This is a genomic window from Nocardiopsis sp. MG754419 (assembly GCF_018207095.1).
In the GTDB taxonomy this organism is placed as follows: Bacteria; Actinomycetota; Actinomycetes; order Streptosporangiales; family Streptosporangiaceae; genus Nocardiopsis.
In genome coordinates this window covers 1-56,232 of sequence record NZ_QOCZ01000011.1, presented here as the reverse complement: position 1 = coordinate 56,232, position 56,232 = coordinate 1, and the positions used below count along the sequence as shown (strand labels likewise).

At 71.6% G+C, this 56,232-nt stretch carries 50 protein-coding genes, 1 tRNA gene and 1 pseudogene (1 of these 52 only partly in view); 24 read left to right on the top strand and 28 right to left on the bottom strand.

Annotation, left to right across the window (positions count from 1 at the left end):
* Positions 1–1,454, top strand: partial view of a 2-succinyl-5-enolpyruvyl-6-hydroxy-3-cyclohexene-1-carboxylic-acid synthase gene (gene menD / locus DSY14_RS03835; protein ID WP_211715027.1) — the 3' portion only. The gene continues 268 nt to the left of window position 1, outside the view; 1,454 of the gene's 1,722 nt are visible here — the last part of the coding sequence; its start codon lies beyond the left edge, outside the window; it ends in the stop codon at positions 1,452–1,454.
* A 315-nt stretch (positions 1,455–1,769) separates the two neighbouring features.
* On the opposite strand, the gene DSY14_RS03830 is transcribed toward menD, so the two are convergent.
* Complete coding sequence (locus DSY14_RS03830) at positions 1,770–2,783, bottom strand: iron-siderophore ABC transporter substrate-binding protein (RefSeq protein WP_211715026.1); 1,014 nt, start codon at positions 2,781–2,783, stop codon at positions 1,770–1,772.
* 154 nt (positions 2,784–2,937) lie between these two features.
* Between DSY14_RS03830 and DSY14_RS03825 the strand changes: the two genes are divergently transcribed.
* The 4 genes from DSY14_RS03825 to DSY14_RS03810 all read left to right on the top strand — a co-directional run bounded on the left by DSY14_RS03825 (position 2,938) and on the right by DSY14_RS03810 (position 8,313).
* Entirely contained in the window at positions 2,938–3,975 is a 1,038-nt protein-coding gene (locus DSY14_RS03825) for an iron ABC transporter permease (RefSeq protein WP_307851120.1), read from the top strand.
* On the top strand, positions 3,972–5,045 hold the full coding sequence (locus tag DSY14_RS03820) for an iron chelate uptake ABC transporter family permease subunit (protein WP_211715025.1): 1,074 nt from the start codon (positions 3,972–3,974) through the stop codon (positions 5,043–5,045). Before DSY14_RS03825 ends, DSY14_RS03820 begins: the two co-directional genes overlap by 4 nt.
* Complete coding sequence (locus DSY14_RS03815) at positions 5,042–5,872, top strand: ABC transporter ATP-binding protein (protein WP_211715024.1); 831 nt, start codon at positions 5,042–5,044, stop codon at positions 5,870–5,872. The genes DSY14_RS03820 and DSY14_RS03815 overlap by 4 nt, the downstream gene beginning before the upstream one ends.
* A gap of 416 nt (positions 5,873–6,288) precedes the next feature.
* The gene (locus tag DSY14_RS03810) at positions 6,289–8,313 is read left to right on the top strand and encodes a PhoX family phosphatase (protein ID WP_211715023.1); all 2,025 of its coding nucleotides are present in this window, start codon (positions 6,289–6,291) and stop codon (positions 8,311–8,313) included.
* Between the two features lie 138 nt (positions 8,314–8,451).
* Here the strand turns inward: DSY14_RS03810 and DSY14_RS03805 are convergent, their stop codons facing one another.
* Both DSY14_RS03805 and DSY14_RS03800 read right to left on the bottom strand, forming a co-directional pair.
* Positions 8,452–8,901, bottom strand: a complete 450-nt coding sequence (locus DSY14_RS03805) for a GNAT family N-acetyltransferase (RefSeq protein WP_211715022.1) — start codon at positions 8,899–8,901, stop codon at positions 8,452–8,454.
* Between the two features lie 57 nt (positions 8,902–8,958).
* Entirely contained in the window at positions 8,959–10,242 is a 1,284-nt protein-coding gene (locus DSY14_RS03800) for an isochorismate synthase MenF (protein WP_211715021.1), read from the bottom strand.
* A gap of 318 nt (positions 10,243–10,560) precedes the next feature.
* Between DSY14_RS03800 and DSY14_RS03795 the strand changes: the two genes are divergently transcribed.
* From DSY14_RS03795 to DSY14_RS03770, 6 genes are all read left to right on the top strand, one after another.
* Positions 10,561–12,195, top strand: a complete 1,635-nt coding sequence (locus DSY14_RS03795) for a glycoside hydrolase family 10 protein (RefSeq protein WP_211715020.1) — start codon at positions 10,561–10,563, stop codon at positions 12,193–12,195.
* Positions 12,196–12,391: 196 nt separating this feature from the next.
* Positions 12,392–12,793, top strand: coding sequence for a molybdopterin-binding protein (locus tag DSY14_RS03790; protein WP_211715019.1), 402 nt, complete (start codon positions 12,392–12,394; stop codon positions 12,791–12,793).
* Positions 12,786–13,637, top strand: a complete 852-nt coding sequence (gene modA, locus DSY14_RS03785; protein WP_211715018.1) for a molybdate ABC transporter substrate-binding protein — start codon at positions 12,786–12,788, stop codon at positions 13,635–13,637. The genes DSY14_RS03790 and modA overlap by 8 nt, the downstream gene beginning before the upstream one ends.
* Positions 13,634–14,458, top strand: a complete 825-nt coding sequence (locus DSY14_RS03780; protein WP_211715017.1) for an ABC transporter permease — start codon at positions 13,634–13,636, stop codon at positions 14,456–14,458. Before modA ends, DSY14_RS03780 begins: the two co-directional genes overlap by 4 nt.
* Positions 14,458–15,591 carry an ABC transporter ATP-binding protein gene (locus tag DSY14_RS03775; protein ID WP_211715016.1) on the top strand — a complete coding sequence of 378 codons (1,134 nt, stop codon included), beginning with the start codon at positions 14,458–14,460 and terminating at the stop codon, positions 15,589–15,591. The genes DSY14_RS03780 and DSY14_RS03775 overlap by 1 nt, the downstream gene beginning before the upstream one ends.
* A 187-nt stretch (positions 15,592–15,778) precedes the next feature.
* On the top strand, positions 15,779–16,135 hold the full coding sequence (locus DSY14_RS03770; RefSeq protein ID WP_211715015.1) for a DUF3040 domain-containing protein: 357 nt from the start codon (positions 15,779–15,781) through the stop codon (positions 16,133–16,135).
* Positions 16,136–16,235: 100 nt separating this feature from the next.
* On the opposite strand, the gene DSY14_RS03765 is transcribed toward DSY14_RS03770, so the two are convergent.
* From DSY14_RS03765 to DSY14_RS03735, 7 genes are all read right to left on the bottom strand, one after another.
* Positions 16,236–16,484, bottom strand: coding sequence for a hypothetical protein (locus DSY14_RS03765; protein WP_211715014.1), 249 nt, complete (start codon positions 16,482–16,484; stop codon positions 16,236–16,238).
* Between the two features lie 150 nt (positions 16,485–16,634).
* A complete protein-coding gene (locus tag DSY14_RS03760; RefSeq protein WP_211715013.1) occupies positions 16,635–16,904 on the bottom strand; it encodes a hypothetical protein in 270 nt (89 codons plus the stop codon).
* A 786-nt stretch (positions 16,905–17,690) separates the two neighbouring features.
* Entirely contained in the window at positions 17,691–18,026 is a 336-nt protein-coding gene (locus DSY14_RS03755; RefSeq protein WP_211715012.1) for a transcriptional regulator, read from the bottom strand.
* Positions 18,016–18,486, bottom strand: coding sequence for a hypothetical protein (locus tag DSY14_RS03750; protein WP_211715011.1), 471 nt, complete (start codon positions 18,484–18,486; stop codon positions 18,016–18,018). The genes DSY14_RS03755 and DSY14_RS03750 overlap by 11 nt, the downstream gene beginning before the upstream one ends.
* A gap of 117 nt (positions 18,487–18,603) precedes the next feature.
* Positions 18,604–21,525 carry a penicillin-binding transpeptidase domain-containing protein gene (locus DSY14_RS03745; RefSeq protein ID WP_211715010.1) on the bottom strand — a complete coding sequence of 974 codons (2,922 nt, stop codon included), beginning with the start codon at positions 21,523–21,525 and terminating at the stop codon, positions 18,604–18,606.
* Positions 21,526–21,909: 384 nt separating this feature from the next.
* A complete protein-coding gene (locus DSY14_RS03740) occupies positions 21,910–23,256 on the bottom strand; it encodes an FAD-dependent oxidoreductase (protein WP_211715036.1) in 1,347 nt (448 codons plus the stop codon).
* A 282-nt stretch (positions 23,257–23,538) separates the two neighbouring features.
* A complete protein-coding gene (locus DSY14_RS03735; protein WP_211715009.1) occupies positions 23,539–24,222 on the bottom strand; it encodes a 1-acyl-sn-glycerol-3-phosphate acyltransferase in 684 nt (227 codons plus the stop codon).
* Positions 24,223–24,462: 240 nt separating this feature from the next.
* Between DSY14_RS03735 and DSY14_RS03730 the strand changes: the two genes are divergently transcribed.
* Complete coding sequence (locus DSY14_RS03730; protein WP_211715008.1) at positions 24,463–25,122, top strand: cyclase family protein; 660 nt, start codon at positions 24,463–24,465, stop codon at positions 25,120–25,122.
* Between the two features lie 84 nt (positions 25,123–25,206).
* On the opposite strand, the gene DSY14_RS03725 is transcribed toward DSY14_RS03730, so the two are convergent.
* The 3 genes from DSY14_RS03725 to DSY14_RS03715 form a co-directional block, all read right to left on the bottom strand.
* Entirely contained in the window at positions 25,207–27,291 is a 2,085-nt protein-coding gene (locus DSY14_RS03725) for an FUSC family protein (RefSeq protein WP_211715007.1), read from the bottom strand.
* A 99-nt stretch (positions 27,292–27,390) separates the two neighbouring features.
* On the bottom strand, positions 27,391–28,590 hold the full coding sequence (locus tag DSY14_RS03720) for a hypothetical protein (protein ID WP_211715006.1): 1,200 nt from the start codon (positions 28,588–28,590) through the stop codon (positions 27,391–27,393).
* A 142-nt stretch (positions 28,591–28,732) separates the two neighbouring features.
* On the bottom strand, positions 28,733–29,275 hold the full coding sequence (locus tag DSY14_RS03715) for a GNAT family N-acetyltransferase (RefSeq protein WP_211715005.1): 543 nt from the start codon (positions 29,273–29,275) through the stop codon (positions 28,733–28,735).
* Between the two features lie 314 nt (positions 29,276–29,589).
* On the opposite strand from DSY14_RS03715, the gene DSY14_RS03710 reads away from it, so the two are divergent.
* Positions 29,590–30,519: a LysR family transcriptional regulator gene (locus tag DSY14_RS03710; RefSeq protein ID WP_211715004.1), complete on the top strand. Its 930-nt coding sequence runs from the start codon at positions 29,590–29,592 to the stop codon at positions 30,517–30,519.
* A gap of 10 nt (positions 30,520–30,529) precedes the next feature.
* On the opposite strand, the gene DSY14_RS03705 is transcribed toward DSY14_RS03710, so the two are convergent.
* Positions 30,530–31,465 carry a LysR family transcriptional regulator gene (locus DSY14_RS03705; RefSeq protein WP_211715003.1) on the bottom strand — a complete coding sequence of 312 codons (936 nt, stop codon included), beginning with the start codon at positions 31,463–31,465 and terminating at the stop codon, positions 30,530–30,532.
* A gap of 71 nt (positions 31,466–31,536) precedes the next feature.
* Here DSY14_RS03705 and DSY14_RS03700 point away from each other — a divergent pair, with 71 nt between their 5' ends.
* Positions 31,537–32,604 carry a DMT family transporter gene (locus tag DSY14_RS03700; protein WP_211715035.1) on the top strand — a complete coding sequence of 356 codons (1,068 nt, stop codon included), beginning with the start codon at positions 31,537–31,539 and terminating at the stop codon, positions 32,602–32,604.
* 184 nt (positions 32,605–32,788) lie between these two features.
* Here the strand turns inward: DSY14_RS03700 and DSY14_RS03695 are convergent, their stop codons facing one another.
* The gene (locus DSY14_RS03695; RefSeq protein ID WP_211715002.1) at positions 32,789–33,109 is read right to left on the bottom strand and encodes a transcriptional regulator; all 321 of its coding nucleotides are present in this window, start codon (positions 33,107–33,109) and stop codon (positions 32,789–32,791) included.
* Complete coding sequence (locus tag DSY14_RS03690) at positions 33,106–33,555, bottom strand: hypothetical protein (RefSeq protein WP_249187283.1); 450 nt, start codon at positions 33,553–33,555, stop codon at positions 33,106–33,108. Before DSY14_RS03690 ends, DSY14_RS03695 begins: the two co-directional genes overlap by 4 nt.
* A 128-nt stretch (positions 33,556–33,683) precedes the next feature.
* On the opposite strand from DSY14_RS03690, the gene DSY14_RS03685 reads away from it, so the two are divergent.
* From DSY14_RS03685 to DSY14_RS03675, 3 genes are all read left to right on the top strand, one after another.
* Entirely contained in the window at positions 33,684–35,486 is a 1,803-nt protein-coding gene (locus DSY14_RS03685; RefSeq protein ID WP_211715001.1) for a hypothetical protein, read from the top strand.
* Positions 35,487–35,533: 47 nt separating this feature from the next.
* Positions 35,534–36,181: an alpha-ketoglutarate-dependent dioxygenase AlkB gene (locus tag DSY14_RS03680; protein ID WP_211715000.1), complete on the top strand. Its 648-nt coding sequence runs from the start codon at positions 35,534–35,536 to the stop codon at positions 36,179–36,181.
* A gap of 80 nt (positions 36,182–36,261) precedes the next feature.
* The gene (locus DSY14_RS03675) at positions 36,262–37,347 is read left to right on the top strand and encodes a magnesium and cobalt transport protein CorA (protein WP_211714999.1); all 1,086 of its coding nucleotides are present in this window, start codon (positions 36,262–36,264) and stop codon (positions 37,345–37,347) included.
* A 34-nt stretch (positions 37,348–37,381) separates the two neighbouring features.
* Here the strand turns inward: DSY14_RS03675 and DSY14_RS03670 are convergent, their stop codons facing one another.
* A complete protein-coding gene (locus DSY14_RS03670) occupies positions 37,382–38,899 on the bottom strand; it encodes a hypothetical protein (RefSeq protein ID WP_211714998.1) in 1,518 nt (505 codons plus the stop codon).
* A gap of 208 nt (positions 38,900–39,107) precedes the next feature.
* Between DSY14_RS03670 and DSY14_RS03665 the strand changes: the two genes are divergently transcribed.
* Together DSY14_RS03665 and DSY14_RS03660 are read left to right on the top strand one after the other, a co-directional pair.
* On the top strand, positions 39,108–40,520 hold the full coding sequence (locus DSY14_RS03665; protein WP_211714997.1) for a GH1 family beta-glucosidase: 1,413 nt from the start codon (positions 39,108–39,110) through the stop codon (positions 40,518–40,520).
* 187 nt (positions 40,521–40,707) lie between these two features.
* On the top strand, positions 40,708–41,274 hold the full coding sequence (locus DSY14_RS03660) for a TetR/AcrR family transcriptional regulator (protein ID WP_211715033.1): 567 nt from the start codon (positions 40,708–40,710) through the stop codon (positions 41,272–41,274).
* A 24-nt stretch (positions 41,275–41,298) separates the two neighbouring features.
* Here DSY14_RS03660 and DSY14_RS03655 read toward each other — a convergent pair whose 3' ends face one another.
* The 4 genes from DSY14_RS03655 to DSY14_RS03640 form a co-directional block, all read right to left on the bottom strand.
* Positions 41,299–41,526: a hypothetical protein gene (locus tag DSY14_RS03655; RefSeq protein ID WP_211715039.1), complete on the bottom strand. Its 228-nt coding sequence runs from the start codon at positions 41,524–41,526 to the stop codon at positions 41,299–41,301.
* Between the two features lie 242 nt (positions 41,527–41,768).
* On the bottom strand, positions 41,769–44,039 hold the full coding sequence (locus DSY14_RS03650; RefSeq protein ID WP_211714996.1) for a transcriptional regulator: 2,271 nt from the start codon (positions 44,037–44,039) through the stop codon (positions 41,769–41,771).
* Position 44,040: 1 nt separating this feature from the next.
* Positions 44,041–44,112 (bottom strand) — tRNA-Arg (locus DSY14_RS03645).
* 105 nt (positions 44,113–44,217) lie between these two features.
* A complete protein-coding gene (locus tag DSY14_RS03640; protein WP_211714995.1) occupies positions 44,218–45,972 on the bottom strand; it encodes a hypothetical protein in 1,755 nt (584 codons plus the stop codon).
* A 253-nt stretch (positions 45,973–46,225) separates the two neighbouring features.
* Between DSY14_RS03640 and DSY14_RS03635 the strand changes: the two genes are divergently transcribed.
* Positions 46,226–46,468 carry a hypothetical protein gene (locus DSY14_RS03635; protein ID WP_211714994.1) on the top strand — a complete coding sequence of 81 codons (243 nt, stop codon included), beginning with the start codon at positions 46,226–46,228 and terminating at the stop codon, positions 46,466–46,468.
* 261 nt (positions 46,469–46,729) lie between these two features.
* On the opposite strand, the gene DSY14_RS29160 is transcribed toward DSY14_RS03635, so the two are convergent.
* Positions 46,730–46,852, bottom strand: coding sequence for a hypothetical protein (locus DSY14_RS29160; protein WP_283091578.1), 123 nt, complete (start codon positions 46,850–46,852; stop codon positions 46,730–46,732).
* A 298-nt stretch (positions 46,853–47,150) separates the two neighbouring features.
* Between DSY14_RS29160 and DSY14_RS03630 the strand changes: the two genes are divergently transcribed.
* Positions 47,151–48,119: a CPBP family intramembrane glutamic endopeptidase gene (locus tag DSY14_RS03630; RefSeq protein ID WP_211714993.1), complete on the top strand. Its 969-nt coding sequence runs from the start codon at positions 47,151–47,153 to the stop codon at positions 48,117–48,119.
* 124 nt (positions 48,120–48,243) lie between these two features.
* Here the strand turns inward: DSY14_RS03630 and DSY14_RS03625 are convergent, their stop codons facing one another.
* On the bottom strand, positions 48,244–48,996 hold the full coding sequence (locus DSY14_RS03625) for a MerR family transcriptional regulator (protein WP_211714992.1): 753 nt from the start codon (positions 48,994–48,996) through the stop codon (positions 48,244–48,246).
* Between the two features lie 512 nt (positions 48,997–49,508).
* On the opposite strand from DSY14_RS03625, the gene DSY14_RS03620 reads away from it, so the two are divergent.
* From DSY14_RS03620 to DSY14_RS03610, 3 genes are all read left to right on the top strand, one after another.
* Positions 49,509–49,772, top strand: coding sequence for a hypothetical protein (locus DSY14_RS03620; RefSeq protein ID WP_211714991.1), 264 nt, complete (start codon positions 49,509–49,511; stop codon positions 49,770–49,772).
* 234 nt (positions 49,773–50,006) lie between these two features.
* Positions 50,007–50,711 (top strand): CPBP family intramembrane glutamic endopeptidase, encoded by a 705-nt coding sequence (locus tag DSY14_RS03615; protein ID WP_211714990.1) that lies wholly within the window; start codon positions 50,007–50,009, stop codon positions 50,709–50,711.
* 1,111 nt (positions 50,712–51,822) lie between these two features.
* Entirely contained in the window at positions 51,823–52,254 is a 432-nt protein-coding gene (locus tag DSY14_RS03610; RefSeq protein WP_211714989.1) for an HIT family protein, read from the top strand.
* 552 nt (positions 52,255–52,806) lie between these two features.
* On the opposite strand, the gene DSY14_RS03605 is transcribed toward DSY14_RS03610, so the two are convergent.
* The 5 genes and pseudogenes from DSY14_RS03605 to DSY14_RS28615 all read right to left on the bottom strand — a co-directional run.
* Complete coding sequence (locus tag DSY14_RS03605) at positions 52,807–53,574, bottom strand: MBL fold metallo-hydrolase (RefSeq protein WP_211714988.1); 768 nt, start codon at positions 53,572–53,574, stop codon at positions 52,807–52,809.
* Positions 53,575–53,969: 395 nt separating this feature from the next.
* Positions 53,970–54,428 (bottom strand): carboxymuconolactone decarboxylase family protein, encoded by a 459-nt coding sequence (locus DSY14_RS03600; protein WP_211714987.1) that lies wholly within the window; start codon positions 54,426–54,428, stop codon positions 53,970–53,972.
* A complete protein-coding gene (locus tag DSY14_RS03595) occupies positions 54,425–54,823 on the bottom strand; it encodes an N-acetyltransferase (protein ID WP_211714986.1) in 399 nt (132 codons plus the stop codon). The genes DSY14_RS03600 and DSY14_RS03595 overlap by 4 nt, the downstream gene beginning before the upstream one ends.
* Positions 54,824–54,932: 109 nt before the next feature.
* On the bottom strand, positions 54,933–55,985 hold the full coding sequence (locus DSY14_RS03590) for a pirin family protein (RefSeq protein WP_211714985.1): 1,053 nt from the start codon (positions 55,983–55,985) through the stop codon (positions 54,933–54,935).
* Positions 55,986–56,076: 91 nt separating this feature from the next.
* Positions 56,077–56,232, bottom strand: a pseudogene (locus DSY14_RS28615) (5,10-methylene tetrahydromethanopterin reductase); the annotation flags it as partial.

The window sequence follows — 56,232 nt, the reverse complement described above, 5'->3', positions numbered from 1 at the left end:
CCGACGAGAGCGGCGTGCCGCTGTTGGTCCTGACCGCCGACCGCCCCCCGGAGCTGCGCGGTACCGGCGCCAACCAGACGGTGGACCAGATCGGCCTCTACGGCGGCGCGGTGCGCATGTTCACCGAGGTCGGAACCCCCGACCCCGCGCCCGGCATGGTCGCCTACTGGCGTTCGCTGACCTGTCGCGCCTGGGCCGCGGCTCTGGGCGGGCGTCCCGGCCCGGTCCACCTCAACGTGGCCTTCCGCGACCCGCTCACCCCCGACCAGACCGCCGGCGACGGATCCACCTGGACCGCGCCCCTGGACGGTCGCCCCGACGGTCGTCCCTGGATCTCGCGGCCCGGCCCGCACGACGAACCCGCCCCGTACGTGCTGCCCGACGTCGAGCGCGGCGTCATCGTTTGCGGCGACGGCGACTACGACCCGGTACCGTTCCTGGCTCTGTCCGAACTGACCGGGTGGCCGCTGTTGGCCGAACCGACCTCCAACGCCCGTCGCGCCGGCGCGATCTCCACCTACCGGCAGTTGCTGGCCGCGCCGGGTTTCGCCGACGCGCACACCCCCGAACTGGTGGTGAGCGTGGGCCGGCCCAACCTGTCCCGTCAGGTCCTCGCCTACCTGCGTCGCGCCGCACGCCACGTGGTGGTGACCGCCGCCTCCGTGGGCGACGCGCGGGCGAGCCTGCCCGACGACTTCTCCGACCCGGCCCGGACCGCCACCGACGTGGTCGCCGCCGTCGCACCGCCCGCCGGGGTGGGCGGGCGGGCCCCGGAACGTACGGCGTGGTCGCTGTCCTGGGAGCGCGCCGAGGACGCCGCCCGGCGGGTCGTCGACGGGGTGCTGGACGCCGAGGAGACCCTGTCCGAGCCGCGTCTGGCCAGAGACCTGGTCGCGCAACCGGCGGCCGGTGCGCTGCTCTTCGCCGGGGCCAGCATGCCGATTCGGGACCTCGACGCCACCATGCACGCCCGCTGCGGGGTGCGGCTGGTGGGCAACCGCGGGGTGAGCGGCATCGACGGCACTGTGTCCACGGCCATCGGCGCGGCCCTGGCGCACCAGAGGGAGAGCGACGCGCCCGCCTACGCGCTGCTCGGCGACCTGGCCCTGCTGCACGACCAGAACGGTCTGATCATCGGTCCGGGCGAGCCCCGCCCGGACCTGGCGATCGTGGTGGTCAACAACGACGGCGGCGGGATCTTCTCCGGTCTGGAGCAGGCCGGTCACCCGGACTTCGAGCGGGTGTTCGGTACCCCGCACGGGGTGTCCATGGAGCGGGTGGCGGCCGTGGCGGACCTGCCCTACACCCGTGTGGAGTGGGCCACCGACCTGCCCAAGGCGCTGCTGGGCGAAGGTCTGCGCATCGTCGAGGTGCGCACCACCCGCGCCGGCAGCGCGGCACTGCGCCGTCGACTCCAGGACGCCGTGGACGCCGCCGTGGCCCACCAGGGCTGACCGAGGCCGACACGCGCACACGAGGCGGGCAGACGCCGGACTCCGGTGTCTGCCCGCCTCGTGTGCGGACTCGCCGTCCGCGCGATCAGGGGCACGGCACCTCCGCGCGGTCACGGAGGCGTGTACACCTGGGCCGGTCGGGCGCCGGCCCTCGCCGGGGGAGGCCCCGTGGCGTCGACGGAGTCGTGGCCATGGGGGTGGCCGACGGGGCGCAGTGGTCCTTGTTCCGCGGGTCTCGTCCCGCCGGTCCTCCCGCCGGCCACCACCCCGTTCCGAGGCGGAGCCGCCTCCGCCCGCACCGACCCCGGTGCCGGCTCACCGCCGGGGGTCGACCTCGAAGGTGGCGGCGATGTCGTCGAGGACCCGGTGCGCGGAGATCAGGCCCACGCCGGACATCCAGTGGTCGTCGTCGACCTCGGTCTTCTCGCCCTCCAACTGCTCCCACAACGGGTTGGTGACGTACTGCTCCTTGGCCTCGTCCACCTCGCCCTCACCGTCGTCGTAGGTGGCGACGAGGATGTGCTCGGCGTCCAGGTCCAGCAGCCGTTCGGGGCTGTGGTAGGTCGCGATCTCCTCGGTCTCGGTGTCGGTGTTCTCGCTCGCGGGCAGGCCCACGTCGTCCAGGATCACCCCGATGTAGGAGTGCCGGCTGTACAGGCGCACACCCTCGGCGTCGCCGGCGAACCGCACGACCGAGACGCTCGGCGGGTCGCCGTCGTCGGCCGCGGCGATCTCCTCGCCGATGGCGGCGGCCCGCTCCTCGAACTCGGTGACCAGCCGTTCGGCCTCCTCCACCTGGCCCATGGCCTCGCCCGTCAGGAGCAGGTTCTCCTTCCAGGAGTCACCGGTGTCGGTGGACATCACCGTGGGCGCGACCTCGGACAACTGGTCGTAGCCGTCGCCGTGCCGCACCTTCGCCGACAGGATGAGGTCGGGTTCGACCTGGGCGACCAGTTCGGGGCTGATCTCCCACAACAACCCCACGGACGTGGCCTCGGAGGCGTCACCGGTGTTCCAGTCGCTCTCGGACAGGTAGGCGGGCAGCGCGTCCTGGTTCTCGGCCACCTGGGTGTAGCCCACCACGGTTCCGCCCAAGGCCAGGGTGGCGTCCACGTAGGTGAAGTCCAGCGGCAGGATCCGGGCGGGGGCGGCGGGGACCTCGGTGGAACCCAGTGCGTGCTCGACGGTGAGGGGAAAGCCCTCGCCCGCGGAGCCGTCGTCGGTGGTCTCGGTGTCGGGGCCGCTCGCGCCGCAGGCGGCGAGCAACAGGGTGGAGGCGGCCGCCAACGCGGTGAGGCCGGTGCGCGTCGGGCGGGCGTGGGGCGTCATGGTGGGGGCTCCCGAACGGTACGGATCGGTGTCACGTGCGCGAACACCGCGAAGATGACGTCCCGGTGCGGGACGTGGCAAACTTAGGCCATTCGAGTGTGGCTAGGCAAACCTAAGTTAGGTCTGCCTGGCCTCTGTCGTGAGAGGGGGCCGTGTGACCCGAGCGACCGGGCACCGCGGTGGCGCGGTGGCGGCCCGACGTTCGCGCAGGCTGGTCGGACTGCTGCTGCTCGTCCTGGCCCTGATGGCGGCTCTGGCCGCCAGTGTGCTGGTGGGCGCGCGCACCCTGGACCCCGGCGCCGTCTGGCTCGCGCTCACTTCCACCGCGGGGGCCGAGGCCGACGTCATCGTCAACGAGATCCGGGTACCGCGCACCGTGCTCGGCCTGGCGGCCGGGGTCTCGCTGGGGTTGGGCGGTGCCCTCATGCAGGGTCACACCCGCAACCCGCTGGGGGACCCGAGCATCCTCGGCGTCACCTTCGGCGCCGCCCTGTTCGTGGTGCTGGGCATCGCCCTGTTCGGGGTCACCGCCCTGCACGCCCAGGCCTGGTTCGCGTTCGCCGGAGCGAGCGTGGCCGTGGTGCTGGTCTACGCGGTGGCCGCGGTCCCCGGTCGAGGTCCCACCCCGGTGACGTTGGCCCTGGCCGGGACGGCGGTGAGCTGGCTGGCCTACTCGGTCACCTCGGGGCTGGTACTGCTCGACCAGTCCACCATGGAGAACTTCCGGTTCTGGCGGGTGGGCTCGCTGGTGGGGCGCGATCCCTCGATCATCCCGCAGATGCTGCCGGTGGTCGCCGTGGGCACGGTGTTGGCCCTGGCCAACGCCCGCGCCCTCAACGCCCTGGCCTTGGGAGAGGACACCGCCCGCGCCCTGGGCTACCGGGTGGGGCGTGAACGTGTGGTCGGCCTGGTCGCCATCACCCTGCTCACGGGCATCACCGTGGCGGCCTGCGGGCCCATCGCGTTCGTGGGCCTCATCGTGCCGCACCTGGCGCGGGGGATCGTCGGCGCCGACCACCGGCTGCTGTTGCCCTACTCCGCGCTCATGGGCGCCGTGCTGCTCCTGACCGCCGACGTGCTCGGCCGGTTCCTCGCCCCACCCGGCGAACTCCAGGTCGGGGTGGTCCTGGCCCTGGTGGGAGCCCCCTTCTTCCTCCACGTCGTCCGCCGTCGGAAGCTGTTCACGCTATGACCCTCACACGGAACCGCCTCTCCCCGCGTCGAACGGTCGGTGCGGGCCCGGTGGCGTTGCGTCTGCGGCCCCGCCTGGTGGTGGTCGGCTCCGCCCTGCTGGTGGGCCTGGTGGCGTCGGTGGCGCTGAACCTGTCCGTCGGGGACGTGTTGGTCCCTCCCGATCGGGTGTGGGCCAACGTCATCGGCGCCACCTACGACGATCACTTCACCATCTGGCGGGTGCGCATGCCGCGTGTGGTGGTGGGGTTGCTGGCCGGTGCCGCCCTGGCCGCGGCCGGGGCCATCACCCAGACCATCATGCGCAACCCGCTGGCCAGTCCCGACCTGCTCGGGGTCACCCACGGGGCGAGTGCGGCCGTGGTGGCGATGATGGCGGTCGGCGGCGGCTACGGCATCCTCGGCGGGGGTCTCGCCCGGGTCGGCGTGCCCGTGGTCGCCCTGGCCGGCGGGCTCGCGGCCGGGGCGCTCTGTTACGGCCTGGCGCGACGCCACGGACTGGACGGCCTCCGGCTGCTGTTGGTGGGCGTCGGGGTGTCCACCATCCTGATGAACCTGACTCTGTGGATGCTCACGCTGGGGGAGGTCTCCGACACCGGTCGGGCCATGGTGTGGATCGCCGGATCCCTGTCGATGCGCACCTGGGTGAACGCGGTCCCCGTCGCGATCGCCCTCGCGATCCTGCTGCCCCTGGCCCTGGTCGGCTCGCGCACCCTGGACGCGCTGGCCTTCGGTGACGACGTGGTGCGCGCGTGGGGGGTCCGACTGGAACGGGCGCGCACTGGCCTGCTGGTCCTTGCCGTGCTGTTGGCGGCCTTCGGCACCTCCGCCGCGGGTCCGATCCTGTTCGTGTCGCTGGCGGCACCCCAGATCGCTCTGCGGCTGGGGCGCGCGGCCCGCCCCCCGGTGCTGCTCTCGGCGCTGGTGGGGGCCGTCATGGTGGGTGTCGCCGACCTGGTGGCGCGCACCCTCTTCACGGTTCCGCTGCCGGTCGGTGTCGTCACCGGCTGCCTGGGCGCCCTCTATCTCATCCACCTCCTCGCCCGCGGCAACCGAAGGACCCACGCGTGACCACCGAACACACCCGTCCCGCCGCGGCCGCGCGCCACCGCCTGAGCGCGCGCGGACTCACCCTGGCCTACGACGAACGTGTCATCGTCGACCGTTTGGACACCGACATCGTCGAGGGCACCGTCACCTGTGTGGTCGGCCCCAACGGCTGCGGCAAGTCCACCCTGCTGCGGGCGCTGGGCCGACTCATGCGTCCGCACGCCGGTCTGGTGGAGCTGGACGGGCGCGACATCCACCGCACCCCCACCCGAGAGGTCGCCCGTGCGCTGGGCGTGCTGCCCCAGCAGCCCACCGCGCCCGACGGGCTGACCGTGGCCGACCTGGTCGGCCGTGGACGCCACCCCGCCCAGCGTTGGTACCGGCAGTGGTCGGGCGACGACCACGAGGCGGTGTCGCGGGCCCTGGCGCGCACGGGTCTGCTGGAGTTGGCCGACACCCCGTTGCAGGAGCTGTCCGGAGGCCAACGGCAACGGGCGTGGATCTCCATGGTCCTGGCCCAGGGCACCGACCTGCTGCTGTTGGACGAGCCCACCACCTTCCTGGACCTGGTGCATCAGGTGGACGTGCTGGATCTGGTCCGCGAGCTGCACCGGGAGGGCGGCCGGACGATCGTGATGGTCCTGCACGACCTCAACCTGGCGGCGCGCTACGCCGACACGGTCATCGCCATGCGGGACGGACGTGTGGTGGCCTCCGGAACACCGGCCGAGGTCTTCACCCCGGACCTGCTGCGCGCGACCTTCGACCTGGAGGCGGTGGTCGCCGTCGACCCGGTCACCGGCGGTCCGCTCATCGTCCCCGTCGGTCGTGCCGGAGGCGGCGTGTGATCGAGCCGGTGCTCCGGGGGTGGGTGCGACCCCACGGCGTGCGTGAAGAGCGGCTCCGGCCCGGTCGGGAGACTCCGCTCGCTCGACGCGTCGACGGAAACGGCGCGTACACGGCGTGATCACGAGAAAGTGACCCATGTCACCAGGGCGAGGCTTCTGGACGACGCGGCATGGGTAGGCGAGTATCACCAAGAGGTCCAACGGTGAGTGTTCGCACAATGCCCCAGCGTGGGATGACCACGGCCGTGTAAGGGAGTTGTCAGGGCGTTCACCCGGGTTTCACCCCGACGTGTGGAACCTCGGCCAAGGTCGAGAGCGACCGGCAGGACCCACTGCCCGCACCACTCCGCGCCCCCGAGCGGAGCCCCGCAGCCCCCTCGGGAGCGCGGAGCAGTCACGAATTCCGAGGAGAACGCGTGCCCGAATCCGCGCCCCGCCGCCGCCTTCTGCCGCTGATCGGCGGTGTCGGTGGTGGTCGATCAGCGAAGACCTGCCTGTACCGGTGTGGCAACGCCTGCTTCCACCCCGCCCCCAACAAGAGCGACAACCCCTACTTCGGTGACATCTTCCAGGGCGTGCTCTCCCGCCGCACCGCCCTGAAGGGTGCCGTGGTCGGTTCCGGCGCCGGTGCGCTGGGCTGGGCGGCCATGAGCCCGGCCGCCGCGGACCGGAACCCCGACCGCCCCCACCCGTCGCCGCGCCCCACGTTCAAGAGCGTGCTGCCCAACACCCGCGACGAGGTCTCGGTCCCCGAGGGCTACGACCACCACGTCATCATCCGCTGGGGCGACCCGGTGCTGCCCGACGCCCCGGAGTTCGACTTCGCGAACCAGACCGGTGAGGCCCAGGCCCGGCAGTTCGGCTACAACTGCGACTACGTCGGGTTCTTCACCCTCGACGACGACCACGGTCTGCTGTGGGTCAACCACGAGTACACCAACGAAGAGATCATGTTCGCCGGCTACACCGACGGCGCCGCGGCCGACCCGGAGTGGATCCGGGTGGCGATGGCCGCGCACGGCGGTTCGGTGGTGGAGCTGGAACGGGTCGACGGCACCGGCCAGTGGAGACTGATCACCGAGGGCGAGCGCTCCTTCAACCGACGCATCACCCCCGAGACCGCCTTCCGGGTCGCCGGCCCCGCGGCCGGACACGCACTGCTGCGCACCGAGGCCGACCCCGAGGGCGTTCGGGTCCTGGGCATGCTCAACAACTGCGCCGGTGGCATGACCCCCTGGGGCACCATCCTCAGCGGCGAGGAGAACTTCAACCAGTACTTCGTCGGCGCGCCCGACACCGAGGAGTACGCCCGGTACGGGTTCCCCACCGACTACTCGGGCCGGCGCTGGGACCGGGTCGACGAGCGTTTCGACCTCGCCCGACACCCCAACGAGGCCCACCGTTTCGGGTACATCGTGGAGATCGACCCGCACGACCCCGACTCCACCCCGGTCAAGCGCACCATGCTCGGTCGCTTCAAGCACGAGGGCGCCAACGTCAACCTCACCGAGGACGGACGTGTGGCCGCCTACATGGGCGACGACGAGCGCTTCGACTACCTGTACAAGTTCGTCAGCGACAAGAAGTACGTCGAGGGCTCGCACAAGCACAACATGACGTTGCTGGACACCGGCACCCTGTACGTGGCCCACCTGGAGGGCAACAGCCCGGCCGAGGAGATCGACGGCACCGGCACGCTGCCCTCCGACGGCGAGTTCGACGGCACCGGCGCGTGGATCCCGCTGTGCAGCGACACCGAGAGCTTCGTCGCGGGCTTCTCCGTGGCCGAGGTGCTGATCCACACCCGTCTGGCCGCGGACACGGTCGGCGCCACCAAGATGGACCGCCCCGAGGACGTCGAGCCCAGCCCGGTCACCGGCAAGGTCTACTGCGCGCTCACCAACAACAGCTCCCGCGAACCGGGTCAGGCCGACGAGCCCAACCCGCGCGGTCCCAACAAGTTCGGGCACGTCCTGGAGATCATCGAGGACGGCGCGGACTCGGCGGCCACCACCTTCGCCTGGATCGTGCCGTTGGTCTGCGGTGACCCGGAGGACGACTCCACGTACTACGCCGGCTACGACAAGTCCAAGGTCATGCCGGTCTCGGCCCCCGACAACCTGGCCTTCGACAAGCACGGCAACCTGTGGATCTCCACCGACGGCCAGCCCAGCAGCCTGGAGACCAACGACGCCCTGCACGTGATGCCGGTGGAGGGTCGCTTCCGCGGTGAACTGCGGACCTTCGCCACCGTCCCGGTCGAGGCCGAGACCTGCGGTCCGCTCATCACCGAGGACCAGAAGACGGTGTTCCTCGCGCCGCAGCACCCCGGCGAGAACGGCACGGTCGAGCAGCCCACCAGCGTGTGGCCCGACGGTGACTTCCCGCGCCCGTCGGTGGTGTGCGCCTGGCACAAGGGCGGCCGCGACGTCGGCGCCTGATCCCCGCTCCGAGCCCCGGCCCGGACCAGACCACCGGCCCCGGTCCCTCCGTCGTGGGGGAGGACCGGGGCCGGTTCGCGTCCCCATGCCGCCCCGAATGCGGTGGCTCCGGCGGGAGCCGCGCAGGCGCGGCGAGCCCTACAGTTCCCGCCCCAGGTACAGGGAGGAAGGGGCGTCCGCGTAGGCGCCGAAGGCCGGCACCGGCGTGTACCGGTGCTTGGTGTAGAACCGCACCGCGTCGGGTTGGCGGTCCCCGGTCTCCAACAGCAGCCGCCTCCAGCCCAGGGAACGGGCCCGCTCCTCCAGCGCCGCCAACACCCGGGCGGCCGCGCCCGACCCACGGTGTGCGGGAAGCACGTACATGCGCTTGACCTCCCCGCTGTGGTCGCCCAGATCGCGCAGTCCACCGCACGCCACGGCGGTGCCGGAGGCGTCACGGGCCACGACGAACACCGTGATGTCGGCGGCCGAGGGCGGGGTGCCCGGCTCGGAGTCGGGGGTGCCGTAGCGCTCGGCGATCTCCGCCCGCTGCCGGGCGCGCAGGGCGACCCCGTCGGGGTCCTCCCAGGTCACGAACTCGATGTGCATGGCCGTGACGGTAACCGCACGGTGTTTCCGGACTGTTTCCCACCCGTGCCGCGAGGCTCAGTCCTCGGGGTCGGTGAGGGCCTCGCGCATCACCCGGAACTTGGACTCGGTCTCGGCCAGTTCCGCCTCGGGATCGGATCCGGCGACGATGCCGCCGCCCGCGTACAGGCGCGCGCGGTGTCCGTCCACGCGGGCGCTGCGCAGCGCGATCCCCCATTCGGCGTTGCCCGCGCCGTCCAGCCAACCCACCGGACCCGCGTAACCGCCCCGGTCCATGCCCTCGACCCGGGCGATGTGGCGCATGGCGGCCTCGGTGGGGGTCCCGCCCACGGCGGCGGTGGGGTGCAGCGCCGCCACGGCGTCCAGGGCCGACACCCCCGGGGCCAGTCGCGCGTGCGCCCGCGTGGCCAGGTGCTGGACGTTGGCGAGCCGGAGCAGATGCGGCCGGGACGGGACGGTGAGCTCCTCGGCCAGCGGCTCCATGGCGGTGCGCAGGGAGTCCACGGCCAGGCCGTGCTCCTCCACGTCCTTGGCCGCGTTCATCATCTCCCGGCCCAGGCGCCGGTCGGACTCCTCGTCCTCGCCGCGGGGGCGGGTCCCGGCCAACACCAGGGAGGTGAACTCGCTGCCCTCCATGCGCAGCAGGAGCTCGGGGGTGGCACCGACCATCCCGTCCACGGAGAAGGTGAAGCAGTCGGGGAAGCGGGTGCGCAGGCGTTCCAACAGCACACGCACGTCCAGCGGCTCCCGGGCCTCGGCGTGGGCGTCACGGGCCAGCACGGCCTTGTCGAGCTCGCCCGCGCGGATGCGCGCGACCGTCCCGGCGATCACGTCCATCCACTGTGCGGGGGAGAGGGAACCGGGGTGCCACGTCAGGGGCCCCACCGGACGCGGATCGGTGGTGGGGCGCAGCAGTTCCTCGGGGTCCTCCCCGGGTGTGTCCGTGATGGTGGTCAACCAGGTGCGGCCCGCGCGTCTGCCCACGAGCACCCGGGGCACGACGAGCGCCGAACCGGGGGAGGTGGGCGCGAAGGTGAAGGTGCCGAAGGTGATCGGGCCGGTGCCCGGCAGACGCACCTCGTCCTCCACCTCGGCGTTGTCGAGCAGGGCGCCGAACCAGCGGGCCGCCCGCCCGATGCGCGTGTTGTCGGTGGGCGCGGTGCCCTCGGGGGCGACCTCGGGCTCCATGCGCGCCGCCTCGCCCCAGCCCACGAGTCCCTCGTCCTCGGTCAACCAGGCCAGGGGCGCGGCCTCCGGCAGGCGCCGGACCGGACTGTCGGCCCGGTCGGCCAGCGGGACGGTGCGGACGAACAGTTTGGGTGGGTTCTGCGCGGCGTTCACGGGATTCGAGTCTAGAACCTCGCTCGGCGGGTCGTGTCCCCGGTGCGTCGCAGGTGGGCTGCTCACCGGAGGTCCGTTCCCCACCTCGGACGGTCACGTGGAGTGCACTCTTTGCCTGCAGGGGAGTGTGCCCACTCCCGGGGCCCTGTCCCCACGGTGCTTCATTGACCTGCGAGAACATTCCCGGGGCCGGGACGGTGCGAGGTTATCCACACATTGGCTGAATCGTATCCGAAACTTGACATATTGCCCTACTCTGGGTCGCGGCGTGGCGCCAGGGGAACGGCGACGCGCGTACATCCCCGAAGGAGAACGTTGATGCGATCCATGGCTCGGGCCCTGACCACGCCGCGCGCCGGGGGCCGGTGGGCCGCGGCCGTGGCCACCGCCACGGTGCTGTTGGCGGGCTGCTCCGCCAATGGTGGCGATCCCGCCTCCGACGATGACCGCGAGCCCGGTGGTGAGGGCATCGCGGCCCCCGTCGCCTGTCAGGCCGACGACGACAAGCGGCAGATGCGCGGTGCGTGGCTCACCACCGTGCGCAACATCGACTGGCCCTCCGAACCCGGGCTGTCGGCCGACGAACAGAAGGCCGAACTCGACACGTGGCTGGACGAGTCCGTGGAGATGGGCCTCAACGCCGTCTTCCTGCACGCCCGTCCCACCGCCGACGCCGTCTACGACTCCGAGCTGGAGCCCTGGGCCCGCTACCTGACCGGCGAGCAGGGCGGCGACCCGGGTTACGACCCGCTGGAGTACGCGGTCGAGGAGGCGCACGAGCGCGGACTGGAACTGCACGCCTGGTTCAACCCCTACCGTGTGGGCCTGCAGGACCCCGACGTGGAGAACCTGGCCGACGACCACCCCGTGGTGCAGAACCCGGACTGGCTGGTGGACTTCGGCAGCGAGGCCTACGTCGACCCCGGCAACCCCGAGGTTCGCGCGTGGGTCACCTCCGTCATCATGGACGTCGTCGAGCGCTACGACATCGACGGCATGCACTTCGACGACTTCTTCTACCCCTACCCGCAGGACGGCGCCACCTTCGACGACGACGCCAGCTGGGAGGCCCACGGCGGCGACTTCGACGACCGTGGCGACTGGCGACGCGACAACGTCGACCAGCTCATGCGGGACGTGCACGGTCGGATCCAGGAGACCAAGCCCTGGGTGAGCTTCGGGGTCTCTCCGTTCGGCATCTGGCGCAACGACTCCACCGACCCCGCCGGTTCGCCCAGCTCCGGCCTGCAGTCCTACGACGCCCAGTACGCGGACACCCGCACCTGGATCCAGGAGGGGACGGTGGACTACGTCGCGCCCCAGCTGTACTGGGAGCGCGGGTTCTCCACCGCCGACTACGAGGCCATGACCGACTGGTGGGCGGACGAGGTCGAGGGTACCGACGTGGACCTGTACGTCGGTCAGGCCGCCTACCGCCTGGGGGAGGACGGCTGGACCGACGACGACGCCCTGAGCACCCAACTCGACTACTCCGGCGAGCTCGACCAGGTCTCCGGTGACATCTACTTCTCCATCAAGAGCATGCGGGACAACGCCGGCGCGGTCGACCACCTGCTGGGCGGCCACTACTCCGAAGCGGCGCTGCCTCCGGTGATCGAGGACCCCGAGGGCGAGGGGCCCCGGGCCGGCGCGGTCGACGACGTGGAGGCACGGAGCGTCGACTCCGGCGTCGAGGTGGAGTGGAACGAGGTCGAGGACGCCCGTTTCTACGCTCTCTACCGCTTGCCGGCGGAGGCCGCGCAGGCCCTGGAGTCCGGTGACGAGGACGCCTACTGCTCGGCGCTCACGGCGGAGCACCTGGTCGGCATGACCGGTGAGCCCACGCTGACCGACACCGAGCCCCTGGAGGACGGCGCCGGCTACGTCGTCACGGCCCTCGACGACTACCGGGCGGAGGGTCCGGTCGGCGCGATCGCCGACGTGCGCGGCTGAGCCGGTCGCCGCGCCCATGAGGCCGGGGCCCGCATCCTTTCGGGGATGCGGGCCCTTCTCGTGCGCGCCGCCCCCGCGCGACCACGCGCGACCACGCGCGCTTCTGTCGGAGGGTCCAGGGGAGCCCCGGAAAAGTTATGATCTGCTAGCCGAACATCCATTATGTCCTCGCATCTGAGACGAGTAAGTTCATCCCATGCCCACCTTCCAGATCAGTGAGGCCGCGGAGCTGCTCGGTGTCAGCGCCGACACCGTCCGCCGCTGGGTCGACTCCGGACGGCTGCCCGCGGAGCGCGACGCCTCGGGACGCCGCCGCCTCGACGGAGCCGAGCTCGCCGCCTTCATGCGGGCCGGCGCCGACGACGACCCCGGTCGTCGCGTCTCCTCCGCCCGCAACCGCTTCCAGGGGCTGGTCACCAACGTCGTCCGCGACCAGGTGATGGCCGCCGTCGAGCTCCAGGCCGGACCACACCGGGTGGTCTCCCTGATGAGCCGCGAGGCCGCCGACGAGCTCGGCCTGGAGGTCGGGACCGTGGCGACCGCGGTCGTCAAGTCCACCAACGTCATCGTCGAGACCACCGGAGAACACCATGCGTGAGTCCCTGCCCCGTCACCCCCGCGCGCGGGGCACCGCCCGCGGATCGATCGCCGCCCTGGCCGCGCTCACCCTGGCGCTCACCGCCTGCTCGGGTTCCGACACCGGAGACGGGAGCGAAGGCGCGGGAGAGACCGAGGCCAACGGACCGGCCGGCGAGCTCACCGTCTTCGCCGCCGCCTCGCTCACCGACGTGTTCGAGGAGATCGCCGCCTCCTTCGAGCAGCAGAACCCCCAGGTGGAGATCACCTTCAACTTCGCCGGCAGTAGCGAACTCGCCCAGCAGATCAACTCCGGCGCGCCCGCCGACGTGTTCGCCGCAGCCAACACCGCCACCATGGAACAGGTCGTCGAGGGCGAGGGCCTGGACGCCGACTGGGCCGCCGAACACGGCGAGGACGGGCGGGTCTTCGTCACCAACACGCTGCAGATCGCCGTGCCGCCGGAGAACCCCGCCGGGGTCGAGGGCTTCGCCGACCTGGCCGACGAGGACGTCGCGGTGGCCTTCTGCGCCGAGGAGGTGCCGTGCGGGGCCGCCACCCTGGCCGCCCTCGACTCCGCCGACCTGGACATCACCCCGGTCACCCTGGAGGAGGACGTGCGCGCCGTCCTGACCAAGGTCGAACTCAACGAGGTGGACGCCGGACTCGTCTACGCCACGGACGTCATCTCCGCCGAGGGCCGTGTGGAGGGACTGGACTTCCCCGAGGCCGAGGAGGCGGTCAACGACTACCCGATCGGCGTGCTCGGCGCCTCGGGCGACCCCGAACTGGCCGCCGCCTGGGTCGAGTTCGTCACCACCGAGGGCGCCCCGGTCCTGCAGGAGGCGGGGTTCGGCACCCCGTGACCTCCCTCGTGACCCGATCCGACCGGCGCGCCGTGCGCGCCCGGCCGGGTCGGGTGCCCTGGATCCTCGTCGTGCCGGCCCTGGTGGGCCTGGCGTTCCTGGTACTGCCCTTCGTCGGGCTGCTCGTGCGCGCTCCCTGGTCCACCATGGGTGCGCGTGTCACCGAACCCGAGGTGCTGACCGCACTGTGGCTGTCGTTGTCGACCGCCACCGTTGCCACGCTGGTCTCCCTGCTCCTCGGAGTCCCCCTGGCCTGGATGCTGGCGCGCACCGAGTTCCCCGGTCGCCGCTGGGTGCGCGCCCTGGTCACCGTTCCGTTGGTGATCCCTCCGGTGGTCGGGGGCGTGGCCCTGTTGCTGGTGCTGGGCCGCAACGGTCTGGTCGGGCGGTACCTGGACGACTGGTTCGGACTGACCCTGCCCTTCACCCCCGCGGCCGTGGTCATCGCCCAGGTGTTCGTGGCCATGCCCTTCCTGGTGATCAGCGTCGAAGGCGCCCTGCGGGGCGCCGACCGGCGTTACGAGGAGGCCGCCGCCACCCTGGGTGCCGGCCGCGTCACCGTCTTCACCCGGGTGACCCTGCCCATGGTGCTGCCCGGCATCGGCGCCGGCGCCGTGCTGTGCTGGGCGCGCGCCCTGGGCGAGTTCGGCGCCACCATCACCTTCGCGGGCAACTTCCCCGGCACCACCCAGACCATGCCGCTGGCCGTCTACATGGCCATGCAGCGCGACCCCGAGGCCGCCATCGTGCTCAGCCTCGTCCTGCTCCTGGTCTCCCTGGCCGTCCTGGCCACTCTGCGCGAGAGGTGGGTGAACGCCTGATGGTCGACCGATCCGCCCACGGCCCCCAGACCGACACGGCCCCGACCGACGCCGCGCCGATCGACACCGTCGCGGACGGACATCGGGGGCTCGACGCCGACCTCCGGTCGACCCGGGGCTCCTTCACGCTCGACGTCCGACTGTCCTGCCCGCCCGGAAGCATCCTGGCCCTGCTCGGACCCAACGGGGCGGGTAAGTCGTCCGCGCTGCGGGCCCTGGCCGGGCTGGTACCGCTCACCGGGGGCCACGTGCGTCTGGGCGGTGTCGACCACACCACCACCGCCGTGGAGCATCGTCCCGTCGGGATGGTCTTCCAGGACTACCTGCTGTTCCCACACCTGAGCGCTCTGGACAACGTCGCCTTCGGGCCGCGCTGTCAGGGCGTGGGGCGTGCCGAGGCGCGGGAACGCGCCCGGGCCCTGCTGGAGCACATGGACCTCGCCGACCACGTCGCCGCCCGGCCGCGGCGGCTCTCCGGTGGCCAGGCCCAACGTGTGGCCCTGGCCCGCGCACTGGCGGTCCGCCCCGGCATGCTGCTGCTGGACGAGCCCATGGCGGCCTTGGACGCGAGTACGCGCGTGGCGGTGCGGTCCCGGCTGCGGCACCTGTTGGAGGAGTTCGACGGGGTGACGGTCCTGGTCACCCACGATCCCCTGGACGCCATGGTGCTGGCCGATCACATCGCGGTCATCGAGGGCGGCCGGCTCGTACAGGAGGGCACCCCGGCGGAGGTCGCCCGGCGCCCCCGGACCACCTACGTCGCCCGCCTCGTGGGCCTCAACCTGTTCCGGGGTCGGGCGCACGGCGACACCGTCACCCTGGGGGAGGACGGCTCGGACACGACGGCCACGGTGGCGGTGCGCGAAGCCCACCACGGTCCCGCGCTGGTCGCCTTCCCGCCGCGCGCGGTGGCGCTCTACCGGGACCATCCCCACGGCAGCCCGCGCAACATGTGGCGGCTCCGTGTGGAGGGGGTCGAGCGTTTCGGTGATCAGGTGCGGGTGCATCTGGAGGGGCCGCTGTCGCTGGTCGCCGACATCACCCCGGCGGCCCTGGCCGAACTCGGGCTCGCCCGTGGCGAGGAGGTCTGGGCGGGGGTGAAGGCCGCCGAGGTCGAGTGTTACCCCGGGTGAGGTCGAAGGACCCCGTGCAGGTGAGGTCGGGTGGTCCTTCCCGGGGGAACGTTCGGCCCGTCCTTACGAATCGACCAAATCGGACGAATAAATCCTGTGGGCGACCGGGTAAGCGCCACGTGCCCGGGGGAGACTGTTAGCACCCGGCGACGACACAGTCCTTCCCCCGGCGGCCGAGGAGGGTGCCATGTCCCTGAGAGAGCACGAGCGGCGGATCCTCGCGCAGATCGAGAAACAGCTCAGTGAGGACGCCCCGGAGCTGGCCGGCCGTCTGGAGGCCTTCGGGACGGAGGACCCCGACGCCCCGGTCGACCCCGGTCTGCAGAGTTGGAGACCCTGGGTCGCCTGCGCCCTGATCGCCGCGGTCACCGCGGCCCTGCTGGTGCTGCTGTTCGTGGTGACGCCGAATGCGCCACAGCCGGAACAGCCCAGGCCCGCGGGAACCTCGGAGAGCAGCCAGGGCGTCGACACCGGCGACCCGGGACCGGCGCCCGAGGGGGAGCCCGTGAACGACCCGCCCGCGCCCGCCGGCCCGGCCGGATAGTCGCGTCCCCGGGAGAGAAGCGTCCGGGGAACGCGGCGGTGGCCGGTGCGCCCCCTGTGGGATGCCCGGCCACCGTCGGCGGTGACGGAGCGGGCGGGGCTCAGCCCACTCCGCCGGTGACGTGGGAGGCTCCCGCGCCGAGGGCGCCCGCCGTGTAGGTCACCGTGGTGAAGGAGACGGAGCCGTCGGCGCCGACGACGCTGTGGACCATGGTGAGGGAGGCCCCCTCGGGGCCCGCCCGGCCGTCCTGACTGTGGAAGCGCGCGTCCGCCGCCGCCAACGCCGGTGTGCCCAGGGCGAACCCCAGGGCCAGGACGGTCGTGGTGAGGGTGCGACGGGAAAGGGTCATGGGCGATGTCCTTCGTGTGAACGGGGAAGGAGGGGCCGGCGCGGTGCGCACCGGCCCCCGTCTCTCTCGGGGTGTGATCGGCGGGCCCGTGTCCCGGGTCAGGGCCCCGGGGTGCCTGTGGTCATCGCCCGCCGCACACGTCCGACTCCGCTAGCGGGCGCCGCTGATGATGTCGCCCTGGGCCGCGCCCCACGGGCCCGCGTGGTCGAAGCTGTGGACGTAGATGGAGCCACCCTTGCCGTGGCCGTGCCCGTGACCGGCGGCGGAGAAGACGGACTCCTGACCGGCGCCCAGGGGCCCCGCGTAGCTGCCACCGGCGGCGTAGAAGCTGTCGGCCATGGCCACGGCGGGCGCGCCGAAGGCGAGCGCGGGGGCGACGACGGCGGCGAAGGCGATGCGGCTCACGGTCTTACGGTTCATCAACGATTGTCCTCTCAGTGCGATCCATCCGGGATGCCCATTTTCGATCGGGCGCCGTTCGGATCACTGTGGTTCGTCCGAGTGAAGCCGGTGTCCGGCTTCCACCCCATGAGATATCCACTCGACCGTTCCGTCAATCGTCGATGTGCGAAATAAGGCTAAACAAAAAAGGAGTCCACGTGACTCGACCATTGCCCTCGACACGCGCCTTGCTGCTTGGGTTCTGCGGCCCGGTGGTCCCTGTCGGCGGCGTTCGCGGCCTGCGGGGTGACTATGTCGGAACATGTCCACCGGCCTCCTCGCGTGTTCGTGTCGCGTCGTGAACGAACATTCTCAGGGGTTCACGCGGGCGGCGTAAAAATCCGTGCAACGGCAAATTCGAGAAAGGCAGACCTCCTTCATGAAAACGTCTCATGGGAGTGCAGTTCGAAATGTGAGGTGCTTTTCTCCGGGGTGTGCGGCATAAGCGGATGAACGGCCTGACCGGATGATTCATGGTGGTACGTACGACCGTGCCGCGCCCCGCGGGCGGGACCGGGATCGCCGGTCCCGCCCGCGTGTGGTCACGGTTGCGCGTGCGGCCACGCCCCGATGCCGGGGCGCGTCGCCTGCCTGGGGGAGGGATCGGTGGCAGGGCGGCGTGTGATCGGAGGTCCCCGCCCCGACACCGGGCCCGTCCGTGGTCCCGCGCGCACACTCGGGTCGGGGGTGACGTGATCGCCGCGCGAGGAGGTTCACGGCTCCGGTGTCACTGACGGGTGCGCCGCACCCGGATGCTCGTGCGAGTCAGTCGTCCTCGCGGTCGACGGAGGGGGCCAGCCGACCGTTCGCGAGGTCGCGAAGCGCCGCCAGGTGCGCGTCGAAGGCCCGTCTGCCGTGCGACGTGAGGGCGACCGTCGTGGTGCGTCGCGCGTCCGCCCGGGAGGGCGAGGCGGCCTTGTCGGTGCGCACGTAGCCGAGCGCGACCAGACTGCGCAGGGTCTTGGACAGGTTGGCCTCGCTCAGGCCCAGAGTGGAGCGCAGGACCGCGAAGTCCGCGCTGTCGACGGGCCGCAACAGTCCACAGATTCGGAGGCGCGTGGGCGCGTGGATGGCCTCGTCGAAACGCGGGTCAGGCTCCACGGCGCAACTCGGCGTCGTAGGCGCGATCGTAGGCCAGGCAGCCCGCCCACATCATGACGAAGGTGAACGCGGCGGTGGCGGCCACCCAGGGTTCTCGGTCCATGAGCGACAGGGCCAGGGAGGTGATCAGAAGGAGCACGACGAGCGCGCCGAGCACGATGAGCAATGCCAGGCTTCGCGGGCCCGCCGTGCGGCTGATCGCCAGGCCGGTCACCCTCTTGTAGGCGAGCACCAGGGAGATCAGGGCGACGCTTCCCAGAGCGACGACGACGCACTGGATCAGGGGCGAGGGGGCGGCTGGGGAGGCGACGAAGGCGGTGGTGACCGCGGCGATCCCGGGATAGAACCAGGGCGGCGTGACGATGCGGTCGGCCAGTGCCGAACGGTCGGCGTTCAACGCGTCGAGCGCGGCACGGGCCCCGTCGGGTGTGGGGTTCTGGGGCGACTGATGACTTTCCATGGAGTCAAGTGTTTCACTTGACCAGTGGTTGAGCAACCGGGGGCGGTCTCTCCCGCCGACCCCTCGACACGACGAGGGCCCCGCCGAACGGCGGGGCCCTCGTGACGTCGGGTGCGGTTACAGCCCGTTGGTGAACTTCGCGGCCAACGGACCGGCCACGGCCGAACCGCCACCGCCGCCCTCGACCACCAGCGCGAACGCCACATCGCCCTTGTAACCGACCATCCACGCGTGGCTGGGCAGTTCGTCGTCCTCGTCGGCGTCCTCGGCCGTCCCGAACTCGGCGGTGCCCGTCTTGCCGAACACCTCACCGTCGAAGTCGACGTCCTCGGCGGTGCCCTCGGTGATCACCGCGCGCATCATCGGACGCAGAGCCTCGGCGTTGCCGATGGCGGTCGGCTCCGGCAGGTCGTCCTGGCTCGGCTCGGTGACCAGCACCGGGTGCCGCCACGATCCGTCCGCCACCGCGGCCGGCACGGTGGCCATGTGCAGCGGGGAGGTGAGGATCTGTCCCTGGCCGATGCCCTGCGCGCCCATCATGGTGCTGCTGTCCACCGCCGGGAAGCTGGGCTCGTGGGTGCTCACGCCGATGTCCATCGCCTTGTTCATGCCGAACTGCTCGGCACTGGACTGCAACGTCTCCGGGGTCAGGTACTCCCCGATCTCGTGCACCAGCGCGGTGTTGCAGGACGTCGCGAACGCCTCGGTCACCGACTGATCGCCGTACTCGGCGCCGCCCGCGTTACGGAACGGCCAACCGCCCAGGTCGTACTCCTCGGGACAGTCCATGGTGGCGTCCACCGACAGACCGTTGTCCAGCAGCGAGCTGTAGGTGACGATCTTGAACGACGAACCGGGCGGGTACTGGCCCTCGAAGGCCCGGTTGAAGCCGCCGGGCACGTTCACCGCGGCCAGGATCTCGCCGGTGGACGGTCGGATCGCGACCAGCCCCGCCGGGTCGTCGGCGTCGATGATGGCGCTCGCGGCGGCGTTCTGGACACCCATGTCGAAGCTGGTCGTGATCGACTCGCCGTCGGATCCGTCCAGGGTCGCCACCGTGTTCTCCTCGGTGGCCTCCAACGAGGTGGGATCCTCGGCCTCGGCGGCGTCCACCATGAGGATGGTGGTCGCCGCCTCACCGGCCAGACGCTCCTCGTAGGTGCGCTGCAGCCCGGTCTTGCCGACGGTGTCGCCGACGCTGTACGCCGGACCCAGCCGCTCGACGTCGTCCTCGTCGGCCTCGCCCAGTTCGCCCGCGATCATCTGCAGCGAACCGGAGGCGTCGGGGGAGTCCAGACGGGTGCCGTCGGCCGCCTCGATGGCGCCGCGCTCGCCCCACACGGCGGTCCGCGCCAGCACCTGGCCCTCGCCCAGACCGGGGTAGGCGACCTCGGGGGAGAAGTCGACCCACCATTCGCCGTCCTCGCGCACCAGCGGAAGCTCGCCCTCCCAACCCCAGTCGTCGGCGTTGGTCAGCGAGACCGTCACCTCGTAGTCGGCGCTGCCCGTACCACCGTCGGTGACCGGTGTGCCGATCTCCACGTCCACCGCGTCCACACCGAGACCGGTGTCGATCCCGCCGAGGATCGCCTCGGCGTCGTCGCCGATGGTGACCGCCGCCAGCCGGGCGAAGTCCTGTTCCTCCCAGGCACTCTCGTACTCGGAGGTGGCCTCCTCCGGCTGGGGCAGGGTGTAGACGTACCACCCGGCGGCGCCACCGACCAGGGCCAGCACGACCACGGTCGCGACCAGCCCGATGATCAGCCCGCGGCGGGACTTCTTCTTCGGCGGGGGACCGGGCTCGTAGGCGTCGTCGCCGTAGGGGTCCTCGTCGTGGGGGCCGTGCGGCCCTCCGGGCCCACCGGTCCCATGGCCGCCGGCACCGCCGTAGAGGTACTCGTACCCTTCCCCGCGGTGCTCCTCCTGTGACCGGTGGTCCTCGTCGCCGCGCAGCGGGGCCGAACCCGGGTACGGGGTGTCGCCACCGTAGGTGGGCTGCCCGCCGTAGGGCGTCTGCCAGGACTCCGACGAGGAGGGCTCCCGCGGGTCCTGCCCCCAGCCGCCCTGCGCGCCACTGTTCGCGGCGCCCCAGTAGTCCTCACTCGAGGGTCCGGAACCGGCCGGAGCGGACCCCGCCTCGGCTGGGGCGTCCCATCGGTCCTCTCCCGGGGCATGGGCGGACCAGTGCGTGGAGGAGGGTTCGGGGTCGTTCGTCTCGCCCCAGGAGGGGTTGGCTCCGGCGCCCCAGGTGGGCTCGGGGCGCTCGTCCCAGGTGTTCTGGGTCCGCTCGCTCTCGGAGGGTCCGGTTCCTGTGTTCCAGGTGGGCCCGAAGTCCTCCGCCGGGGTTCCCCGGTCCTCGTACTGCGAGGTCGCGGCGGGCGTGGACCACTGGTCGTGCGCGGGCTCGGCGGGCCGGTCCCAGGAGGCGTCGCCGCCGTCACCGGGGGTGTCCCATCGGTCCTCGGCGGGGCGTTCCCACGACGGTTCGTCGGGAGCGCGTCGGCCGGCCGCGCCGTCCTCGCCGCCCGTCTCCGGAACCGGTGCGCCCCAGCGTTCCCGATCATCGGTGCCAGGGGTGTGGCCCCAACTGTCCTGGGCGGCGGGCGGTTCCGGGGTGAGCCCCCACCCGGTCGGGGTGGGCTCCGGCTCGCCGAAGCGCGCCCGGTCGTCCTGCTCGTGGTCGAGGGGCGCGGACGGCGAGCGGTGGTCCTCGGAGGGGTCCCACGGTGCGTTCTCGCCGGAGCCCGACCGGTCTCCGGGCCCGTCGGAGCCGAGGGGGTCCTCACTCGCCTCGCGCGGCGATTCCCAGGCCTCGGTGGAGGGGCCGCTCGACTCCGGCTCCGGCTCGGCCGGGGTGACGGGGTCCGCGGGGCGCGGGTGCTCGAAACCGAAGCCGCCGGTGTCCCGGGGACGGGACCCGGGGGGCCGCTCGGGGATGCGGTAGGGGTTCTCCGGGCGCGGCTGACGCGCTTTCGTGCCGTCCGACAGATCGTCGGGCGGTCCGGAGGAATCCGGCTGCCGGGGGGACCGCTCGTCCACGCCTGACCGTCCTTCGTTACGTTTCCTGGAGATACCACGATGCCCCGCTCCCACCTCGGTGGGAGCGGGGCACGAGGATGATGGTCGGCATGGCGGTCGCCTCTCGGCGCGGGGCACAACGGGGCTCCTGGCCGTCCGGTCCGTCCCACCCCGAAGGGCGGGTGCCGGACGCGGTATTCCGCGAAGGCAATAGTTGAGGCCCGGGGGACACTTGCTACCACACCGACCAACAGTGACTCTAACCCATCGGCTCGGGGAGTTGTTCCTCGAACCTGGAGAGAGCCGCATGCACAATCTCACGGTGCCAGAAGAGGCGGGGGCGGGTAAAGAGCGAAGGCCGGTCCCGCAGAGGGGCGCGGGACCGGCCGGGAAGCTCACACGCGGCTACGCCAGGCGTGCGGCGTTGGTCTGGTCCTCACGGCTGAGGAGCTTGAGGCGCTTGCGGCCGCGCTCGGCGCCCAGCTCCTCCTCCCTGGCCTCGATGCGCTGCCAGCCCTCCCAGGTCGTGTAGCCGACGCCGCGCTCGGCGAGCAGGGCCTCGAACGCCACCGGGTCGGGCTCGGTCGCCGGGGTGAAGGACGCGCGGTCGGCGACCAGGTTGGTGATGGTCTCCAGAGCGTCGCCCTTGGTGTGGCCGATGAGGCCGACCGGGCCGCGCTTGATCCAGCCGGTGGCGTAGACGCCGTCGATGTGGTTCTCGTCCAGGTCCAGGACGCGCCCCTCGGAGTTGGGGACCACACCGCGCTCCTCGTCGAAGGGCAGGTCGGCCAGGGGCGAGCCCAGGTAACCGATGGCCCGGTAGACGGCCTGCACCTCGGTGTCGACGTACTCACCGGTGCCCCGGACGTTGCCGTCGCCGGTGAGTTCCATGCGCTCGGTGCGGATGCCGGTGACCCGGTCCTCGCCCAGGATCTCCACGGGCGCGTTGAGGAAGTGCAGGTGCAGACGGCGCTCGGCCCCGCGCGGGTCGCGGATCGCCCAGTTCTGCAGGACCTTCACGTTGGTCTTGACCTGGTTGGAGTCCTCACAGGCCTTGAGGCTGCCCTCGTCCATGTCGAAGTCCTCGGCGTAGACCAGGACCTCGACGCCGGGCTGCTTGTCCAGCTCGCGCAGCTCCATCGGCGTGGCCTTGCACTGGGCGATGCCGCGCCGGGCGAACACGTGGACGTCGGTGATCCCCTTGGCGCGCAGACCCTCGTAGACGTTGTCCGTGATGTCGGTGGACAGCAGGTCGTCGGCGTCCTTGGCCAGGATGCGGGCGACGTCGACGGCGACGTTGCCCGCGCCGATCACGGCGACGCTGGTGCCGTCGACGTGCCAGGACGGGTTGACGTCCGGGTGGGAGTCGTACCAGAAGACGAAGTCTGCGGCGCCGTGGTTACCGGGCAGGTCGACGCCGGGGATGTCCAGCGGGCGGTCGCGGTCGCTTCCGGTGGCGAAGATGACCGCGTCGTAGTGGCGGCGCAGGTCCTCCAGCTTGAGGTCCACGCCGTACTCGACGTTGCCGTAGAAGGTGATCTCGGGCTTGTCGAGGATCTTGTGCAGCGCTCCCTGGATCTGCTTGATCCGGGGGTGGTCGGGGGCCACGCCGTAGCGGACCAGACCATACGGTGACGGCAGCTTGTCGAGGATGTCGATGCTGACGGACGTGCCGCACGCGGACAGGGTCTCGTCCTTGGTGAGCAGGTCCGCGGCGTAGATGCCCGCCGGGCCCGCACCCACGATTCCCACTCGCAGTGGTCGCGTCATCGCACAGCTCCAAGTCTTCGCGCCAGGGTCGGACGCCATCAAAAGGTAAGGCTTGCCTAATCTATCCGGTGGGACCACCGGGAAAACCTACTATACGGGTGGGGAATTCTGCTCCCGTCCCCAGGGTGAGCACGAGCGCCCCACCGGGACCCCGGTGATCGGAATCCAGGCCAGGGGCCGGATCCACGCTCGACGAAGGGTCCCTCAGTTGGGGGTCAACGCCCCGTCAAGGGCGAATCAGCCCGGTGTCGGCTGTGGGGAAAGTCACTGCTGTTCCAGTTCCGCCTTGACCGACGCGGCGAACCGGGCCACCTGGTCCTGCCCCGACAGTTTGGCGATCGCGTCCATGATCGCGTCGGTCGCCTCCCTGCGGGGCCTGGCCTTGTCCGCCCGGCCCTCCCAGGGGGAGAGGTCCACCGGCTCGCCGAAGCGGATCCCCACCCGGTTGAACGAGGGCAGTCTGCGGCCCGGGCGCAGGATGCGCTCGGTGCCGGTCAGCGCGACCGGGATCACCGGCGCGCCCGTGGTCAGGGCCAGCCAGGCCAGGCCGGTCTGTCCTTTGTACAGGCGCCCGTCGGGGGAGCGGGTTCCCTCAGGGAAGATACCGAACACCTCGCCGCCCCGCAGAACGGCCAGGCTGTTGTCCATGGCCTCCTGGGAACTCTGCCCGGGGCGGCGGTCCACCGAGAGCGGGCCGAGGGCGCGGAGCGCCCGGGCCACGGTCCTCTTCAGCAGGGTGCTCTCGTCGAACAGCTCCCGCTTGGCGATGAAGCGCACCTCTCTGCGGCAGGCGACGCCGATGAAGAGGGGGTCGATCAGCGCCAGATGATTGGCGGCCAGGATCACCGGGCCGCTCTCGGGCACGTGGTGCGCGCCCTCCACGTGTTGGGGCCACATCATGCGGGTGGCGGGCGCGACGACGACCTTGGCCGCTCCGTATAGTGACACGATGGAGTCGCCCCTTCTCGGTGGGTGAGTGCGGTGGGGTTCCGCGGGCGTCGAGGGGATCGACGGCCCGCGATGGTGTCCTTCGAGCTTAGCGGTGGCCCGGGGGGCGCAGGTCGGGCGCGGGGCGCCGGGGGCCCCGGACCACTGTCGTGACCCGAGTCACGGGCGCTAGGCTGATGGTCTAGACCTCTGGCACAGGTCAGGGGCGCTCCTGCCGGACGTGAGCGAGGAAGCACAGCCATGCCGAAACTGGTCGACGTCAGCCACCAGATCACCGACGCGATGACCACCTGCCCGGGTCTGCCCGAACCGGTGCTCAAGGAGAGCACGACCGTCGCGGGAGGCGTCCCCGGTCACGGCGACAGCAGTGGCCGCGTCTCGATGGTCGGGGCGACCGGAACCTACGTCGAGATCCCCGCCCACCCCTACCGCGACGCCGCCGACCCCGCCGACCTCGACCTGGAACGCGTCGCCTGTCTCCCCGGCGTCGTGGTCGACGCCACGGGGGATCGCCGGATCGGCCCGGAGGCCTTCGCCGGGCTGGAGCTGCGCGGCCGCGCGGTCCTCATCCGCACCGGCTGGGACCGGCACTGGCGCACCGAGACCTACGGCACCCACGACCACCCCCACCTCACCGAGACCGCGGCCAAGACCCTGGTCCAGGCCGGGGTCGTCCTGGTCGGGATCGACTCGATCGGGGTCGACGACACCTCGCCCATCGCCGAGGGTTCCCGGCCGGCCCAGGCCACCCTGCTCACCGCCGGCGTGCCGATCGTCAGCCACCTGTGCTTGCTCGACCGACTTCCCGCGGAGGGCTTCACCTTCCACGCGGTTCCGGCCAAGGTCCGCGGGATGGCGGCCTTCCCGGTCCGGGCGTTCGCCGCGGTCGACGAGGACTGAACCCGAGGCCGGGAGAGGTCGGAGCGGTCGGCTCCCCGGGGTTCGGAGCGCCGGGTGATGGGCGCCGGGCCCGCCGCTTCGCCGCTACAGGTCGGCGTCCACGTCCCGCTGGGCGCGACGCTGCTCGCGCCTGGCCCGCCGTTCGGCCTCCTGCTGGGCCGCGCGCTCGTCCTGGGCCACGGCACTGGTCATGGCGTTGGCGAGCGCGCGCAACTCCATGTTGATCCGGGGGTAGGCGGGCAGTCGGGGCAGGGCGCCCAACCGCGGGGTCCGACGCTCCTCCATGGCCGCGATGAGCTCACGGAAGGCCAGATCGACCCGTTGCAGCGTGATGGTGCCCGCCGGTTCGGGGCTGCGGTCCTGGGAGAGCGCGGCCAGTGCCAGATAGCCGATGCGCTGGGTGGCCACCACCACCGGCCACAACGGGCGGGTGGAGGCCGCCCGGGGCACGTCGCCGATCGCGCTGTCGTACACACCGCGCAGGTTGACCGTGGCGGCCCTCATGTCCCGCCGCAACCGGTAGCGGCGTTCCTCGGTGATCTCCACGTCCTGGTCCAGGACCGACTGCATGCACTGCCGGGTGCTCTCCAGCACGTTCGCGATGGTCTGCGGCAGCCGGGTGGCGGAGGCCTTGCGCCACAGCAGCAGGGCTCCGGCCAATCCGAACGCCGACCCCACCAGGGTGTCGATGATCCGGGACCCGGCCAGTTCCGCCGCCGGGTAGGGGTTGGCCGTGTAGGACAGCAGGAGCGCCATCGGGGTCAGCAGCACCGAGGCGTAGAAGAAGTTGCGCGCCACCACCAGCTGGGTGGCGCCCTGGAGGAGCCCGGCGACCACGATCACCACGGCCAGCGGAAGGTCGAGCACGAGCAGACCCACCCCGGCCAGGACGCCGAGCAGGGTGCCCAGGGAGCGCTGCACCGAACGGTTGAGGGTCAGGACCACGTTGCCGCCCTGGAGCACCGCGGTGGTGGTGAGCGCCACCCAGTAGTAGTGGTCCAGCCCCATCCACAGTCCGAAGGCCCCGGCGGCGGTCACCGTCAGCCACATCCGCAACGCGGTGGGGCGGATCAGCGAGTTCTTGCCGAGACTGGAGCGCAGGGCGGTGCGCAGCGCGGGGTAGCGATCGTCGTGGAGGTCGGCGGTGCGCCGGTCGTCCTCGTCCTCCTCGTCGGCGCCGCGTCGCGCGGCCTGCGCCGCGCGGGACAGCAGGTTGTACAGGCGGGCCTCCAGGGAGCGGGGCCGCATGCCGCGACGCAGCTCGTCCAGGGAGTCCGGGTCGGGTGCGCGGTCCGGGTCGGCCACGGCCGACGCCATGCTCTCGGCGAACTCCGTGGCCTGCTCGGGCAGACGGGTGGGCCTGGCCAGGCACACCTGGGTCGCGGCGAGGTGGACGTCGGAGACCCACCGCAGGAGTGCGCGCAACCGGGCCGCCTCGGCGGTGGTGCGGTAGCCGCGGGTCTGTCCCAACAGCACGATGCGCCAGGCGTCCGCCACCGCCACCGACGCCTTGTGCTGGGCGTGGTCGAGTTCGGGGGTGCCCACGGCCCGGAGCAGGGTCGCCAGTGCCCGGTAGGCCCCGGCCACCGCCTGGTACTCGGGGTGGCGGGCGCGCACCGGGGCGCCGGACATCGACACGGCCCAGCCCACGGCCGCGCCGAGGGCGGCCACGAGCGCGTGCAGCGGCACGTCGGCGGGTCCGCCCGGGGCGATGGTGGAGATGGTGGCGACCAGCACGAAGAACATCGGGCCCGGCTTGTCCACGCGCCAGGCCGCGCACACCCAGGTGGCCAGGCCCGCGGTCAGCCCGATCGAGACCACCGCGATCCACGGGGACAGCGCCGAGGCCAGGGAGTTGACCGCCACCGCGGCGACGAAGCCGAGACCGACCAGGGCGAGGGCGGCCGCGCGGTAGGCGTAGGGGGTCTTCTTCTCGTACAGGACCGTCATGGAACCCAGGGCGGCCAGCGTGCCGATCTGGGGGCCGAAGATCACCGCGGCCAGCGCGAACGACACCGTCATCGCGACGGCCGCCTGGACGGCGGTGGTCCAGGCCCAGGTCCCGGCCTCCAGACCGAAGAGCGCCTTGAGGTCGACCCGAGGACGGGGTCGCTCACCCACGGTCACGCGTTCGGGACCCTTCGTGGCTTCGCCTTCGCCCAGAGGCATCGGGCCGGTGTCACCAGTGGTTCCCAGATCTCGCACGACCACCATCCTAAGCCGAAATAACGGTACGAAAGGGGGCGTAAGTGATTGGCGGGGAGGGGGTCAGTGCGACCCGGCCTCGTCCCGCTCGGCGCGACGCAGCGCGTCGAGCTCCGCCTCGGCCCGTTCGGCGCGCTCCACGGCCAGGTCACGCCCCTCCTCGGCCAGCGCCAGCCGGGCGGCGCCCGCTTCGCGAGCCTCGGCCAGGGTCAGCTCGGCGTTGCGACGCTGCGTCTCCAGCTCCGTGGTGAGACGGTCGCGGTCCGCGGCCAGGCGCTCCAGTTCCGCCGTCAGGCGGCTCCGCTCGCTCTCGGCGGCAGCCCGATCGGCCTCGGAGCGTTGCTCGGCGCGTTCCCGTTCGCTGTCGAACCGGTTCCGTTCGACCTCCAGGTCCTGGGCGCTCCGCCGGGCGCGGTCCTCCGCGGACTCGGCGCGGGTGCGGGCCTCGCGCGCCGCCAGGTCGGCCTCCTCGCGCAGTCGTGACTGCTCGGTCAGCTCCGTGCGGGCCCGCACGGCCTCGCCTCGGGCCTGGTCCAACCGCAACGCCGCATCGGTGCGCTCGCTCTCCAGGTCGGCGCGGGCCCGCTCGACCGTCTCGGCGATACGGCGTTCGGCGCCGGCCAGACCGGCGTTGGCCTCGGCCACGGCGGCGTCGCGCTCCGCACCGGCGATCCGGGCGGTCTCGACCGCCCGGTCGCGCTCGGACTCGGCGGCGTCCCGGCGCGCGAGTGCCTCCTCGGCCATGCGCTCGGCGCCCTGGGTGTCCGTCACGGCCGCGGTGGTCGCCTCCTCCGCGGCGCGCCGGGCCGCCTCCGCCTCACGGCGGCGGTTCTCGGCCTCCAGCCGGGCGGAGTCGGCCTCCGAGACGCGACGGGAGGCCTCCAGGCGGGAGGCCTCCACCTGGGCCTCCGCGGCGGCCGGGTCGGACATCGTCGCGAAGGACTCGGTGGCGGCGTCGAGGGTCGTGCTCAGCTGTTCCGCCTGGACCGCGAAGCGGGTGAGGAGGTCGTCGGCGCGCAGTCGGGCCGCGGTGACGGGTTCGGCGGACCGGGGCGCGGCCGCGGGGCCGTGCTCCCGCTGCTCCGCGCGGGCCTCGCTCTCGGCGCTCTCGGCCTCCTGCGCCAGCCGTTGGCGCTCCTTCCACGCCCGCCAGCGGGTGTGTTCGGGCAGGTCGCAGTACTGTGGCGGACGCCCGGGGGAGGAACCGCGGGGGACCGGTCGGGTACAGCCGGGGAAGACACAGGTGTTCGCATCGGAGGCCACGGGGCGAGCGTAGCGTCTTCGCCCCCTGTGCCGCCGGGGTGTGTCGCGGGCGCGGCGGCCCTCGCCAGGGGTGAGCCCCCGTGCGGGACGTGGGTGAGACCGCACGGGGGCTGTTCAAGGGGAGGTCGTCGACGCCGATCGGTCAGTCGTGGGCGCCGAAGCCGTCGACGCGGCACACCATCGTGGTGACGAAGGGACGGAAGCCCTCCTGCTCCAGGAAACGGATGTCCTCGGAGGCCGTGGCCAGGGCGGAGAACTCCACGTCCCGGACGTTCATGGCGGCCAACTGTCGACGGACCTCCTCCAGGAGTTTGGACCCGACCCCGCTGCCGGTGTACTCGGGGTCGATCGCGAAGGTCTGCACGACCGCGACGCGCTCGCCCCGGTCCCAACTGCCCTGCGCGTTCTCGCGGAGCGTCACCATCGCGTACCCGGCCAGGTCACCGTCGTGCTCGGCCAGGATCGCCATGGTGTCGGGGTCGGCCAGCCAGGACAGGTACTGCGCGCGACGCCGGCGCCAGGACTCGTCCAGGCTCACGGCGCTGATGATGTCCTCGAGGTGGGGAGCGGTCACCGTGTGCTGTTGGTGGAGGGCACCCCACAGGTCCGCGAGCTCCTCGACCTCGTGCACGCCGAGGTAGCGGAAGCTGAGAACACCGACGTTGGTCGGTCGAGGTTTGGTCATCAGCGAAGTTTGCATCTTCTTCTCACCCGTTCCACCAGCTTGGGTACAGAGTCCCTGGGGTCCGCGCGGTACGGGCCCGTGGTTGAGCTGTGGGTCTGACTGTACGTGCCGGTATCGGCCGGAAAAGGCGCGACACGAGGAAAACGATGCAGCACATCGCTAGAGAAGAAGAAGTGCGAATCTTTCTTCCTTGGTGGTTCCTGTGAGGCGGTGTGCCGACGGGCTGGACAGTGTGCACCGAATCACGCGCAAAGAGCCTGTCATCGGACCGAAATCACGTCGAAACCTGGGCGTTCTGCCATAAATTGGGAGACATGATCGACGTTCGGCGCTTGCAGCTCCTCCAGGCCCTCGACCACCACCGCACGGTGGCCGGTACAGCGGAGGCGCTCAACGTCACACCCTCGGCGGTCTCCCAGCAGTTGGCCGCTCTGGCCAAGGAGGCCGGCGTGCCCCTCGTGGAGCGTCAGGGGCGTCGTTTCCTGCTCACCGGCGCCGCCCGGGTGCTGCTCGAACGCGCGCACGTGATCTTCGCCGAGATGGAGCGGGCCACCGCCGACCTCGCCGAGTACGCCGCCGGTGATCGCGGGGTCATCCGTGTCGGCTCCTTCTCCACCGGGATCAGCGACCTCGTCGCCCCGGCCCTGGCCCGGTTGCGCGACAGCCACCCCGGATGGAGTTTCGAGGTGGTGCAGGCCGAGCCCGAGGAGAGCGCGGAGATGGTGCGCTCGGGCCGCCTCGACGTGGCCGTGACGATGTCCACCAGCCACCTTCCCGCCGCGGGGGACCCGGACTTTCGCAGCGACCCCGTGATGGTCGAGCTCTTCGACGCGATCCTGCCCTACCAGCACCCCCTCGCCACCCGCACCAGCCTCCATCTGGCCGGCGACCTGGCCGAGGAGGACTGGATCCTGTCCGCGCCGGGCACCGCCTGGAACGCCTGCGTGACCGCCGCCGCCAACCAGGCCGGCTTCCAGCCTCGGGTGGTGCACACCGTCGACGACTTCAGCGCGGTGTTCTCGATGGTCCAGGCGGGCCTGGGCATCGCCCTGATGCCCCGCCTGGCCTGGACCGGCCTCAACCACCCGCAGATCGTCGTGCGCGGCGTGCGCGAGACCGCCCGCCGCCACATCATCGTGCTCTCCCGCGCCGGGGCCACCCCCGAACCTCTGCTGACCGCGGTCCGCGAGGCCGCCAGCAAGGTTCCCGTGCCGTCCGTGGGGCCCTTCGCCGTCGCCGGCTGACCGACCCCGATCAGTCCGGCGCCCTCGACCAAGGCAGGGGCGCGACGTCGTCGAGCACGTCCTCGGCCGCCTGGTGCAGGTAGGCGGCGACCACCCGGATCGGCCGCCAGGACCAGCCTCCGGTGCGCCCGGCGAGGTACACCTGACGCACACCCCCCAACTCGCCCAGGGGAGCGTGGGCCACGCCGCGCCGGGTGGTGGTCGACAACCGCGGCACCACGCCCACGCCGAGCCCGGTGGACACCAACTCCTCGAACAGCTCCAGGGTGTCGATCCGGTGCACGATCCTGGGGGTGAACCCCGCGTCGGCGCACATCCGGTGCACCAACGCCTCCTCGTCACCGCGGTAGGGGCTGGCGATCCACGCCGCGTCGGCGAACGCGCGCAGACGCCGTCGGGTGAGGGTCCGACTGTCCGCCCCCTGCGAGGGTTGGGACAACAGCAGTCCCTCGGTCCCCACCGGATACACCTTCAGCGTCCCCGGGAATCGTCGGGGGAGCAGACTGTACTGGTACACCACCCCCAGATCCGTGGCCCCGTCCTGGAGCAACGTCAGCGCCTGCTCCGACTCGTGCTCGGTCAGGTGGATGTCGATACCGGGGTGATCACGCCGCAGGCGTCGCAACGCGGGCAGCACGATCGGGGCGGCCGAGGTGTACATGACCAGGTCGACGCGGCCCACCGGGGCGCCCTCGCCGTCGAACTCCGCCTGGGCCGCCTCCACCCGCGCGAGGATCTCCACCGCGTGCTCGGTGAGCCTGCGCCCAGCCGGGGTGAGGCGTACCCGGCGTCCGTCCGGGGCGAGCAGGGGCGCTCCGGCCTCCTTCTCCAACACGGCGAGGTGTTTGGAGATCGCCGAGGTGCTCATGCCGGTGACCTCGGACACAGCCGCCATGGTGCCGAGTCGGTCCAGCTCCACGAGCAGGCGAAGTCGGGTGAAATCCATCCACCGAAACTACATGGTTCATCAACCAAGGGTTCGTGGACAGAAACGAAGGGCTCCGATCCAATGGTCGGGTGATCCGCTCCTTCCTCCCCTCGCACAGCCGTGCCCGTTTCCAGGTCCCGGCTCCGTTGATGCTGCTCATCGGCATGTTCACGCTGCACACGGGCAGCGCGCTCGCCGTCACCGCCTTCGAGCACGCCGGCCCCGCCACCATCACCTGGCTTCGGCTCAGCTGGGCCGCGCTGCTGTTGCTCATGCTCGGTGGCCGCTCCCTCTGGCGGGCCGTGCGCGCGGCGACGCGTCGTGAGCTCGGCGCCGTGGTGATCCTGGGCACAGCGAGCGCGGGGATGATGCTGTTCTACTCCGAGGCGACGGCGCGGATCGACCTGGGCACCGCCACCTCCATCGAGTTCCTCGGCACGCTCGTGGTGGCCGTCGCGGCCATGCGTCGCCGCCGTGAACTGGTGTGGATCGTCGCCGCGGTCGTCGGTGTCGTGTGCCTGACCCGCCCCTGGGCCGGCCAACTCGACCTGGTCGGTATCGGCTTCGCGCTCGCCGGCGCGGTCTGCGTGGTCGGGTACATCGTCCTCACCCAGAAGGTCGGCGCGGGGTTCGGTGCCGTGCACGGACTGACCCTGTCTATGGTGGTGGGTGCTCTGGTCACCGCCCCGTTGGGCGCGCCGGGCGCGATCGCCGATCCGAACCCGGAGCTGATCGGCTTCACCCTGCTCATCGCGCTGCTGTTCCCGATGGTGCCGTTCCTGCTGGAGATGGTCGCCCTGCAGCGGATGAGTCGGACCGCCTACAGCACGTTCTCCAGCCTGGAGCCGGCGGTGGCCCTGGTCATGGGAATGATCGTCATCGGTCAGGCACCCGTCACCGTGCAGTTGGTGGGTATGGGGTTGGTGGTGGTCGCCGGGATCGGAGCGGCACGGGGTGACCGCGGTTCCGGTCCGGTCGTCCCAGAGAAGAAGCTGGTGCGTCAGCGCCACGTCCGGACGGGTCCGGGGGCGAAGGACGGCGTCCCCGGGCCGCATCCCCTTGAGGGGGAGGGGCGGGAGAGGGTTCCCGCGCCCGCCGAGGTCCCCGCGCCCCACGGAGTGGGGGAGTGGGAACGGGATCGCGGGGTGGCGGTCTGAGGCGGTGGGCGTTCGGGGCCTTCGCCGCGGACCTGCGGTCGGTCCCCGACACGGTCGGGGACCTTCGGTGCCCGGGGTGTGATGGCCTCTACCGCGCGATCGCGCCTTCGGTGTCTCTCCGGATCTCGGGGGGCATCGCCCGTGGGCGACCGGACGAACGTCCCCCGCAGGTCCGGCGCGGGTGCTAGCCCTCTTCGGCAGGGGGGAGTGTGACCCCTTCGGCGATGTCGCGCAGTGCTCGGACGTGCTGATCGAAGGCCGTACGCCCCTGCGAGTTCAAGGCCAGGGACGTGCGGGTGCGCCGTCCGATCCGGAACTTCTTCACCGTGACGTAGCCGGCGTCCTCCAGGGTGGAGATCTGCTTGGAGAGCACGGAGTCGCTCACCTCGACCAGGTCGCGCAGGACCCGGAACTCGATGCTGTCCGCGGAGGCGAGGGCGGCCATCACGGAGAACCGGACGGGGGAGTGGATGACCTCGTCGAGTCGGCTGCGCGGATGGATCACTGTGCGCTCCTGCTGCGGCGGAGCGCGATGAGGCCGGCGATCGACGATGGCAGGGCGCTCACCACGGCCATCGGGACCCACCAGGTCAGGTCGCCGGGGAAGACGTACATGCCCACGAAGATGGTGGTGCCGTAGATCGCCGTCCACGCGGCGAGGCTCCACAGGTGCAGGTGGCCGTAGCCGCGCGGGGTGACCGGTTGCCGGTTCGCGTACGTGATCAGCAGGAAGATCATCGGCAGCGCCACCGAGCTGCCGATGATCGCCCCGGTTCCGGAGTTCGTGACGCCCATGGTCAGGAGCAGGCCCAGGCTCGTCATCCCGAACGCGATGCCGTAGATCGCGTACCAGCCGCCCATCGGGCGGACCTTCCGATCCATCGCCCGGGCCCGTTCCAGCGCGTCCCAGGCGTCGTCCCTGTGCATATGCGTACCTCCAGCGGTCGTCATGTTTCTATGTTGGCACTCACTTTCCAAATTGGCAAGTAGAAAGAATCCTCCCCGGGGCCCCGCATGACACGTCCCACGCCCCCGAGAAGCGCGTTCACACCGCCGGATGCACTAGCTTGGTGCGAATCATGGCCGAGAGAACAGACCTCGAACTTCTGCGTGCCCACGAACCGGTGCTCATGTGCACCGAGGGCGAACTCTTCTTCCCCACCGAGGTGGACGCCTACGTACGCAACTGCAGCCTCTGGATCGAGGAACCCGGCGGGCGGGAGAGCGTCATCGTCCCCGCCGGAGACCTCACCCTCGACCGCCTGGCCCAGGCGGAGGAGGAGTGGCCGCACCGACACAAACACCTGCGCTTCGTGCAGGAGGAATCGCTGCGCGAGGAGGCCCGCCGCTTCAAGGGCATCGCGCGCTCGGTGATCCCCAAGAGCGGCCGACTGGCCGCCGTGGGCGTGCTCGGCCGCGTCCTCGACATCCTGATGAAGCTGTCGCTGCTCATCCGCGGCGCGGTTCCCGGCGGCGTCACCTTCGCCGCGGTCACCCGCTACCGCGAGCGCGTCGACAACGGTGGGGCGACCTATTACGGTCGCGTCACCCGCGAGGGCGGCTACATCGTCCTCCAGTACTGGCTCTTCTACGCGATGAACGACTGGCGCACCATCTACGGTGGGGTCAACGACCACGAGGCCGACTGGGAACGCGTCACCGTCTACGTGGTGGAGAACCCGGACGGCACCACGCGCCCGGTGTGGGTGGGCGCGTCCTCGCACGAGTACCACGGCGACGACCTCCGTCGTTCCTGGGAGGACCCCGACCTGCACCGGGACGGCGCCCATCCGATGATCTACGTCGGCGCGGGCTCGCACTCCCACCAGATGCTTCCCGGCGACTACCTCATCCAGGTCGACCCGTCCTTCCTGCGCGGGCTCGTCCGCGCCTGGCGCAGGCTCGGACACCGCCTCTTCCGTGCCGACAGCGCCATCAACCGGCACGGCATCGGTGTGCCCTTCGTGGACTACGCGCGCGGCGACGGCGAACGCCTGGGTCCCGGCGGCGACCGGGAGTGGAACGCCGTCCTCATCGACGACGAGACCTCCTGGGTGAAGGGCTTTCGCGGCCTGTGGGGTCGCGACACCCGAGACTTCTTCGACGGCGAGCGCGCCCCCAGTGGTCCTCGCTACGAACGCGACGGCAGCATCCGCCGCTCCTGGGCCGACCCCCTCGCCTGGGTGGGTCTGCAGAAGGTCGCGCCCACCGAGGCCGCCGCCCGCGCGGAACTGCGCGCCCACGTCGAGAGTCTCGACGCGCAGGTCAGCACCCACGACGCCGACATCGTGCGCCGTCGCGACCGGCTCCGGCAGTTGGAGGCGGCGCGCCTGGTCCTGGACCGTGAGGCCCAGTCCCGGCCGCGCTCGCGCGAGTACGGCGAGCAGATCGAGGAACTGGAGGGCGAACTCGCCGAGGTCTACGAGAAGCGCGTCCTGACCGCGGACGAGCGTGACACCCACCGGCGCGCGCTCGACGGCGACGTGCCCCTGGTACCCCCGCCCACGGGACACCTGCACGCCCCGCACATGCCCTACGCCTCCGGGGACCAGCGCACGGCCCGGTTCCTGCACCTGTGGGTCGCGTTGAGCACGCCCCTGCTGCTGCTCTCCCTGGCACTGACCCTGTTCCTGCTCGACGGTCAGATGACCCTGTGGGCCATGCTCGGGGTCGTGCTCCTGTTCGCCGCCATCGACTCGGTCGCCCGCCGCAAGTTCGTCCAGTACCTCACGGGGCTCGCGATCGCGGTGCTCGTCATCGGGTTGGTGGTCGGTGTGGTCATGGCGTTCGTCGCCGACTGGCGGATCGCCGTCACCGTCCCCATCGTCCTCATCGTCGTGGTGCTGCTGGTCGTCAACGTCCGCGACCTCATGCGCCGCTGAGCCGGTGCCCCGCGCGGGTCCGGCCCCGCGCGGGGCACAATGGGGACATGGACGATGCCCTGTTCGGCTCCCCACCGGTGACCGTGGCGCCCGGAGCGGTCCATCTGCCCGGGCGGCTCCCGTTCGAGACGCAACTCGACCTCGTCCGGCGGTGTCGGGAGTGGGCGCGCGGACCCGCCGGGATGCGACGGCACCGCATGCCGCGCGGCGGCCTCATGAGCGTCGAGATGGTCTCGTTGGGGCGTCACTGGCGCCCCTACTCCTACAGCCGCACCCTGCCCGACGGCACCCCGGTCCGGCCCTTCCCGGAACTGCTGGGCGCGCTGGCCGCGCGCGCGGTCCGTGAGGCCTACGGCGCGCCCCACGAGGGGGACCCCTACGACGTCGCCCTGGTCAACTTCTACGACGCCGACGCCCGTATGGGCATGCACCAGGACCGCGACGAACGCTCCCGGGCCCCCGTCGTCTCGCTCAGCCTCGGCGACACCTGCGTCTTCCGGTTCGGCAACACCGAGAACCGCAACCGGCCCTACACCGACGTCGAACTCCGCGGCGGCGACCTGTTCGTCTTCGGCGGCCCCTCCCGCATGGCCTACCACGGGGTGCCGCGCGTACGTCCCGGTACCGCCGACCCGGCACTCGGTCTGGTGGGGCGGCTCAACATCACCCTCCGGGCCTCCGGCGTGGTCGACTGACCGGGCGTGTCCTCCCCGCCGCCGGCTGCCGCGCACGTCAGGATCGGTGCGACGGCACGGTGGAAGGGGAACCCCGGAGCATGACCGAATCCGCGCCCGAGCGCACCATGGCCCTGGGACGGAAGGGCGCGGCCCTGCCCACCGACGCCCCACCGGGGGACTGTCGGATCGTTCTGTACCGGGAGGGGGAGCGGCAACGCGAGGTGGACACGCTCGCCCGGGCCCACGAGGACCTTCGGGCCGACCCCTCCCTGTTCGCGTGGGTGGAGCTGAGTTCACCCAACCGGGAGCAGCTCACGGAGGCCGCCCGCCGGTTCGACCTGCCCCGGCTCGCGGTGGAGGACGCGATCGTCGCGCACCAGCGGCCCAAGGTCGAGAGCTACGGGGACGTGTTGTTCGTGGTGCTGCGTCCCGCCTCCTACGACGAGGCGCAGGAGACGGTCCACGTCGGTGAGGTCCACGTCTTCGGGGCCCGCGGCGTCGTCATCACCATCCGCCACGACACCCGGATCGACTTCGCGCCGATCCGCGCCCGACTGGAGGAGCATCCCCGGTTGATGCGCCACGGCGCGCTCGGGGTGACCTACGCCGTCCTCGACCGGGTGGTCGACGACTACGCGCCGGTGATCGCCGCGCTCCAGGAGGACGTCGACGACGTGGAGAGCCAGGTCTTCGCGGGGGAGAAGGGCGCCTCCCGGCGGACCTACCGCCTGGCCCGCCAGGTCATCGCGCTGCAACGCGCCGTGGACCCGCTGGGTGAGGTCCTGCGCATGCTCATGACCCCGCGCGAGGGCGCCGATCGACCCCTGCCCGCGCCGCTCCGTCCCGCCGAACGGCACCTGGACGAGCTGCGCGAGTACCTGCGCGACGTGGCCGACCACGTGTCCGTGGCCGGCGAACACGTGGACGGGTTCCGTCAACTCCTGCAGAACATCATGGCGGTGGAGAGCAGCCTCATCGACCAGGCCCAGAACGAGGCGATGAAGAAGGTGTCCTCCTGGGGCGGGATCCTGGTGGTGCCCACCCTCATCTCCTCGATCTACGGCATGAACATCGCCCCCGTGCACGGGTACCACTGGCTGTTCAGTTGGCCGCTCACCCTGTGCGCCATGGTCCTCATCGGACTGGGGCTGTACATGGTCTTCAAACGCAACGGCTGGCTGTAGGGGCGCCGGCCGGCCCCGGGCACGAGGCGTGTTCTCAGGGGGCGAGCAGTCGGCGGATCTCCTCGAGGTCCGCCTGCGCCGTGGTGGCCTGCTCCTCGGCCCGGGCACGCTCGCGACGCCACTCCTCGCTCGCCTGGGAGATCCGTGTGTCCACCTTCTGCAGATCCTGCGCCCGATTCCGTTCGAAGGTCTCCCTCTCCTTCTGGGTGGAGTGGTAGGCCAGCCCGATGCCGCCCAGGGCGCACAGGGTCAGCAGCCACAGGAAACCCTGCATCGTCAGCAGCGCCAGGATGAACAGCACGACCGCGGAGATCCCCGCGATCCACAGCATGGTGCGGGCGTCACCGCTCTCCTGCGTGTGCGCCATGACCCTGCGTCGGGCCTGGTCCAACTGCCGGCGGTCGGCCCCGTTCGCGGTGATGGTGACGGCGACGCCCCGCACGGAGACGCTGGTCTGCTCCGGTGCGGGCTCGGCGGCCTGTTTCGCCAGGGTCTCGGCGCTCTCCAACACGGTGGCGCGCTGGAGCACCAGGGCGAAGGTCCGGCGGTGCGGGGGCGCCTCCTCCGAGGTCAGGTCCTGTGTCAGCAGGGTGTGGACCTCCTCGACGCTCTCCCCCCAGGAAGGGAGGGTCACCTCTTCGCCGCCCGCCTCGATGACGGCGCGCAGCCGGTTCGCCTCGGCGAGCAGGGGAGCCTCCTCCGGGCCGCCCTCCTCCACCAACAGACGCAGGGCCCGGTGGAGGTAGTCGACGCTGGCACGGTCCGGGGCGTGCACCTCGGTGGAGGTGTCCTCGACGCCCAGCGCGGTGACGTGGGCGACGCGCTCACGCAGCCCGGTCAGCCGCCCGGCGGCCGACGACCGGTCGGGCCCGCCTCGCCCGTCGGAGGCCACGAGCCAGGTGCCCACCTCCGGTGCCCGGATGTTCTGGGCCGACCAGTGACGCAGGGTGGACAGCAGCAGGCGTTCGCGGGCGTCCTCGCCGAGCGAGCCGTCGGCGCTCAGCAGCCACAGGGCGCGTTGACCGCGGGTCATCCGGCTGTCGGGCGCGGGCAGGTGGGGGAGCAGGTCCGCGGCCACGTCCTCACCGAGGGCCCGGGCGTGCTCGGCGCTGGTGAGCGCCGCGGCCAGCGCGGCGAAGCTGTGCGCGCGTTCGGGGTCGATCTCGGCGGCCTCGTCGAAGCGCACCCGCGCGCCGGGGAGGTCGCCGTTGAGCAGGGCGTGCAGGCCGCGGGCGGCGGGCACCAGCCAGTAGCCGGGCACGTCGTCGAGTTCGAGGGTGCCGAGCGCGGCGCCGTCGATCATCTGGAGCGTGCGGTGGCGGGCGATGGCCGCGCCGTCGAACATGGCGAGGGTGACGCGGAGGTCGCTGAGTTCGATGAAGGCGTCCAGGGTGGCCGAGACCCGGTCGAGCCGCTGTTCCACACCGCCCCGGAGCCGGCTCAACTCCGAGCGCATGTGCTTGCGTTCTCGGGCCATGTGCGAGTGCGCGCTGCTGAGGCTCTCCTCCAGCTCCCGGATGCGCACGTTCTGTGAGTAGTCGGTGAAACTCATGCCTTCGCCCTTTCTGCGGCGCGCTCATGGGGTCGTGTGCGCGCTGAAGGTTCTGACGGCGCGGGACGGGATCCGGTTCGGCGCACGAGGTCTCGGCTCGGTCGACTTTTCGAGTGCACTCAGGGTGTTGTCATGATCACCCAGGGGTGGTTGCTCCGAGGGTCGGCGTGGAACACAATTGGGAGCGCTCCCAAAGGAGGACGACCCCATGGCCACGTCACGCCCCCCACACCACCCCGAGCTGCCCACGCACCTGCTGTTCGGCACCGCGACCGCCGCCTACCAGGTCGAGGGCGCCGCCCAGGAGGACGGCCGGGGACCCTCGATCTGGGACATCTACTGCCGCACCCCCGGCCGCGTCGCCCGGGGCGAGACCGGCGACGTGGCCTGTGACCACTACCATCGCCACGCCGAGGACGTCGCCCTACTGGCCGACCTCGGTGTGGACCTGTACCGCTTCTCGGTGTCCTGGCCCAGGATCCAGCCCACCGGTCGCGGGCGCCCCAACCCCGAGGGTCTGGCCTTCTACGACCGACTGGTCGACGGCCTGCTCGCCGCCGGCATCGACCCCGTCCTCACGCTCTACCACTGGGACCTGCCCCAGGCCCTGGAGGACGAGGGGGGTTGGCGCGTCCGCGACACCGCCCACCGTTTCGGGGAGTACACCGCCATCGTCGCCGAACGGCTCGGTGACCGCGTCGACCGCTGGATCACCCTGAACGAACCGTTCTGCTCGGCCTTCGTCGGCCACGCCGTCGGCCGCCACGCGCCCGGCACACGGGAGGGCCGAGGTGCCCTGGCCGCCGCCCACCACCTGCTCCTGGCCCACGGAACGGCCGTCGGAGCGTTGCGCGCCGCCGACGTCGGCGAGGTCGGCATCACCCTGAACCCCGACCACCTGGTGCCCGCCACCGGTTCCGAGGCCGACCACGCCGCTGTGGAACGGGCCCGGACCCTGCACAACCGCACCTGGTTCGACCCCCTCTTCACCGGCGCCTACCCCGACAACGAGAAGGAGGTGTGGGGCGAGCTCGCCGACGCCTCCTTCCGGGTCGAGGGCGACCTGGACACGATCGGGCGACCGCTGGACTTCCTCGGCGTCAACTTCTACCGCCCGATCAAACTGCGCGACGCCCCGCACACCGAACCCGACCCCGCCCGGCGCACCGCGGTCGACATCGGCGTGGAGCAGGTGCCCTACGAGGAGGTCCGCCACACCACCATGGGGTGGCCGGTGGTGCCCGAGAGCTTCACCGAACTCCTGGTCGACCTGGACCGTCGCTATCCGGGGCTGCCACCGATCCTCATCACGGAGAACGGCTCGGCCGAGCCCGACGTCCCGGACGCCGACGGTCGCGTCCACGACACCGACCGTGTCGACTACCTGCGCGATCACCTGGCGGCCCTGGGCCGCGCCATCAAAGCCGGTGTGGACGTGCGCGGATACTTCGTGTGGTCGTTGTTGGACAACTTCGAGTGGGCCTTCGGCTACGACCGGCGGTTCGGGTTGGTGCGGGTCGACTACGACCGTCTGGACCGCCATCCCAAGGACAGCTTCCACTGGTACCGCGACTACCTGACCCAGCACCGGTCGCGGCGCTCACGGGAGGCGGGTGCCTGACCGGTCGTGGCCCGCCACAGCCTTCCCCCGGTGGCCAACGTCGTGTTGGCATCCGATTCGATCTGGGGCAAGCTGGACACCGTCATGTACGCGAAGGCCGTGGCGGCCCAGGACGGACGGAACGGGTATGGCGGCACCGCAGGATTCGGGTTCGGGGATCGGCGGGGGACCGCGCGCCGCACAGCGCATGCTCCAGCTGCAGAACAGCCTCGTGGAGTCACTGCGGACCAAGCCCTTCAGCCGGATCACCTACAAGGAGATCACCGAGGGCGTCGACATCGACCGCTCCACCGTCTACCGGTACTACAACCACAAGAACCAGGTGCTCCAGGCCGCCGTGGACGTGCGCCTCACCGCGTTCGCCTCCCGGGTGGACCTCACCTTCGGACGCAAGGAGTCCATCGACGGCTACATGGGGCGCCTGGTGGACGCCTGGATCGGGCTCTGGCTGGAGTCCGGCCCCCTGCTCGCCGCCGCGTCGGGGTTGGGCGCCGAACCCGGGCCGCCACGGGAGTGGTGGCGCGAGCGGATCGGACCGTGGATCGAGGCGGTGCGCGAGGCCATCGAGGTCGGGCGCTTCGTCGAGGAATTGCCCGAGGACGGGCGCCCGGCGGGCCCCCTGGCCGAGATGACGGTGGGCCTGTGCCTGTCCACCTTCAACCGCGAACTGACGGTCGAGCGGGATGAGGAGCACCGGACCATGGTCCGGGATCTGCTGCTGGACGCGATCCTGCGCATCATGGGTCGCCGGTAGGGGCCTCGGGGCGGGCCGACCGGATCAGACGCGCTGCCGGGCCACATCCCCGAAGGCGCCGACGACCGCGCCCAGGGCGAACATGGCGGCCTCGTCCTCGTCCATGTGGACGATGCCCGCGGGGACGCGTACGCGGTAGGGCTTGTCCTCGGTCGGCAGGATCTCCAGACCGTCGATGATCCCCTGACCCTCCAGCATCAGAAGGGCCTCTCCGACCCTTCCGGTACGGTCTCCCCGCGCCCAAATCGACATGCGTCTCACCCTAACTACGGCGCGTGGCCGAAGGCGGAACCGACCCCGATCCGCGGGGCTTCGACGGGGGAGGAACGTCGTGTTCCCGGACGAAGCGAACCCGGCCTGGAATTCCCGCTCCGAAGGCCGTAGGGTCCCCGAGGTGGGCGGCTGCGTATTCCAGTGGTATCACCGGCGGTGCGGTTGCACGTGCACGCCCACCTCTGGATGGCCGGATCCGGCCACCTGTACGGTACGCGGTTTCAATCACCGTTGCGTTGGAAGGACAGCGCCTCCGGAGCGACCCGCAGCATCCAGTGCGGGCGCGTGGTCCACCCCAGGAAGACCACACCCTCCTCCCGGGAGGGCGCCTCACCCGCCACGGCCGCGCGCAGCCCCGCCAGGGGCGGAGCCAGACGATCGCGCACGTGGTAGGGCTGCTCCGTGGCCTGCCGCTCCATCCACTCCAGCGTCGCGCGCTGCTCGGACGACGGGCAGCGGGACAACAGGAACACCGTCTGACGCCAGGCGAACGCGGCGTTCTTCACGTGGGCCGGGGCGTCGAACACCCGCGGCAGCGATCCCACCAGACGCACCATGTGCAGATACGCCCGGCGCGCGGCCTCGGCCCAACCGTCCGCGGGACGCGCACCGGTCTGGACCAGAGCCGCCAGGTTGTGGGTGGTGAGGATCTGCGCCTGTTCGATGATCGTGCCGTTGCCGGCGACGGACCAACCGGGCCGGCCGGCCCGTTCGGTGCACAGGGCCGCGAAGGACGTGGCGTCCGAACCACGTTCCTCGTTCAGGGTCGACACCCGGGCGGTGTCGATGCCGTAGTAGCGGGCGTACAGGCCGTCCTCCAACAGGTCCGCCGCGGACCGGGCGGCCGCGACGTACTTGGTGGAGAAGTCCCGCATGAAGATGTCGGCGGCCAGTTCCTCCACGAACCGCACCGACGACCCCGCCGTGCGCGCCAGCCCGTTGAGCTCGCGCACCAGCGGATTGGGCGTGATGGTCCCCGGAAAGTGGGTCAGCATCGTCGCGCCGAGACGGGTGATGAGCGAGCGCGCGGCCGATCCGCGCAGGTCGTCCGTGGCGTGGTGCGCGGCCGCCTCGCGCACCCAGGGCAGTTCCTCGCGCCGGACCTGGGAGGCCAGGTTCAGCAATAGCAGGGAGCGCCGTGCGGCGAACGCGCGGTGGTGGGAGGCCACCAACCGCGCCAGGGAGGGGTCCTCGATCGCGGCGGCCTCGGCGGCCGCGGCCAGGGTGGGCACCAGCCCCGCCATCACCTCGGCGGAGGGGATCAGACCGCGCTCCACCAGGGTGTCCAGAGGGGCGATGACGGCCCGTTCGACCTTGGCGCGCAGCGGCGCGGCGATCACGGACGCCTCGGGGACGTCGAACTCCCGCGCCTCAGCGTGTGAGGCCGTGACCAGGGCGGCGTCGGGGTCGGCCAGCCCGGAGTTCGGGGTGAACGGGGCCAGCCGCTCACGCAGCAGCGCGGCCTGCGCGGCGTGGGTCGGAAGGGCGGCGTGCGCCGCCTGGACGGCGCGCACGGCCGAGTGCCGATCCGAACCGGGAACACCGCGCTTGGCCACCATCGAGGTGACCGCGTGCTGGAGAAGGCCCCACCGACGTGCGTCCGGGGAACCCTCGGTGAGGGACGCGCGCAACGCCGCGAGCAGGATCGCCAGGTTCTCCTTGGGGTCGCGGTGCTTGGTGCACAACGTGTGCTCGGCCGCCAGACGCTCGTACTCGTCGAGCAGGGCGTCACCGCGGGCCCGCCAACCGGAGGGACGACGCGTGTCCACCACGCCGTCCTCGGTCGTCTCCCACCAGTGCGCCAGAACACGGTCGGTGAAGGGGTTCCACACCGCCAGGGCCTCCCGCTGGGCCGCCGGCCCCCGCGCGGGCTCGCGGACGACACGGTCCAGGTTCGTGCGCACGCTCCCCACCGACCAGCGGAACACCGAGCCCTCGGGCAGGTTCACGACGGGGGCGGGGCGCGGGGTCAGACACAGCGACGCCGCGAAGGGGTCCAGGGCGCTGAGCAGACGCAGCGCGGCGGCGGTGTCGCCGGCCCGTAGCAGCCATACCACCGTGAGCAGGGCGGCCTGCTCGGGTTGGTCGAGTTCGTAACCACCACTGTCCAGGAGCGCGCCCAGGTGGGCCAGACCGGGCTCGCTCAGGTGGTGCGTGTACAGGGCACCCCGATCGGACTTCAGGCCGTGGCGTTCGATCAGGGCGAGTTCGTGCGGACGCAGGGGCCCGCCCGCGGCGGCCGAGCCCGTGGCGAACCCACCGTGCGCCACCTCGGGGGTGACCCACGCCGGCAACGCGCGGACCGGGGTGCGCGACCCGATGGTGAGCGTCCCCTCACTCATGCCGCCCAGGACCCGCAGCCACGAGGCGGCACGTTGTTCCGCGGCCCGGCGCACGTCCGGGTCGTCGTGGGAGGCGGCCGTGGACAGCGACTCGGCCAGTCGGCGGGCCGGATAGCCGGTGCCCACGTGAGCGGGGGGTGGGTGTTCCATGCCGGTGCGGCGGGTTCCGCCCCCGCGCCCTCCCGGTCCGAAGCCGGGCGCTCTGCTTCTGAGCTACACACCGTGGCACCCCGTCAACGGGGCCCGACCGCAGACTAGCGCCCGTGCGCCCCGCCGCGAAAGGGCCGCGGTCGGACGGGCGCGCTCGCCGGGGCCCCGGCGAGCGGGTTCAGCGGGCCAGGACGGTCATCTCCTCGCCGTGCACGTCGACCGCGACCAGATCCACCGGCTCGGCCGGGCGGGTCTGCGACCTCGGTCCGTTCACCTCCAGGACGTTCTCACCCCCCTCACCGGTGCCCTCCACACCGCCGGAGACGGTGAGTTCGGCGACCTCGCGCGAGGCGGCGGCCAGGTAGTGCCAGCCTCCTTCCGGATCCTGCCACCAGGTGCCCGCGGCGATCTGCCGGTTGAGGTTGCTGCAATCCCAGCCTCCCTCGCGTTGCCCGGCCACCACCGCGTCGGTCCCCTCCTCGGTGTCGGTCACCAACACGGCGCGGGCCAGGCCACCACCGTCGTGGCCACCGAAGCGCACACAAGTCCAGCGGCCGGTGCCACCGCCGGGCAGGTCCTGGACGGCGAACTCCCAGGCGGTGGCGGTGCGCACCGGGCCCTCGGGCGGGTCGCCCGCGCAGGCCAGTTCGGCCCACAGGTCGAAGCCCTGTTCGGGGCCGAGCACCTCGTGCGGGCCCAGCCGCCGGATCTCGGAGGGTGGGGGCGGCATGTACCCCAGGTGCGCGGTGTCCACCCCGCCCAGGTCGATCGCCGTGTAGGGCTCACCGTGGGCCACCTCGGGGGCGCGCATGCGCAGCACCGGACCCACGTCGCAGTGGTCGCCGGTGACCAGGGCCTCGGTGACGCCGTGTTCGTCCTGGCGGACCGACGACCACCCGTCGGCGGGGTCGCCCAGCGCGGCGCTGTCGATCTCGCTCACCCAGGGCGGTAGCAGGTAGTGCGTGCCCTCGTCGGTGTCGACGAGACGCAGGGCGGGCCAGTTGGCCACCCCGTTGCCGGCCTCGGCGAACACCTCCACACGTTCTTCGCCTTCCCGCAGGGTGTAGCGGGCCAGACGGGGGCCGTCGTGCAGGAGAACGACGTCGCGCTCGGCGACCGTCCCGGCGAAGATCGGTCGCGGCGCGTCCGGGGCGTCCGGGCCGGTCGTGCCCTCCTGCTCGCTCCATGCGGCCAGGGCCCGCCGGACCAGGGATTCGTCCTCGGTCGCGTCGCCGCGCAGGTGCCAGGCGGTCAGGTCGAGGCGGAAACTCTCCCGCCAGCTGTCGGGCTCCACCGCGGGGCTCGGCTGCACGGGGGTGTGCACGTGGGCGCGCAGGTCGGCGCCGGCCTCGCGTTCGGCGGTGGTGAGGGTCAACGCGAACAGTGCCGCCGCCAGTGCACCGCCGGTGGCCACCACGGAGCGACGATGCAGCAGAGCGCCGCGGCCGCTCACCCGGACGACGGTCGGGTCGGGCAGACGGGGACCCTCGGGTACGCTCTTGGCGCGCTCGACGGCCGTGGTGGCGTCGCGCACGCCCACCGAGGAGAGCAGGTCGGTGGTCTCGCGCTCGTCGAGCCCTTCCGAGCGCAGCAGGGCGTAGGCCGCCCTGGCCGGTGCGTCCAGCCCCTCCAACACGTCGAGGGCGCGGACCTCACCTCCCAGCCCGTCGGGCGGCGACACCCGCAGCCCGGTGTGTCCGAGCGGGTGCCAACCGCGCGGGTAGAGGGAACGGCGCAGGACGCGTCGGCGCGTGCGGGCGTACTCGTGCGGGCGGGGATGGCGCCGGCCGCGGGGAAGTGCTCCGGTGACCAGCCGGTGGGCGCGCTCCAGCAGCCCGTGCGGCGGCCGGTGGCCGGAAAGGGTGATCAGCGAGAGTAGGACCAGGTTGCGGTAGGGGTTGGGCGGAAGGGGGCGCTCCGGAGGTGTGGACATCGACAGCTCCTCAGGGGTCTTTTCGGACCGACCCTAGGAAATCCGGAGCGGTCACACCCGGCGAACGTCGATACCCGCCCCCTATGTCCAGAAAGTCCTCTGTGGTGGCCTCTTCCAGGCGTTCCAGGCCACCCACCGCCGGTACTCGGGGCACCGCCCCGCTTCCGCTGACCCGTGTCCGGCGGGGAGCCGTCGGTTCCCCGAACCCGCGCCTTCCCTCGACACCATCGTCGCGTCCGAGCCGTACGACCTCGTGTTCGACGCCTACGGCGGTCGCGGTTACCGGTGGGCGCGGCGCCTGCTCGCCCCGGACGGTCTCTCCACGACGACGGTGCCGTCGTTGGCGATCCTCCCGCGATCGCTGTGGACACGGTGGTTCGGCCGACGCCGCGCCACGATCGCTTTTACTGGTCTGCGTCCCGCCGAGCGGGTCGCCGAGGCCTACCGTCATGTCGAGCGTGGGAAACGCGGGCACGTTGTGCTCACCCTGGACTGACTCACGGCTTCCTGGGCGGCCCGAACCGGACACGGCTCTGCGGTGTTCCGGTCCGAGCGTGCGGGAGGCGCCGGCGCGCCGGGGGAGTCTCCCGCCACTCACCAGGATGCGGGCCCCACTGAAGCAGGAGCGTGAGCACCCGGCCCGTGGTCTGCCATGCCGACGGCACGGGAGACCACGGGCCGCCCTTCGCGGCCGATGCCGCTGGGCTCCGAGCGAGCCTGTCCATGCGGGCACGAGCGCAGTGCGGCCAGGAGGAACTCACCGGCCCGGGGCGGTCCGGAAACGGCGCAGGATCTCGGCGACACCCTCCGGGGCCTGGAGCATCCAGTAGTGGGTGAGCCGGTCCGGTTCCTGGAACTTCACGCCCCCTCGCTCGGCCATCTCCCGATCCTGTCCCGCCTGCACCGTCGCTTCGAGCGCGGAGCCGGCCACATCCTGACCGGCCCGGCCGCCCACATCGCGTCCCGCACTGGTATGCCGTCCGAACCGCCGGGTTGACCCGGGCCCAAGGGCATGGTGTGCAGTGGTGAGCGCACAGGGGCCGTCGAACGGTCGCCACGTGGCAGGCGGTGCGGGCACGTCCGCGTCTTCGCGCGTGTTCCGGCGTGGAGGACGTCCGGGATCGTCGGCCGGCCCCTCCCCGTACCAGTCGCACCCGAACCGACCAGAAACGGCTCTCATGACACCGAACACGCACGTCGAGGGGTCTTCCCCGGACCATGGAACCGGGAGTGAGCAGGAGGACCACGTCGATTCCACCCGCCCGTTCCTCGCTCATCTGCGCATGGCGTGGTGGCGGCCGATCCTGATCACGTGCGTGCTCATGGCGGCGATGGTCGTGGTGCCGTTCGGTACCGCGATCCTCGCCTCGCTCATCGAAACGGCGTTCTCCACGGATGGCGAACCGCCGGTGGGGAGCACCCCGCTCATGGTGCTGATGGGCAACCTGGCCCTGGGAGCGATGGTCCCTCTGACACTGCTGGTGATGCGATGGATCGGCAAGGTGCCCGTGCGCGCCGGTTTCACCACCGGCCGGCCGTTCTCCTGGCCGCGCATGCTCCGTCTCATGGGCCTGCTGTTCGCACCGCTGTGCGTGATCATGCTGGTGATTCAAGGCCTCGCCGGGTTTCCCCCCGGGGGAGTGGTCATCACCGGCACCACGGTGGTGATGCTGGTGATCGTCGTGTGCACCGCCCCGTTGCAGGCGGCCGGTGAAGAAGTGGTGTTCCGCGGTGGCATCGGACCCGCGCTCGGGTCCTGGGTGCGCCATCCGCGTGCGGCCGCCGCTCTCGCGCTCGTGGTCTCCAGCCTGTTGTTCGGCCTGGTGCACTTCGCGAGCGATCCGTGGCTGTCCTTCTACTACACGTGGCTCGGTTTCGTCTTCGGCACGATGGCGCTGGTCACCCGCGGGCTGGAGGCGCCGATCGCCCTCCACGCCGTCAACAACGTCGTCGCCCTGGGGTCCGGGGTGCTGCTGTCCGGGGGAGGCCCGCTGGTCGTCGATCGTGCCGCGTCCGGCGGTAACGAGAGCATGATCATCGTCCTGGTCTTCGTGCCCACGCAGGTCCTCATCGTGGGCATCCTGTACCTGGCGGAGCGCCGACACACCGCCCGCGGAAGGGGTGCGAGCCCTGCGCCCACGAGGTGAGACCGGACCCCAGGGGCGTCGCGCGGGGGAGCGGGGTCCGACCAGGACCGTGCTCGGGCGGTCCCAGACCGGAACGGGCATCACCCCGCGCTCGTCCCCGGCCGGGGGATCGTCTCCCCGGCTGTCAGCCGGATCGGTTTCCGGGGCCCTCGGATCCGTGCCCCTCATCGTCGGCGAGGACGTGGTTCACGTGCTGGAGCACCTGGATCTGTGCCGGGTTGTAGAGCTCCACCACCGCCTGCACCATCGTGCTCTCGGTGAACTCGGCGCCGCCCCGCGCGAAGACGCCCGGATCGCGGGATGACGGATGCTTCGCCCTGATGTCGCCGATCAGCGGAGCCATCCGTTCGGCCAGTTCCTCGATCGTGGCCTGGTCGGCGTCGGCGGGCAGCGCGTTGAACTCCCGGTCCGTGGCATCGCGCATGCTCATCATGTCGCGCATGTCATCGGTGACCTCTTCGGTGAACATCCGCGAGCAGATCATGATCAGGGATCGATCCGCGTCGGTGAGGTCGTCGGTGACCGGGCCGAACCCGGTCGGAACGTCGATCGGTGCGCGGTAACGCAGGATGTCGGTCAGTTCCGCGCGCACCCGCTGAAGTCGTTCGATCGTCGCCGTGAGCTCCGCGTTCAGGTCGCGGATCGCCTGGTCGGGCGCTCCGTCGATGTCTCCCATGGCCTTGATCTGCGACAACGGAACACCGAGGTCGCTCATCCGCCGGATCCGGAGTAGGCGTACCAGGTGCTGTGTCCGGTACTGCTTGTACCCGTTCGCCGCCCTCTCGGGCTCGTCCAGCAACCCGATCTTGTGGTAGTGCCGGACGGTCTTGATCGTCGTGCCGGCGATGTCGGCGATCTGCCGAGTGCTCCACGCCATCAGCCGCCCCTCTCGTGCCGTCGCCCCTGGGGCCGCTCCGGGTATCGGGTCGCTCTTCGAGAGAACAGGGTACGTCTCGGCGGCGAGGTCGGGTCCGGACGCCCGACCGACCACGGCTCGGTCGCCGCTCGGGGGCGGGCCGTGGCTCCACCGCCGCGCCCGGCGGTCCTCCTCGACTCCTGTGTCGGTCCGGGCGGCCCCTCGCCGTATCCGTCCGCGCCCCTGGCTCCGTAGCGCCGGGCGACCTCGTTCGTGATGCCCACATCGCAGGGGTTGTGAGGGTCGCCGACGCGATTCTCGCCCAAGGCCTTCCCCGGGGAGTTGGCGAGGCCGGGTGCCCGGGCCAGGGGTCGTGGGTCTTCAGCGACTCGCCACGCGGAGCGAGAAGAGCCCCCGCGACCGGACGTCCCGCGCGCCCCCGCCGGGCCGGACACGCCACGAGGGGAGTCGGTCCGGCTGGATCCGGCCACGCGGAGGCGTTCCGTGTCCGTTTTCTCGGAGAAGAGAGTGCCATGAGTACTTCTGGAGGCACCCCCGAGCACACGTCGTCCCGCAACACGCCGAGGGAGAACCGCGTCGCCCTCATGTTCGGCCTTTTCGGCCTCTTCACCCTTGCGTTGGTGGTGGTCCTGCTGTACTTCAGCGGCTCCGAGATGTCGGACCACAGAGTGCGGCTCGCTTGGTGGGGCGTGGTCACCCTTGGGCCGCTCCTCCTCGTCTTCATGACGGTCATGGCCAAGCGCCACATCGACGACAGGCGCCGCGGGAGGATCTGAGGACCGCTGTGACACCCGATCACGCCCTTCGCGGGCGTACGGGACGGGGCGGAGGACCTGGGGCCTCCCACACTCCGGGCGGTTCCGGCGCGGGGTGAGCAGGCGCGGGAAGTCGATCGTGCGACGGCGCTTATCCCCCCACCGAACGGGAAGAAGGGAGCCCTACCGCCGTACCTCCATCGACTCGCTCGCGGCCCCGTATCCCCGAGGCCGCTCTGGGAAGGACCCCGTCCGATGACCTCACCGTCCACCACACAGACCACGGCCTCCACCGGGCCCCGCCCCGGGTGGATCGAGCTGACGGTGGGGCTGGCGGTGATGGCGCTCATCGCGTTCGTGCTCGCACCCCAGCTGAACCACCTGGGCATGAGCGGCCCGACCGCCGGCATCGTTTCCGGTGTGGTCAGCGGCGGGGGCGGACTCCTCGCCTTCCTCGCCGCCGCGCTGGTGCGCCGGTGCCCCTGGGAGACCTTCGGTGTGCGGCGTACCACCGTGCGCTGGATGATGATCGGCCTCGCCGCGGGGCTCGTCGCGTTCGTGGCCAGGGCCGTGACCGTCTACCTGGTCAGCCTCGTCATCGACGTGGAAGGCGACACCCAGGCCAGTTACGCCGCCGGTGCCGGGGCCGGGGCGGTGTCACTGGCGCTGATGATGCTGACCCTGGCCGTGCTCACCCCGCTCGGTGAGGAGTTCCTGTTCCGCGGGGTCGTGACCACCGTGCTGTTGCGCTACGGCGCGTTGGTCGGTGTCGTGGGCAGCGCGGTGGTGTTCGCGCTCATGCACGGCATCAACGAGGTCCTGCCCGCGGCGGTGATCGTGGGGCTGATCGCCGCCGAGCTCTACCGGCGCAGCGGGTCGATCTGGCCCGGGGTCCTCATGCACGCGCTCTACAACGCCATCAGCCTCGCGCTCCTGGCCTTGGCGGCCGTGGCGGCCTGATCCTCATCGAGGAGACCGTGACGCACACCGGCCGGGTCGGGGGCTGCGGAACATCGGAACCACGACCCGCGCCGAGGACACGGCGACCCCGTGAGGGAGCCGTCTCCTTCCGGAAACGAGCGTTTTCGGAAGGAGACAGCGGGGGCCACCGCAAAGGCGTCCCCGACGCGAAGTACCCCCGGTCTCTCGTTCGGAGGACACCCCGAACCGCCGGTCACGGCCCACCATGGGCCCGCACTGCGACCTGTCGGGCGAACGCGCGGCCCTCGCCGACCTCCCAGCCATGTCGGTCCACCGGTGAGACCGGTGGTGGCACGGGGACCCCACACGCACGCCGATCAGGGCTTCGGCCGATCCTGCTGCGGGTGTGCCGTTGCCGCCGCCTTCCGCCAGCCCGCTTCCACCACCCGAAGATCCCTCGTCCCGGTCGGATCCGGCAAGGGAGGACCCGGGCGGGGGAGTCCGGCGTCGTCGCGAGGAGGGCCGCGCCGGCGCGGACGGCTCTCCGTGTCCGTGCCGGAACCGGTGTCGCGGGTCGCCGGCGCCAGGGCACGGAGGCGCTGTTCGCGAGGCACGGAGAAGCGGGGCCCGCCTGTTCGAGGAGGCCTGACCGGGGTGGTGGAACGGGCGAAGAAGCGGATGCGACGTATCCGGTGAGCGGACGCGACACGCGCGTCGCCAAGGTCACCGCGTTCTCACCCCGGCCGGGACACGTCGAACCGACGGTGGGGGAGCGGGACCCGATCGAGTCGCCGGATGGTACGGAAACGATGCGGGACGAGTGGGAACGGTCGGTAGGGACCGACTCCGGTCGCCGTACCTGATGAACGACCGGCGGTGTCGTCTGGTCGAGCGTGGGCTCGGCCCGATGCCGGGTGCTCAGCCCCCTTGCCGTGGGGCGAGCCATGGCGGCACGGGGCGAAGACGGGGTCGGGGCCGCCCGTGCTGATCGCCGGGGGCGTCCCCAGAGCCGTGCGACGTGGCGCAGAATGACACCGACACTCGTGGTGGCCTACCGTCCCCTCGCACGGGGCCCGCAGCGACACCGCGCATCAGCGTTCCCGGCAACAATCACCACCTCCACCGAGCGACCACGAAGGGTCCTTCTCCCGTGTCGACCATCTTCTCCCAGATCATTTCCGGCGAACTCCCCGGGCACTTCGTCTGGCAGGATCCCGACGTCGTCGCGTTCCTGTCCATCGCCCCTCTGCGCCCCGGACACACTCTGATCGTCCCCCGCAAGGAAATCGACCGCTGGACCGAGGCCGAACCGGAGCTCCTGGCAAAGTGCATGGAGGTGGCGCAGGCCATCGGTCAGGGTGTGCGCAGCGCCTGGGACGCGCCTCGCGCGGGACTGATCATCGCGGGCTTCGAGGTCGCGCACCTGCACATCCACGTCGCGCCGGTCTGGGACATGTCCGACTTCGACATCTCCGGCATCGAGATGGAGAAGGATCAGAGCGTCCTCGACGCCGCGGCCGAGCAGCTGCGCACCGCCCTCCAGGAACTGGGCTTCTCCCACGCGGTTCCGCCCAGGGACTGACGACACGTCCTCGGTGCGAGGCGGCCGTCGAGCGCTTCGCACCGAGAACGGGCGTGGTCATGACGGGGGAAGGCTCTTCGGTCGGCGCTTCCCGACCCGGGCCGAGCAGCCGAGCGGTGCCGAGGTGAGAAGGCCCCGGTGGAGGCGCACCACGGGGCGGGTCCACGTTTCACGCTCGGGTACTCGGTGCCCTGTACGCCCGGGTGTCGGTGCGGGACCGATCCGCTCCCCGACCTTCTTCGGCCGCGACCGTGGCCCCTATCGGGCCCCTGGTAGAGTCGACTTCCGAGGCCCCCACGACTCCGCCGCGTGCCGCGCACCCGCGCACCCGTCGGCGGTGGACGACGAGAACGCCTGCCCGGGCGGTCGGGATTCCCGGCGGTGGGAGGGGCCGCCCATCGCACAGCACATCGTCGCCGCCTCACCTCGCGGTCCCCTCGGGCCCGCGTGCCCCATCCTGCTCTTGCGAGGGCCCAGGCGTTGATCCACCGGCTTCGCCCGAGCCCCGGGGACGCTCCTTCGAGCCCTCGGGGGCACCCGCCGCCCGCGGTCTCACCACACGCGGGCGGCGTTCTCCCGTGCCGTGGCGACCGCCTCGCGCATGCCGCCCCGCCACACCGGTCCGTGCCCCGGCAGGAGGGCGTCGGCGTCCAGGTCCACCAGCCGGTCCAGGGCGTCATCGGCTTCGACCCGATCGTGGTGGAACATCGAGGGCAACGGTTGGGGGCCGTGGACGCGGGACAGGGGATGGGCCGTCACCAACGCGTCGCCGGACACCAGAACGCCGTGCTCGGGCAGGTGGTAGGTGGAGTGACCCGACGTGTGGCCCGGGGTGGCCACGGGCACGGGACGGCCGGGGACGTCCAGGGCCCCGTCGTTCGGGAAGGGGGTCGCGGCGTCCAGTGCGACGTCGCCCAGGGCCCCCGAGCGGATGATGTGCAGGGCCCACGGCAGGACACGGGGGCGCCACGCCTGGGAGAGGATGTCCTTGGGCGTCGCCTGCTGGAGCAGGTCGCGGCGCGCGTGCGCCACCTCCCGGGCGTTCATGTGGACCGGTACGCCGTACCTGGCGACGAATCGGCCGAGTGAGCCGATGTGGTCGACGTGCGCGTGGGTCACCAGAACGGCGGCCACGTCCTCGGGGCGCCGACCGAGACCGCGGATGGACTCCTCGACCGCGTCGCCGTGGGCGGGGTAGCCCCCGTCGATCAGGGTGAGGTCCGTTCCCTCACTGAGGAGGACCCAGTTGACCGTCCCCGCTCGCACATGGTGGACGTTCTCGGAGACTCGGGTGACGTGGAGGGCAGGGTTTCGGGACATGATCGCTTCTTCACCGCTGTCGGAGGGTCGTCATCGTGGACACGTGGGCTGGACCGTGCCACCGGTGCCCCGGGGCGGGTGTCGGACGGCCTCGTCGGTCCCCTCGCACCCTGGCTCGGTATCGCCGAGCCCGGACGGAGGGCGCCTTGAGGCCACGGCCCGGCACTCTGCGGTTCGGGGACGATCCGAGCCTAGTGGTGGTGACCGGCGCCGGCGCCGTGGCCGGGGGGGGAGGGGAGCGCCCGTGCTTCGTCCTCGGGCCTGGGCGGGCGCGCGGTTCCGATGCCGTCGGATCCGTGCCCGGCCCAGACCCATACCCGAGACGCGGTCGATGATGACGGTTGCCACCCTTCGCCGGCGTCGCCTGTGCGGCCCGCCGCCTCAGGGGCGGACTTTCAGCGTCTGATCACGGGGTGGCCGCTGGCGATCGAGACGCGGTTGAAGGCGTTGATGAGGGTGGTGGTCCACTCCACCGCCGAGATCTGGGCCGTGGTGAGATGGGCGGCCGCACGCGCGTTGACTGCCGCTCGATCGACGGTCGGATCGAGCACGGTCAGGGACTCGGCCAGTTCGAGTGCGGCCCGTTGTTCCTTGGTGAACAGGGCGGCCTCGCGCCAGGCGGGCAGCACGTCCAGGGTGCTCTGAGCAACGCCGGCCTCGCGCGCCTTCGGAAAGTGGACGCTCAGGCAGGTCGCGCACCCGTTGATCTGGGAGACACGGATGTTGATCATCTCGATGAGGTCGTCGCCCAGACCGGCCTCGTGGGACGCGGACCGGGAGGCCCCGGCCGCCTTGACCAGCGCCGCGTAGACCTGGGGGTGTTCCTTGTCGATGTAGGGACGCTCCGCGCTCATGCCTCACCCAGGCCCTGGACCGTCTTCTCGACCAGTGCGAGGTCGGCCGGCCTGGGCCGGCGGAATCGACCGCCCCCGGCCGTGTACTCGTCGCCGTGCTCACGCAGGTGCTCGGCGAAGAGCGGGCACACGGGGACGACGGTGATGTTCCTGCGGGTGCTGTCGGCCAGTGCCTCGCGCAGGAGCAGTCCGGCCAGGCCGCGCCCGCCGAACTCCGGTGCGACCTCGGTGTGGAAGAAGACGCGCTCCTCGGGTGCCCCGGGCGGGTCGACGAAGTCCACGCGTCCGGCGAGCGTGCCGTCGTCCAGGGTCACCGTGTAGGCGCTGACGGCGCGTGTTTCGTCGAGTGTGATGGACACGGGGGCGCCGGTCCTGTCGGTCGGCTGTGCGGTCATCGCGCATACCTCGGTTCTCGGGAGGGTGTCGATCCGGTCGGTGGTGGGTGGTGCGGACCCTGGGCCCGGCTGCGGCGGAAGTGGCCGGAGCGGGTGCGGGTGGTGGCGGTCAGCCGTGGAACTGTGCGTGGGGTGGTGGGTTCTTCCTCGGCCGCATCCGGACCGGGGGCAGTTCCGGTGCGGGGATCCGCGTCATGCCGTCGGCGTTCCTTCCGGGGCCGCCGTGCCCCACGTACCCCTCGACACGGCCGAACCGCTCGCCGTGGTTCTGCCACTCTTCGCGGTACCGGCTGATCTCCTCCGTCGACCGGGCCAGGAAGTTCCACCACATGACGACCTCCTCGCCGAAGGGGGCACCGCCCAGGAGCACGAGCCGGGCCGGTTCCGTGCCCTCGTTCGCCACCCGCAGCGTCCGGGCCCCGACACCGGTGTAGCCCACGGCGTCCTTGGGGACGTGCACGCCTTCGAGTGTCACCTTCGCGCCGGTGTCCACCAACAGGCCGTGCTCGAACCCGGCATCGACGGGGAGGTCGAGGACACCTCCGGGATCGATGACGAGTTCGGCCCCCACCAGCGGCGTGTACGTGTGCACCGGTGACCGAGAACCCAGCAGCGATCCGATGAAGACCAGGGCCGAGCCACCCGGGAAGGCCGTGGGTGCGGGAACGAAGTGCTCGAAACCGCGCTCCGGGCTGTGTCGGGCCTCCTCCGGCAGAGCGATCCAGAGTTGGACCCCATGGAGCCGACCGGAGGTCGCCGATGAGGTCTCGGAGTGGCAGATGCCCGCCCCCGCCATCATCAGGTTCATCTCCCCGGGGCGGATGTCCCCGCTGTTGCCACCGGAGTCGTTGTGGGAGACGAGCCCCGCGAACAGCCAGCTGACCGTCTGCAGTCCCGTGTGCGGATGCGGGGCCACGTCCATGCCGCCGGTGGCGGCCACGTCGTCGGGCCCGTAGTGGTCGACGAAGCACCACGCCCCGATCAGGGAGCGCTGCCGCTGGGGCAGGGTACGGCGCACGTTCATCGCGCGCGGCCCGCCCAGGGGCACGGCGCGGGCGGTGATGATCTCGACCGGAGCTCCCCCCAGGCGCGCGGCCCGGGGCCCGGGGAGCCCTCCCTCGGTGCACACCTGGGTGTCCGGGTGGGCTTCGGCGTTGGACATGGGTTCCTCTTCCTGCAGTGCGGCGGGGACGTGCCGGAGGCGGGCTCGTGCCGAGCGGCGGGAGCCCGCCCGCGTTCAAGGGTCGTCCGTCTCAGTTCGTCGCCGGAGCGGGGGTGTCCTCGGTGTCGCGCGCGGTGACCAGTGAGGTGTGGACCGGTGCGTCGGGCACGTGCGGCGGCTTCTTCGCGGCGAACTCCTTCCTCAGGACGGGGACGACCTCCTCGCCCAGGATGTCCAACTGCTCCAG

Excerpts from the sequence above, each read along its gene's own strand:
- DSY14_RS03830 (WP_211715026.1), bottom strand. The coding sequence starts at position 2,783 with ATGACGCCCCACGCCCGCCCGACGCGCACCGGCCTCACCGCGTTGGCG.
- DSY14_RS03820 (WP_211715025.1), top strand. The coding sequence starts at position 3,972 with ATGACCCTCACACGGAACCGCCTCTCCCCGCGTCGAACGGTCGGTGCG.
- DSY14_RS03805 (WP_211715022.1), bottom strand. The coding sequence starts at position 8,901 with ATGCACATCGAGTTCGTGACCTGGGAGGACCCCGACGGGGTCGCCCTG.
- DSY14_RS03795 (WP_211715020.1), top strand. The coding sequence starts at position 10,561 with ATGCGATCCATGGCTCGGGCCCTGACCACGCCGCGCGCCGGGGGCCGG.
- DSY14_RS03790 (WP_211715019.1), top strand. The coding sequence starts at position 12,392 with ATGCCCACCTTCCAGATCAGTGAGGCCGCGGAGCTGCTCGGTGTCAGC.
- modA (WP_211715018.1), top strand. The coding sequence starts at position 12,786 with ATGCGTGAGTCCCTGCCCCGTCACCCCCGCGCGCGGGGCACCGCCCGC.
- DSY14_RS03775 (WP_211715016.1), top strand. The coding sequence starts at position 14,458 with ATGGTCGACCGATCCGCCCACGGCCCCCAGACCGACACGGCCCCGACC.
- DSY14_RS03770 (WP_211715015.1), top strand. The coding sequence starts at position 15,779 with ATGTCCCTGAGAGAGCACGAGCGGCGGATCCTCGCGCAGATCGAGAAA.
- DSY14_RS03765 (WP_211715014.1), bottom strand. The coding sequence starts at position 16,484 with ATGACCCTTTCCCGTCGCACCCTCACCACGACCGTCCTGGCCCTGGGG.
- DSY14_RS03760 (WP_211715013.1), bottom strand. The coding sequence starts at position 16,904 with ATGAACCGTAAGACCGTGAGCCGCATCGCCTTCGCCGCCGTCGTCGCC.
- DSY14_RS03750 (WP_211715011.1), bottom strand. The coding sequence starts at position 18,486 with ATGGAAAGTCATCAGTCGCCCCAGAACCCCACACCCGACGGGGCCCGT.
- DSY14_RS03730 (WP_211715008.1), top strand. The coding sequence starts at position 24,463 with ATGCCGAAACTGGTCGACGTCAGCCACCAGATCACCGACGCGATGACC.
- DSY14_RS03725 (WP_211715007.1), bottom strand. The coding sequence starts at position 27,291 with ATGCCTCTGGGCGAAGGCGAAGCCACGAAGGGTCCCGAACGCGTGACC.
- DSY14_RS03715 (WP_211715005.1), bottom strand. The coding sequence starts at position 29,275 with ATGACCAAACCTCGACCGACCAACGTCGGTGTTCTCAGCTTCCGCTAC.
- DSY14_RS03710 (WP_211715004.1), top strand. The coding sequence starts at position 29,590 with ATGATCGACGTTCGGCGCTTGCAGCTCCTCCAGGCCCTCGACCACCAC.
- DSY14_RS03705 (WP_211715003.1), bottom strand. The coding sequence starts at position 31,465 with ATGGATTTCACCCGACTTCGCCTGCTCGTGGAGCTGGACCGACTCGGC.
- DSY14_RS03690 (WP_249187283.1), bottom strand. The coding sequence starts at position 33,555 with ATGACGACCGCTGGAGGTACGCATATGCACAGGGACGACGCCTGGGAC.
- DSY14_RS03685 (WP_211715001.1), top strand. The coding sequence starts at position 33,684 with ATGGCCGAGAGAACAGACCTCGAACTTCTGCGTGCCCACGAACCGGTG.
- DSY14_RS03680 (WP_211715000.1), top strand. The coding sequence starts at position 35,534 with ATGGACGATGCCCTGTTCGGCTCCCCACCGGTGACCGTGGCGCCCGGA.
- DSY14_RS03675 (WP_211714999.1), top strand. The coding sequence starts at position 36,262 with ATGACCGAATCCGCGCCCGAGCGCACCATGGCCCTGGGACGGAAGGGC.
- DSY14_RS03670 (WP_211714998.1), bottom strand. The coding sequence starts at position 38,899 with ATGAGTTTCACCGACTACTCACAGAACGTGCGCATCCGGGAGCTGGAG.
- DSY14_RS03665 (WP_211714997.1), top strand. The coding sequence starts at position 39,108 with ATGGCCACGTCACGCCCCCCACACCACCCCGAGCTGCCCACGCACCTG.
- DSY14_RS03660 (WP_211715033.1), top strand. The coding sequence starts at position 40,708 with ATGCTCCAGCTGCAGAACAGCCTCGTGGAGTCACTGCGGACCAAGCCC.
- DSY14_RS03655 (WP_211715039.1), bottom strand. The coding sequence starts at position 41,526 with ATGTCGATTTGGGCGCGGGGAGACCGTACCGGAAGGGTCGGAGAGGCC.
- DSY14_RS03650 (WP_211714996.1), bottom strand. The coding sequence starts at position 44,039 with ATGGAACACCCACCCCCCGCTCACGTGGGCACCGGCTATCCGGCCCGC.
- DSY14_RS03640 (WP_211714995.1), bottom strand. The coding sequence starts at position 45,972 with ATGTCCACACCTCCGGAGCGCCCCCTTCCGCCCAACCCCTACCGCAAC.
- DSY14_RS29160 (WP_283091578.1), bottom strand. The coding sequence starts at position 46,852 with ATGGCCGAGCGAGGGGGCGTGAAGTTCCAGGAACCGGACCGGCTCACC.
- DSY14_RS03630 (WP_211714993.1), top strand. The coding sequence starts at position 47,151 with ATGACACCGAACACGCACGTCGAGGGGTCTTCCCCGGACCATGGAACC.
- DSY14_RS03625 (WP_211714992.1), bottom strand. The coding sequence starts at position 48,996 with ATGGCGTGGAGCACTCGGCAGATCGCCGACATCGCCGGCACGACGATC.
- DSY14_RS03620 (WP_211714991.1), top strand. The coding sequence starts at position 49,509 with ATGAGTACTTCTGGAGGCACCCCCGAGCACACGTCGTCCCGCAACACG.
- DSY14_RS03615 (WP_211714990.1), top strand. The coding sequence starts at position 50,007 with ATGACCTCACCGTCCACCACACAGACCACGGCCTCCACCGGGCCCCGC.
- DSY14_RS03605 (WP_211714988.1), bottom strand. The coding sequence starts at position 53,574 with ATGTCCCGAAACCCTGCCCTCCACGTCACCCGAGTCTCCGAGAACGTC.
- DSY14_RS03600 (WP_211714987.1), bottom strand. The coding sequence starts at position 54,428 with ATGAGCGCGGAGCGTCCCTACATCGACAAGGAACACCCCCAGGTCTAC.
- DSY14_RS03595 (WP_211714986.1), bottom strand. The coding sequence starts at position 54,823 with ATGACCGCACAGCCGACCGACAGGACCGGCGCCCCCGTGTCCATCACA.
- DSY14_RS03590 (WP_211714985.1), bottom strand. The coding sequence starts at position 55,985 with ATGTCCAACGCCGAAGCCCACCCGGACACCCAGGTGTGCACCGAGGGA.